We start from the raw sequence: 57671 nt of genomic DNA on the forward strand, positions 1-57671 counted from the left end.
CTGGCCCTAGTACGAGAGGACCGGGTCGGACGGACCTCTAGTGTACCGGTTATCGTGCCAACGGTATTGCCGGGTAGCTATGTCCGGATGAGATAAGCGCTGAAAGCATCTAAGCGCGAAACTCGCCCCAAGATAAGATATCCCCCAGCATAAGCTGGCTAAAGGACCCTCGGAGATGACGAGGTTGATAGGCCGGAGGTGTAAGCACAGCAATGTGTTCAGCCGACCGGTACTAATAGTCCGTGCGGCTTGATCGGACTTTCAGATGTCAGATGGTTCGCTAACCGTCGACCCGAATCAGTTGTTTTGAATCGGGCGTTGCGCCGAAGGTGGCGCGCGCCGGCAGGTACTTTCCGGTGGCTACGGCGGAGGGGAAACACCTCTTCCCATTCCGAACAGAGAAGTTAAGCCCTCCAGCGCCGATGGTACTGCACGGGAGACCGTGTGGGAGAGTAGGTCGCCGCCGGGAGTAAATCGAAGGCCCCTCGGGAAACCGAGGGGCCTTTTCTTTTGTCCGCGCGAGTACCGTGCGGATACATCGAAGTATCGACCCGGGAACCCATTGAAGTGAAGCAGTCGAGCAGCACGATCGGAAACGTCTATCTCGGCTTAGAGACTGCGCCGACCTCGCCCCCCCGGTCTTCATGGAGCTTGGGATGCGGATTCCTCTTGTTAACGGGGGTCAGTAGCGCGGGGGCAGCGGTGCCTGATCTTGTCGGCCGCTTAACAACCCAGCTTGTGGAGCTTTGCGACGCAGCGAAGCCGTTCAGTACCCCTTGCGGCCGAGGAGAGAAATAGAGCGAGATCCGACGCCCCCGTCTCACCAACATTGAGATCCATGAGTAAGTCAGGTGCCCCATCTCGATCTAGATCCCCTGCCCACATGACACTCGGATTTGGGCCACCTGGGTAGCACTCTATCTGCGCGATTTGCTGCGGCGGCTTCCCGGAGCTGCTCTTCATCTTGAGAGAGTAGCGAGTCCAGCCTCGTCCAAATCCCTTGCCCTTGTTGAATGGTCGGCTCGAGGCCTCCAGCCAGATTCGTTCGTCCCCGTAGTTACCAAGGGCTCGCGTCGTTCCTGGGCGCACCACCGTGTAGGCACCAGCGTCAGTGCGCAAGTGTCCCTCCCGCAGGCCTGGAATGCCGCGCACCAGAATCAGGGCTTTCCCTGGGGTATCGATCTCTACCTTGAGTTGCCTCACCGCATTGGTACGACTGGTCAGACCGGGAACTATCTTCGAGTCGACACTAATTCGTCCCACATGGAGAGCGTAATCTGCAGAATCGGAGGCCAGGGCGTACCAGGTTTCCCCCGACTTCGGATCAGCATCTGCCGCGTAGAAGTCTCCTACATTCAGAAGCTGGCCTCTGCGAGAGAGGTCCGGTGCCGCGACGCCTAGCCCGCCACAAAGAATGAACGACGCAAACAGGAGGGCTCGGCAGGTTTCGCGCACAGGTTACTTCTTCCGAAGCTCGAAGCTCAGCGCGCCCGACGGGCAGCGCTTGATCTGCTCGGCGATCGCCTCGGCGGAAGCGCCCTCGACGTTCACCCACGGGCGCTTCTCGACGTCGAATACCGCCCTCAATCCCATCACGCAGACTCCCGAGTGGATACAAATCCTCGGATCGAAGCGGACGATGATCTCGTCGGTCTTGTACTCCTGGATAGGCGTCTTCATTTAAGCAGTCCGAGCTGTTTCATGTAGGTCAAGTTGTCCCAGAACAGGTATTCCTCGTCCATCACACCGTCCTTCCAGTGCCCGACGGTGCACATCGCGATCGTGAATCGCTTGCCGGACGGGGGAAGCGACTTTCCGTTGCCGATCGGCATGGGCTTCGTGAAGGTCCCTTCCATGATGCCGGTCACGCTCGTCCAGTCGCCGGAGCCGAATTTCACCGGATGGACCTGGATCCGGGTGTCGGGCGCGTGGATGAAAATCCCCTTCAGATCCTCGATGTGCGCCTCGAGGCCCTTGGTTTGGCGTCCGTCAGGCCAGTGCACGATGATGTCCTTGGAGTGGCTTTCAGGCAACCGGTCCCATTTCTGGTGCGTAAAGACATCGAAATCCAGCTCGTCGAACGTGGCAAGGTGGGCCTGGACGGCCCGCTCATCGGCTTCGTATTTCGCCAGTTTTGGATCGGCGGTAGGCCCGCACGATGCGGATACGAGGATTGCCGCGAGGGCTAGAGCCGCGGCGAATTGAGCTGCGACGACCCGGAATGACATAGGCGATCTCCTTCGCTGAATCGGCGGCCAAGGGCGTAGGGCATCCGCGCCGCGCCGAAGAACACGCGCCCCGCCCGAGCCAAAGTCTACACCGGACCTTTGCCCACCACCCTCGCGAATACGGCGAGATAGTCTCGTACTTCCCGTGTGTGAAGAAAATTGTCGCGCACGTGGATGCGGCCCTCCGCGCCCAGATCCCGGCGCAATTCCGGGTTGTCGAGCAGGCGCACCGTCTGGAACGCGGTTCCCTCGATGGAACGGACTAGGAGCCCGGTCCGCTCATCGAGCACCTGAAGCGGAATGCCGCCGACGGCGCTCGCCACGACCGCGCGCCGCTTCCAAAGCGCTTCGGAAACGGTCAAGGCGAAGCCCTCGCGCAACGATTTCTGCAGGACCACCGTCGACATCCGCTGGAGCGCATTGATCTCGAGGTCGGATTGTGGCGGCAGCTCCAAGATTTCCACGTCGGGCACACCCTTCGCCTTCTCCCTCACCTCGGCCAGCACCTCCGCGCCCTCGGGGTCGTCGCTGGCGCCGCCGCCGGCGAGCAACAACTTCGCCGGCCTGCGCGCGCGGACCAGACGGAATGCCTCGAGAACGCCGAGCGGATCCTTGATCCGATCGAAACGGGAAATCTGGGTGACCCACGGACCGTGGGGCTCGATCCCAAGGCGAGCGAGATTCGACTCGATCTCTTCCTCCTCCATCTCCCGATTCTTCTCGGCAAACGGGTCGATCGAGGGCGGCACGAGGATCGCGGGAACCCGGAGCGGCGGCACGAACTGGACGTGGGAGAAGATCGCAGCGTCGTACTGCTCCACCATCGGTCGGATGAACTCCCAGTAAGCCTCGTCGCGGCGCGATAAGTCTATGTGGCAGCGCCAGATCCAATTTTGTCCCGAGCGCCGGCAAAGCTCGATCAACGCCGCCGGCTGTGGGTCGTGGATCATGATCAGATCGCCGTCCAGCGCGAGCCGCTTCGCCTCGATTCGGGTGCGCTCGCGGTAGATCTCGCGGTCCTCCTCGGTGAGCGGCACGACGTGCCCATGGAGCGCGTTGTGCATCCGCTTCGTCACCCCGAAGAAGCGCGCGTCGCCCTCCATGACTTCCCAGGTCGTCGGAATGCCCAGCTCGTTCAGGATCACGACGACGCGGTGGAGGATCTCGGCCACGCCGCCACCCGTCTTGGTCGTGTTGACCATGACGATCCGGTGACCCCTCATCTTGCGCGCCAACGCTTGGAGTGCCCGGAGCGTCTCGGGTCCGACGATCCGCTCGTAGCGCTCGAGCCAGCCGGTCCTCGCCGGGGCCGCTCCGGCCGGGGCCAGCGTTTCGGGCGTGGCGGTCACTTTCTCCCTCCGGTATCCGCGCCCTTGAGCTTCTCCGCGAGCCGCGTCATGGTTTCCCGGGCCTCGCGAACCCGTACCTCGTCCGCCGCCTCAATCCGATCGACCAGACGGCGGCCGATCATCGAGCGCCGCCATCTCGTGCCGACGTCGCGATGGAGCCGCGCGATGGGCGGGCTTCCCGCGACCGCCTTCGCGGCGGAGTCGGCGAGCCCTCGGGCGCCGCGCGCCCGAAGCCACGGGATCAGCGCGTACTCGGACCGGCCGAACACCGGTGCCTCCACGAGGTGGAGAAAGACCGCGCCGTCATCCAACCGGGGCCACACCTCCACGACCTGGGTGGGATCGGCGGCCTCGATCCCGAGATCCGCAAGCACGGTCCGGGCCTCGAGGAACTGGAAGGAGGCGCCCTCGGAGGCCGACCGACGGCGGTCGCGCTCCGGGACGCGGTCTAGAACCGCGAGGAGCGCGGCGCGCACCTCTTCGAGCGAACCCGCGGGCAGTGTGCCCGCGAACGCGAGCCGTTCGCTGACCTCCGGAAGCTGGAGCGCGTCGCCGACCCACCGCGCGAAGTCGTTCTCGGGGAGGTCGCGCACGTGGGGAAAGCGCACCGGCATCCGGGTCACGTGGTGGTAGATCGACTCGGGCGCAACGGTCGCGATGCCGGCCTTGAGCGATTCCAGGTCGGAGGCGACGTTGCCCGCCGGCGACTCGAGCGGGGCCGCTGTGAAGAACCGGAAGCTTTCGCTCACGTCCGGTCGGGCGTGCGCCCCTCGTCGGAGGCGCGCAGGTATTCCACGATGAGATCGCGGGCGAGATCGCGGCACCCGAGACCAAAGGCGAGCGCCAGCGCGAGGCCGGCGGCCGCGACGATCGCGATCGCAACCGCGAGGACCAAGTGCGCGGCGAGGCCCAGCTGGTCGAGGGCGATCAAGACCGTGAACGCGACGAGGAGCGCCGCGACGCCCTGGGCGCGGATTCGGCTCGGCCGAACGCCGGACTGGAGGAGAAGCGCGGTCAAGAGGCGGCTCGCCGTGAGGGCGAGCGGAATTCCGAGCAAGAGCACGAGGCCCGAGGTCAGGATGCGCGGCACGACATCCTGAAGCCGGATGACGATCGAGGGCACGAGGTCGAGACCCAGCACACGGAGCGCGACGATCGCCGTGCCGAGGATCGTGAGCCAGAAGACGGAGAATCCCACGAGGCGACTCGGCAGAAGCTCGGGGCGAATTCCCGAGTCGGCGGCCAGGCGTTTGGCCGGTCCGTCGAGGCCCGTCATCGAGAGCAGCGATTGCGCCGCCCGGGAAAGGAGCACGGCCAGGAGCCAGCCCACGAGCGCGATCGCTCCGGCGATCAGGATCAAGGTCAGCGCTCCGGTCACCGCGAACAGCGTCTCCTGAAGCTGCGCGCCGAGATCAGGCGGGATGAACGGCGAAAGGAACGAGCTCCATTCCATCACGGCACCTCCTGGCTACGGGTCCAATCCCGAACGGAGCGAAATGAGCGAACGCAAGAATCTCACAACTTCAGCCGGCCCACGCACGCGATACCGCGCGCGCGTGCGGCCGGGACCAACGCGGACAGCAAAGTCGTTCCCGCGAAGGACAGCGAACGCGGGCTCGTCGGAGTCGGCGTCCCCGAAATAGAGTACGACGTCCGGCGTATACCGCCGCCGCAACATGGCCAGGGCGCGTCCCTTATCGTACCCCCTCGGCACGAACTCGGTCACGCGATGTCCGCGCGCGGGCTCGAAGCCAAGCGGCCGTGCCGCCGTGGCGGCGCGTCGAAGCGCGCGCCGGAGGGCGGGGAACCGGCCGGCCGCCACGCCACGATCGTGGAGGGCGACCGTCATGCTCTTTCGCTCCAAGACGCTCCCCTGGAACGCCTCCGCGACGGGCTCCACGAGCGCCGCGATCCGCCTCGCCCCGCGCCGCAAGCGTTTCCGAATCGAGGCCGCCGGCGCGACCACGCCCTCGAGCCCATAGAGCGCGGCAAATCGGGCGCGCGGCACGGGTACGAGCCGCCCCAGCACGCGCCGGCTCCGCGCGCTGACCACCGCCACCGTGACGCCGCGCATCCGCGCGAGCCGATCCAGCACGCGGAGCGTCGCCGCGGGAACGCGCGCCCGCCCGAGCTTCGCGACGATGGGAGCGATCGTTCCGTCGACGTCGAGCGCGAGGAGCACCCGGGTGCCGCGTCGCCCCAAGATCGACCGGGCCCTCGCGCGGGCCGGAGCCGAGAAGAGCGATCGCGAGCCCTTTGTCACCGCCTTACGGTCGGGCGGCGCGTGCCGGGGAGCAGGTGGAGCCGGCGGACGTCGCGGAGCAGCCTGCGCGCCCAATCATAGATGTTTTGAGACGCCACCACGTCGCGCAGGGTCCGCATCCGCCGCGTGCGCTCCTCCGGCGGCATCGCGAGAGCGCGGTAGAGCGCGATGGCCAGGAGCTCGGTATCGTAGGGGCTCACCTGAATCGCGTGCTCGAGCTCGCGCGAGGCTCCGGTGTACGGACTCAGGATCAGCACGCCGTCCTCGTTCACCTTGGCCGCGACGTATTCCTTGGAGACGAGGTTCATCCCGTCGTGGAGGGACGTGACCGCCATGACGTCGGCGAGGACGTAGTAGGGAATCAGATCCTTGAAATCGAGGTTCTCGGTGATGAGGTGGACGGACCGCCGGTCGCCCGAGCCGAAACGCTGGTTCAAGCGTTCCACCCGCTCCGCCACCGCGCGCCCCACGGCCTGATATTCCGGAAGGTCGACGCGGCTCGGGACCGCGACCAGGACCATCACGACCTTGTCGCGCAGCTCGGGGTGAGCGTCGAGCATCCGCTCGTAGGCATCCAGGCGCTCCGGGATCCCCTTCGTGTAGTCGAGCCGGTCGACCCCGAGAATGACGCGCGCGTTGCCGAGGCCAAGCCGCTCGCGGATGCGACGCACCGCGATCTCGGTCGATGAGGTCGCGGCCGTGAGGGAAATCTCCGCGACATCGGGGCTGATCGGGTAGTCGCGAACGTACGTGCGTTGTCCCGCGCGCCGGACCGCGATCCGCTCGCGGTCGACCAGGGCTTCCAGCTCCTGCGAGACGGTGTCGATGAAGTTCATCCCGTGGAATCGAATGTGAAATCCGAGGAGGTCGCACGCGAGGAGCCCCTCGAGGATCTCGCGCTTCCACGGGAGGATGCGGAAGACCTCCGGGTTGGGCCAGGGAATATGCCAGAACAGCACGGTCGTGAGATCGGGGCGGCGCTCGCGCAGCTCGGAGGCGACGAGCGCCAGGTGATAGTCCTGTAAGAGCACAAGCGCGGGCTCGTCGCCCGCCGCCTCGATGATCGATTCGGCGAACTGGCGATTGACCTCCTGGTAGGCGCGCCACTGCGAGGCGACGAAGATCGGGCGCACGTAGACGACGTGGCAGAGAGGCCAGAGGCACCCGTTCGCGAAGCGATTGAAGCCCTCCGCGCGCTCCTCGTCCTCGATCCAGAGCCGCTGGAGCGTGTACCGCTCCTGGCCCGGCGGCATCTTGACGCGGCCGTGGTCGTCCACCACCTCGCGGTCGGCGTCGCCGGAAGCTTGAGCGACCCAGACGGCGCCGGTCGCCCGCGCCACCGAGTCGAGGGCCGAGGCGAGCCCGCCGGGGCTGCGAAGCGATTCGATCGTTCCGTTGCGGCGGACGTGCTGGTACGGCTCGCTCTTCGAAGCGATGATGATGCGCGTGGCGCCCAGGTACTCGCGGACGCTCCGCCCGAGCTGCTCGGGCGTGGTCTGGCGAGCCAGGTCGCGCCGATGGGTTTCCTTCGCCGCGGCGCGGCCCGCCGCGCGCACCAGCTTTTCGTGAATTCGACCTCGCGGGGCCGGCATGGGGGCAGTGTAACCGATTCGCTAGCGCCGCTGCGGCTCGTCCTGGCTCAGCTGCCTCAGGTTTCGAACGACTCGCCGCATCAGCATCCCCGCCATCGAGAGCGCGGCCGCGCTCCCCAGGACGTCGAAGACCGTGACCCCACGGCCGATCAGGTGGAACGGCAGCGGGCCGACGGTCAAGGCGAGCAGGTTCAGGCCGACCAGGATGATTCGCGCCTCCGTGGGTCCCATCACGCCGTACCCGAATCGGAACTTGCCGAATACGTGCGTCTCGAGGTAGACGTTGATCGAGAGCACGAGGTAAGCGATCACCATGGCGAGGCCGACCGCGAGCAGCATGTAGGGCGAGAACCCGAGGCCGAGCCCGATGACGAGGGTCGAGTAGGCGTCCGTCAAGTGGTCGAGATAGAAGCCGTAGCGGGGACGCTCGATTTTCCGGAAGCGCGCGACGGTGCCGTCGAGGCTGTCGCCGAACCAGTGGACCAAGAGCCCCGCGTTCGCGAGCCAGAGCCAGTGCGGATTTCTGTTCGAGAGGCCGTAACCCGCCGCGATGACGGTCGCGCCGAGGACTCCGAGCGCGGTGAGGTGGTCCGGGAGGACCCAACGCGGGAGGGCGGCCGCGAGTCGCGGCAGCGCCCATCGTTCGAACCGGGTCGTGATGAAGGTGGATTGCCGCTCAGGCTCGGTCACCGAGCCTTAGAGTTACTCCTGCTGTCGCGGGAATTCAAGGGCGGTGCGCCGGCGGGCGGCGGGTTGCCGGATGACGCGCCGGTGGGTACCGGTCCACTGGACGGCGGCCCGATGCGGACCGTCCCGCCGTCGGGCGCGTCCGACACGACCTCAGTCACGGCCTGGATCCGCGCCGGGTCGCCGAGCGCGATCTCGACGAGCGCCGCGTTCACGCGTCCCGCGAGCAAGCTCGCCTGCTCGTACGTCCGTGCGGTCGCCGTGACGCGGACCGGCTGTGTCAGGCGCGATGAGGCGTTGAGCCAGCCGGCGGCCTCGAGGATCACAGGCGGAACGGCTTTCGACGCCCCGTCCGCGCCCAGGCCGAACGAGCGGGCCGATTTCATGGCGGCAAGGACGCTCTGGCCCGAGAAGACGAGGACGGGGCCGTCCGGAGAATCGAGCCGGTAGGCCGACACGCGGAAGCCCTGGCCCACGAAGTTGCGCTTGTTCCCGGCCTTGTCGTAAGCCTCGAAGATGTACGAGTAGGTGAGGCCCGGCGTGACGGGCGTGCCGTCCTGCGACCGACCGTCCCACGCGATCTCCTTGGGCGGATCGCCCTTGCCGTGGAACGTGGTGACGGTTTGACCCTTCGAGTCGGCCACCATGAGCTTCCACCGCTCGACGTCCTTCACGTTGGGCTCGAATCGCGCTATGGGACCCGTGGCGAACTGGCTGAGCCATGGGTGCGCCAGATAGGGCGACGGGATATGTGCCGAGGTTCCGAGAAATCCGGTCATGAGGTCCGGAGGCACCCGGTTCAAGACGTCGCTCGCGGTTCCCGATTCAAGGCCGCCGACCTTCTCGGGATCGAGGTCGAGCGTGAGGGTCGGCCGATCGATCTCGAGGTGCACGCGGTCTTCGCCCTCGACGGTCATCGTCCTGAAGTCGGTCCGCTCCTGGCCGCCTCGAAGCGTCATCCCGCTGTCGGGCGCCGCCTGAGACGAGGGGGCCGGCGCCGCATCCGCCTTCTGCTGCGAGGGTGGCTCGGTCGCCTGCTTCACCGCGGCCGCGGAGACCGGCGGCCGCTCGCCCGCGACGGCGCCCGAAACTCCGAGCAGCGAGACCGCGACCACCGCCGCGAGCCACGGAAGAGCCCGGGCCGCGCGCGCGTCAATGCATGGATGAGAACGCATCGGACTCCTCCTTTAGCCTGCTTCGCGGAGCCGGAAGTGGAACGTGATCGTTCCCCACTGCTCTCCGGTCCGTCCGTCCCTCAAGGGCTCGAATCGCCATCCGCGGAGTGCCACGCGGGCATTCTCGTCGAAGTCTCCGAAGCCGGCGGTCTTCTGGATCATGACGTTCTCTTTCACGCTGCCGTTCGGCCGAACCACGAAGTAGATGGTGACGGAGCCCTCCACCGCTTCGCGCTTCGCCCAATCGGGGTAGACAGGCAGCGAGTGGAAAAGCACGGGCCGGTCCGCGACGGGACCCATCAAGGAGGCGCCCGCGACCGTCCGCTGCGCCGTCGACTCTCCCGCCTTGGCGGGTGCGTCCGCCTCCGACTTGCCGGCCGGGAGCCCGGCGGGCGCGAGCGCGGCCGGCGCGCCGGCGGTGGTACCGCGAGAGAGATCGAGCGCGGTTCCGCCTCCCGCGCCACCTCGTGTCAGGCTGACGGCCGCGGATCCCGTCCCGGGTCCGGCCACGGTCGCCGGGCTCGTCCCGAACAGGGAGGTCGGCGTCGAGGCGGACACGCTTCCGACGGTGCTCGGTCGCGACTGATTCTGGAGCGCCGCGAGGCGTGAGGCCATCCGGTCCATCAAGGTCACGTCGGACTGCGGATCGAGTGAGATGTCCCCGCGATCGGCCACCCGACGGAAGTGGGTGTCCTCGGAACTCTTCGTCGTCATCCCGCGGGTGGTTACCTGCCCCGGCGCTGCCGGAGTCGGCGCGGGCGCCGACGGGGCAGCCGCCTGCAGATCGCCCGGCTCCAAGAGCGTGATCTCGGTGACCAAAGGCAGGTCGGCGACGGCGCTCTTGAGCGTCATGATCCACAGGAGCAAGAGCACGTGGAGCACGAAGCTCGTCGTCATCGTCCACAGCGTCCGGCGGCGGGCCCCGTAGTTGTCGAGTCGAACGGTCGCGACGGTCAAGGTTTCGCCTCCGTTCTCTGGCGGGTCGCGATGGCGAGCCGCGTGGCTCCCGCGGCGCGGGCTACCTCGAGGAGGTGGTGAACGGCCGAGTAGGGCGCGCCTGCGTCCGCCCGCACGACCACGAGGACGCCCTCGTTTCCGCTCTTGGCCAGCCGGGCCTGAAGCGCCGGGCCCAGCTCATCGGCCGAAACGATGTCCTCGTCGATCGCGATCGCGCCGGCCGTCGAGAGCGTGATGCTCACGTTCCGCTCGTCCTCCGCTTCACGACTGCGGGCCTGGGGCAGATCGACCGGGAGATCGGCGACCGAGAGAAGCGGCGCGGTCACCAACAGGATGATGACCAGCACCAGCGCCACGTCGATGATCGGCGTGACGTTGATCTTGGTGATCATCACCTGGTATCCGGGAATTCGGCCTCGTCGCACGTTAACCTCCCACGACCGCGATCTGCGAGGCGCCACAGGCCTTGGCGTCGTCCAGCACGCTCACGAACGACCCGTGGGTCACGCCGTCCGCGCACCGGACCACGACGACCTTCGACGGGCTCGCATCGAGGAGCGGCTTCAAGAGAGCCGCGAGGCTCGAGCGCGGGATCTGGTTCTTGTTCACGAGCACCGTCTCCTGGGAGACGATTGTGATCTCGATCCGCTCCGTGTCCGCGACGATCGCGGCTTTGCGCGCCGCCTGCGCGGCCCGCTGCACCGCGATGCTCGACTGAAACGCGAGCGGCGTCGCCACCATCAGAATCACAACCAGCACCAAAGAGACGTCGATCAGAGGGGTCATGTTCGGCTCGAAGATCCCCTCTTCATGACGGACTCGGGTTCGACGCATGGGAGCCTCCTAGGCGACGCGGACCTTGGTCTGGACGGACTGCCGACGGCCACCGACGTTCATCCGGATCGTCCGGGCGTGGTTCTCCGCCACGGTCAGCATGATCCCCATACGGCGCACGAAGTGGTTGTAGATCATGACGGCAGGCACCGCGACGAGAAGTCCGGCCGCCGTCGTGAAGAGCGCCTCGGCCACGCCCGCCGCGACGACCGAGGGTCCGGCCGAGCCGGTGCGGGCCATGTCATGGAACGCGCGCATGATCCCCCAGACGGTACCGAGAAGACCGAGCAGAGGGGCGGTGTTGCCCATCGTTCCCAGGAAGCCGAGATTGCGCTCCATCTGGAGCCGCTGCTCGCTCAGAGCGATATGCATCCGCTCTTCCGCGGATTCGGGGTTCTCGTCCATGGCCCGGATGACATCGGCGGCGACGGCGCCCACGGGATGGGCCTCCTTCGAGCAGACGCGCGCGGCTTCCTCGTTGTTCCCGGAGCGCAGGGCGACAAGCGCAGAGGCAAGCACACCATCCGGGTTGCCGCGCCGATTCCAGAAATAGATGACCCTCTCGATCGCGAACCCAAGGGTGAGCACGCTGCAGAGCAGAATGATCACCATCACCGGGCTCGTACGCATCGCTCCGATCCAATCGAAGTTCTCGAACATCGTCCTGCTCCTTTCGATCTCAGGCCGTAATACCCGGCCGGTCGGTCGTCTTACCGCTTCTTCACCCCACGCGATTCAAGCTCTGAAGCCCGTCCTTTCGCCGCGGCGGCCAGCTCGTTATCCTTCGAATTCTGCGCGATGTCTCGATACGCATACATCGCCCGCACGTAGTCCTTCTTCGCCTCGTAGATCGCCGCGCAGCGCGCGACCGCGGAGAGCCGGAAGGCGTTCTTAAGATCGGTGGAAGCGGTCGCCCGGTTGTACGCCTTGAGCGCCGCGTCGACGTTCCCCTGCTCCTCCAGGCCGCGCCCCACCCGGTAGTTGAGCTCCAGTTCGAGGGCAGGCGAGGGCCGCGAAGCCAGGGCCTTCTGGAACTCGTCGAGCGCCGTGGCCTGATTGCCGACCGCCTCCTCGAGATCGCCGATCTGATAGGCGATGTCGGCTGCGCGCGCGTCGTTCGGATGCTCCTCCCGATAGCGGAGGAGCGCCGCCTTGGCCTCATCGGTCTGTCCCAGCTGCCGCTGGCAGAGGGCCAGGTTGTACCGAGACGCCGAGCGAACGTCCACGCTCGCGCTCTCGCCAAGGACCTGCGTGAAGGAGACCGCGGCGCGCATGTAGTCCTTGGCCTGGAACTGCTGGAGACCGAGCTGGAACTCCGCCGTCGGGCGAAGCTCGCTGGTCGGGAAGAAGGCCAGGAACTGTTCGTACGCCATCCGCGACTCTTCCAGAGAGCCGGCGTGCGCGTAGGAGTCGGCGAGGAGGTACTGGGCCTGATCCGCCGCCGAGTAGCCGGGGAACTGGCTCACGACGCGTCGGAACCCGTCGGCGGCCGCGGCGTACCGCTTCGCCTGGTAGTCGTTCTTCGCGATCTGGAACAGGGCGTCGCCCGCGAACGATCCGGTCGGATACTGCTCGACCAGCTTCGCCAGCTCCGCGGTCCCCTTCGCGGTCTGGCCCAGGCGGTAGAGCGACAGCTCGGACCCCCGTTGAGCCTCCTTGGCGTATGGCGTGTCGGGGAATCGGGCGATGACCTCGGAGTAGCGCTGGAGCGCGGCCCCGTCATACCCGGCGTTGTACTCGCACTGTCCCATCCGGAGCATCGCGAGCCCCGCCGCGTCGGTCTGGGCGAAGTTCTCGAGCAGCCCGCGGTAGCACCGCTTGGCCTCCTCGTAGCGCTGCGCCTGGAAGTAGAGGTCGCCGGCACGGGCCCACGCGCGCTCGGCGATCGGCGCGCTCGCGCTGTCCTTGACGATCGCTTCCCAGTGGTCGACCGCGTCCCCGGCCCGGTTCAACCGGACGTACGCCAGTCCGGCCTGGTAGTGGGCCAGGAGGCGGCGCGGGTGCGTCGGGAACCGCTTGAGGAAGGCCTCATAGCCCAAGGCGGCCGCCCGGTAGTTCTTCTCGTTGAACCGGTCGTGCGCGATGTCCAGGTAAGCCGCCGAGACGATGTCGGGATTGGCGCTCCCGCCGTAGCGGGCGACGAGGCGCTCCTCGGTCGCGATGGCCAGGCTGTCGCGTCCCTGTCGCGCGTAGGTCCAAGCAAGGAGCTTCGTCGCGTTGGCCCCGATCGGATTGTCCGGGAAGTCATGCGTCAGGCGTTGCAACGTCGCCTGCGACTCGGGGTATCGGGCCTGCGACGCCGAAGCGTCGGCATCGATGAGAAGGGCATAGGCCCGCCACGGCGACCGGCTCGGCGGCATCTTCTCGAGCAGCACGTGGGGAGCGCCCGCGAGCTGCCCGAGATCTCCGGCCCGGTGGTAGGAGTAGAGGAGCAGGCAGAGGGCCGCGTCCACAAGCTCGAGACGCTCGGGCGAGCGGAACATGTCGAGGTTCGGCTTGTCCATTTGCGCCACGTAGCGGTCCAGGACGATCTGGAAGTAGGGAGCCGCGGCGCGAGCCTTCCCCTGCGAGAGGAGACCGACGCCCGCGAGGTAGGCGGCCGCCGGCGCCTCCGGCTCGAGCGGGTAGCCCGACACGACCGCCTGGTAGGTGCCGGTCGCGTCGCCCTTCCGGCCGAGCGCGTCGAGGCAGCGCCCCACGCGGTACTGGGCACTCGCGGCGACGGAGTGCTGGAAGTACTGGCTCAGGACGCGATTCATCTCGACGATCGCCTCGGCGTACTGGCCGCGGCTCAGGAGCACCTCGCCGACGAGGAACTGGGCCCGCGCGGCGACGTCGGTGTCCGGGTACCGCTGCACGATGCCGCGGAGAATCGCGAGCGAGGAGTCGGCGGCGCCCGCCAGGAAGAGGGAGCCGGCGCCGCGGACCTCGGCTTCACCGATGACCCGCGGATCGTGCGCCTTCTTCACGACGCGGGCGAATTCCTCGGAGGCGCTGCGGTAGTCGCGAGCGACGAGGAACGCGTCCGCCTTGGCGAGCATCGCCGGATCGCGGAGGGGAGAGTCGGGGTAGCGCTCCGCGACCTCCTGAAACGACGCGGCCGATTGGAGGACCGACCCCTGGCCCCTATAGCAGAGCCCGCGGAGATAGGTGGCGGCGGGCCCCGGCGTCCGGAGTCCGACAGCGGCGAGCGCTTCGATCGGTTTCCCCTGCGTATAGAGGAGGGTGCCCTTGGCGAGGCCGAAGCGGGAGTCGCGCTCATACCAAGGATTCGTCTGGGTCAATGCGGCCAGCTGTCTGGCCGCGATATCGGTGTCGCCGCGGCGCAGAGCGTTCCACGCCTGGGCCAGGCGCGCCTCGCCTCTCATCGCGCTCTGGGGATGTCGCTTCTCCCACGCGACCCACTCGCCGGCGGCCTCGCGGTCCTGACCCGCTTCCTCCATGGCGCGGATCGAAGCGAACTCAGCGTCGTCCACGAAGGGGCCATTGCCCATCCGGCCCGCGGCGCGGCGGTACTCGTCGGCCGCGCCCCGATAGTCCTTCAGCTCGTAACGGATCTGCGCCGAAAGGGCCGAGGCCGCCGCCTGCTCCTCTTGCGTGAGGTCGCCTCGGAGCACGGAGGCCGCGGTCTGTCCCAACCCCTCGAGGGCCGGGACGCGATCCGCCGCCGAGAGGAGACGGGCGGACTCAAAGGCCAGCCCCGCCTCCTTGAGCTCCGCGGGAGCCCCCTTCTTGTCTGCCTCCACCTTCTGCTTGTCACCCGCGTACGACGGGGGAGGGGCTATCAGCGCCCCGACGAGGAGAGCGGTGGAGAACACCCATGCGCTACGGCAAATTTTGATCATGGCTCCGTCCTTGCCCTGGTTACTCGACCGGGATGACCGGAACTTCGCCCTGCGGGCCACCCGTCGAGATCTGGACTATGCGCGTGCGGCTGTCGATCACGTGCCCTTCCATGTCCTTTACCGTCAGCGTGTAGTGGTACTCACCGTCGGGGAGAGGGAGACCCGTCTCATCCTTCCCGTCCCACAGGAGGTGGGCCGGAGGGGCACCCTTGCCGCCGAACGTGCGGACCGTTTGCGACGACTTGTTCACCAGATTCAGCGTCCAGCTCTCGGTCTCGCCCTTCGTGCGCGCGTTCAGATCGATCTTGGTGACCGCCTTTTCGCCGGTCGGCGAGAAGACGGTGGGCTCGGCCTTCGCGCTCGCGAAGAAGCCGCCGAAGCGATACGTGAGGCCGAGCCGGTGCGTCAGGCCCAGCGGATGATCCATGACGCCGTAGTCGAACTGGTACCTGCCCGCGAATCGATACGAGAGGCCGCCCGCCGGGTCCTGATCGTCCATCCCGATGCGTAGTCCGATCGACGGCTGGACCCAATATTCCGTGCCGGAGCGGAAACGGATGCCAGGGCCCTGCGACTGGTCGACCTCGGCGGTCAGGAGGCCACGGCCGCGAAGCACCTGCGCGGAGAATCCCGCCCGGAATTCGATTGGGTACGTCTCCTTCGAATCGCGCAGGGTGATGTTCGGGCCGCCCAGGTTGAGCACCGAGGCACCCACCTTGATGGCGGGGGTCAGGGAGAAGATTCCACCCAGGTCGAACCCGACACCGGTGCCGGTGAAGTCTTCGACGCTCTGGCGCGCCAACTTAACGTTTGTCCCGATCGCGAGCCGGGTATTCACGCTCTTGGCCATGGAGAAGATGTAGGCCGTCTCGCCTTCTTTGAACGTGCCCAGCGGGTCGTTCAGCTCGTTCGTCTTCTCGAAGCTGCCGGACGTGAGCGAGACGATGGTCAGGCCGAAGCTCGGGAGCTTGTTCCCGGGTACGGCGAAATTGAACGCATTGATCGAGGTGTCCTCGAAGAGGCGCGCCGTCTCGAACCGAAGCTCGTTCGGGACGAGCTGGGCCAGCCCGGCCGGGTTCCACACGACGCCGGAGGCCTCGTCGGCCACCCCCACGAAAGCGCCGCCCAATCCGATCGTGCGCGCCGTCACGTATTGGGAAAGCCAAGAGCCCGGAGCTCCGCCGGTCTCGTTCTCGGCGGCCGCGGGGGCCGCGCCCAAGATCAGCGCCACGAAGGCCGCCATGCAGATTCTCGTCACCCCATCGATGCGAATCATCAGAGTCCCCCTTTAGCGGACGACCGCGACCTTGCGACGGATCACGTGTAACGTCTCACCCTGGCCCTGCGCCTCGATCAACACGACGTAGCCGCCGCTCGCGACCACTTCGCCCCTGCCGTTTCTGCCGTCCCAGCTCCAGTTGTTGAGCCCGGGACTCCCACCCGGCGCGCCGCGATCAAAGACCACGCGGCGCACCAGGGAGCCGCTGTTGGTGTAGACGCGGAGGGTCACGGTCGCGAAGTCGTCGAGCTTGTACGCGACCGTCGTGGCCTCGCTCCCCGCGTGGAATGGATTCGGATAGTTCGTGACGTAGCCGCCGCCCGCCGTGGGATCGACAAACGCGACCTCGAGATCGAGATCCTGGCTCAAGGAGCCGGACGACGCCCGGATGGTGTCTCGTTCCGGATTCCGAGGGCTCAAGAAGTCGGCCCTCGCGTTGCCGCTTGCGTCCGTGGAGTCGTCCCGCGCCGTGAGGGTGCCCGTCCCGGAGAGGAGGCCGAAGGTGACCGGCCGATCAGGCACCCCGTTCTCGAAGGCGTCGACGACGCGAGCCGTCAACGTGGCGTGCTTGTTCCCCCCGACCCAGGCCGGGTTCGAAGTCAGACGGATCGCGCTCGGCGCGCCCGGCGTGATCGTGATGGTGTTGCTCGTCGCCGGCGCGTTTCCCGCGTCGTCATGCGCGATCAAGACGACGGGCTCGGCGAACGAATAGGTCTCGCTCACCGTGCGCTGGCCCTGCAGGAGCTGGAACTGAGTCGTGAGGAGCGTCCCCCGTCCCGGAGCGCTGTTCGACGAGTTCTGAACCTGGATCGTGACGAACGAGTTGATCTCCTGGATCACGCTCCCGGCGTCGTTCGTCACCTTCACGGTCAGTGCGAAGAGATCGCCGGCCCGCGCGGAGGCGGGTGAAACCGAAGCCTCGAGGTGGAATCCGCTCGTGATGGCGCGCACCTGCGTCGTGCTCCCCGTCTTGGACGGGTTCGTGACGTCGGAGACGCTGATTTGCTGGAACCCTCCCGCGGCGAGGCGAATCACCATGTCCGCGCGGCCGTCGACCATCGCCTCGTCCGGCGGCAGCTGGGCGAGCGCGTCGCCGGACGTGACGCGGACGACGTCGGTAATCGGGTTCCCGCTAACACTGGTGACCGGGTTCCACCACTGGTCGGTTGCGAGCACCGTGAGGGTGAAGGCATAGTTGATATTCTGGTCTGTCGCGGTGCCGCCGCGGCCGCTGGCGGTGCCCGGAGCGGGAAACTCGCCCGGCGCCAGAATCAGGACCCGCGCGAATGTGCCGCCGACGACGAGCACCTGACTCGACGTGTTGGCCTGGATCGAGCCGTTGTCGATGTCGCTGGCGGTGATCGTCTGATACCCGCTCTTGTGGAGGCGGGTAGGGATCAAGACCTGCCCGTTTACAAGGGTCGTATCCGTCGGCATCCAGGCGAACGAGTCGGTCGAGGCCAACCCGATCCGATCGTTCACGCCCGGGACCAAGTTCCAGAACTGGTCTACCGCGCGCACCGTCATCGTGAACGGGTTTCCGGCGGACTGGGTGGTCGGCGTTCCGCTCTTGCCCGACGCGGTGCCTCCGAGCGCCGTCTCCCCCGGCAGAATCACCTGTAGCCCATAGAGCGGGCCCGGATTGACGACGAACGTATTGCTCGTTCCCATCTTCGGAGGCGCTGAAAAGTCGAGGCAGGTGAGCGCCACGGAGCCCCCAGCGCCCTTCAGCGTGACCTGGCCGGTCCATGTACCCGCGGAGAACGTGACCAAGGTGGGCGCGATGCTGCCGGTGCCCGTGTTCGCCTGGAGCACCGCGTCGGCCGCATATGTGGGGACGGTGTTCCCGCCCGAGTCGACCGCGCGAATGGTTATCGTGACCGGCACGCCCGCCGTGAGCGGTCCCGTGATCGTATTGAAGGCGAAGCCGTTCGTCCCGGCCGGAATGACCTGGATGCCCGCGCTCGTCGTCGCCGAGATCGAGCCGTTCGTTAGATCGGACGCCGTGAGGGTCTGAGTCCCAACCGTGTTCAGCGTGACCGTGAAGGTGCGGAACCCGTTCGACATCACGCCAGAGCTGGGTGAGACGGTCTCGGCCGGATCCGTGTTCGAGACGACCCTCACGTTGTCACCGCTCGGAAGCGGGTTCCAATAGGCATCCGTGGCATAGACGCTCGCCACGAAGGCTGTCCCAACCGCCTGGGTCGCTGGCGTGCCGGTCACACCGCTCACGCTTCCGGGGAGAGGCGTCTCGCCCGGCACGACGATCTGGACCTTCGAGAACGTTCCCGGGTGCACGATGAACGGATCGCTCGACCCGTTCTTTGCCGGGTTGCTCAGATCGTAGGCGTACTTGTTCACGTTGCCGCGGTTGATACTCGTCTCGTCGGCCCGGTACATCGTGACGTTTCCGTTCCAGACTCCGTTCGTGAGCGTCACGCTCGCGGGGGAGATTCGCCCCTCACCGAAGCTCGTCATCTCCTTAAGGCCCGCCGGTCCCGTGTAGCCGGTGACGACGGCGCCATTGGGATCGCGCGCCGTTAGTGTGGTCGCGTCTGCGACGCCCGCGTATTTGTGCTTTTGGGAAATGCTCTCGAAGGTGAAGCCCGCGAGAACCTGAACCAACATCTGAGCCGACGTGCCGTCCGGAATCGTGTTGTCGGTTTGATCGTGCGCGAGAACGTTGAAGCTGCCGCCCGAGTTCATGGTCACGGTGAACGTCCGCGCCCCGGAGACCAGCTGTGCCGGCGACGGAAGCGTCGCGCTCGCGTCGGAGGACGTGATCTGGATGCTGTTCGAGATGCTGGTGACAAGGGTCCAGGTGTCGTCGCACGCCCGCACGGTGATATCGAACGGGATGCCCGCGACCTGCGCGCGCGGCGTACCCGTCTTGCCGCTCCCGCTTCCGGGCGCGGCGGTCTCGCCCGGCAATAACACCTGGAGCCGGGTGTACGGGCCTGCTAGGGCCGCTCTTGGTTGAGCGATCCCTATAAGGAGCGCGAGCCCGACTGCGAGCCACGCTGCAGGACGAACCTGGCGCACGGCGTCACCTCCACTGCTGTTTTGTTGCGAATGGTGTTTGGATGAAGCTGCAGAGCACGGCCGCCACGACCCCCAACTTGTGACGCATCTTGGGCGGACCCGTGCCCGACACCCGGCGGAAGTGCAGCCAGCGTGCCGCGCCGAGTTGCACTTTGAGGTGCGTGCGGGCCGGTCACGCGAACCCGGTGACGGAACCCAAGTTGGTCCTTTGCGGAATGCGAGAGGCGACGAAAAAAGGCCCAGAGCCCGTTCCAGCCAAATCCGCGCGGTCGGATCGAGCCGTCCGCGGATTGCGATGCGCGGCTCGCGGGGGGGCGCGCAGATGCAGATCGCGACGCGAGAGGTTGAATGAAGCCGCGCCCGTAGGAGATCCACCGATGCTTGTCGGAGAGTTTTGGACGCTCGGGAGCGCCCTGGCTTGGCGCTTCCGGCCGCGATAAACTCCCCCGACCATGCGACCGCCCTACCGACCACAGCGGATTCTCCTCACCGGCGCCGCCGACCCGGTCGGCCGCCTCCTCCTCCCGGCCTTGGCCGGACTGGGAGCGCCGATTCGCGCCCTCGCGCGCCCGGGGGGGCCGCCCCTTCCCGCGTCCCGCATTGCGGAGCTTCGCCTGGGCGACCTCGAGCGGCCCGGGAGCCTTCGCGGGCTCGCGGACGGCTGCGACGTCGTGGTGCACGCGGCCACGCGGCCCGGCTTCACCCGGCTTGGCCGGGCTCGGCAGCGGCGGATCAACGTGGAGGGGACCGAAGCGGTCCTGCGCGAGAGCCAGAGCGCGGAGGCGAAGGTGTTCGTGCTGCTCGGCTATACGGGGACGATCCAGGAGCGGGGAGTTCTCTCGGCGCCGGTCGATGAGGAGACGCCGCCGGAGGGCGAGTACGAGTCCGACTCCGTGAGGATGATCTGCGAGGCGGAGGCGCTGGTCCTGGAAGCGAACCGCGTCGGCTCCCTTCGCACCATGGTCGTGAGCCCCGGAATCCTGGCCGCGCCGGGGGTGCCCACGGCCCTCGGGGGACTGATCGCGACTTTTCTGAGGCGCGAGCTCCCGTTTCGCCTGCTGGACGAGGTCTGGCTCGCGATGAGCGGCGGCGGGGAAATCGGGCGCGGCACGGTCGCGGCGATCGAGCGGGGGCGGGGAGGAAGGCGCTACTTCGCGACCGGGGAGTGCCTTCGCCTGGGGCAGCTCTACGAGCGGATGACGCGGGTGACCGGGATCCCCGCGCCGCGGAGGCGGTTGCCCGATCTTCTGGTCGAGGAGCTCGGGATGCTCACGCCGGTGCTCCCACCACGATCGTTCCTACGTCAGCTCGTCCTTCCGCGCGAGCTCGTGCTCCATCTCCTCAGGCTCGCGCCGCTTGATAACACCCGAACGCGCGCCGAGCTCGGGTTCAGCCCCACGCCGCTGGATGATCTGCTCCTCCGCTTTGCCCGGACCGAGGGGATCTTAGCCGGCGACGTGGCTGGCGCCGCGGGCTGATTTGCCGCGCGACGAGTCGAGGATCTCGCGCACCTTCCGCGCGAGTGCCAGCGCCGTGTAAGGCTTCTCCAGAAATTGGATTCCGGTGCGCTCGGGGCTCTGGGTCAGCACCGGGTCGCGCGTGTATCCCGAGACGAAGAGGATCGGTAGGTCGGGGAACGTCCCCTTCACTCGCTCACCAAGCTCGCGCCCGCCCATTCCCGGCATGACGACATCCGTGACGAGGATCCCAATGCGTGCCGTCTCGCGATCCAGGACGCGCAGCGCCTCGCTCGCGCTCGACACGGCCAGCACGCGATAGCCCAGCTCGGACAAGGACTCGCGGGCCATGAGCAGAAGGGCCGGGTCATCCTCTACCAAGAGGACGGTCTCGGTTCCGCCCGGGAAGTCCGCGACGCGGGGCTCGGGAGCGGCTGCCTGCTCGAGTCCGGCCGCCTGCTCGGGAGCGGCGACCTCGGGGAGCAGGATCTCGAACTCCGTGCCGTGGCCGAGCTCGCTGTCCACCCGCACGCATCCGCCGTGCTGCCGGACGATCCCGTAGACGGTCGCTAAGCCGAGGCCCGTGCCGCGCCCCGGCGCCTTCGTCGTGAAGAACGGCTCGAAGATGTGCTGCATGACCTCCGGCCCGATGCCGCCGCCGGTGTCCCGAACCCGCAGGCGCACGTAGGAGCCCGGATCGATGCCGAAGCTGGACTGGGCCTGGGCCGCGGCCAGCTCCATGCAGTCGGTCTGGATCGAGATCACTCCGCCCTCCGGCATGGCGTCGCGCGCGTTCACCGCCAGGTTCACGATCACCTGCTCGAGCTGGGTCGGATCGATCCTCACCCTTCGAATTGTCTCGGAGAGGTTGAGCTCGAACCGGATCCTCTCGTCGACGAGGCGCCGCACCATCGGCTCCAGATTCCGGATGGCGGCGTTCAGGTCCACGATCCGGGGCTGGGTCGCCGCGCGGCGGCTGAACGCGAGAAGCTGCCGCGTGAGGGATGCGGCGCGCTCGCCGCCCTTGTGAATCTCCTCGACGGCCGGCCGGGACGGGTCATTCTTCGACATTCTGGAGAGAAGGAGGTCGGCGTAGCCGATCACCGCGGTGAGGATGTTGTTGAAGTCGTGCGCGACGCCCCCGGCGAGCTGCCCGACCGCTTCCATCTTCTGCGCGTGGCGGAACTGCTCCTCGAGCGAAATGCGGTCGGTCACGTCGGTCTCGAAGCCGTCAACGTAGACCAGCCCGTCGGACTCGAGACGCGGCGTCAACCGGCTCCGGTGCCAGCGCCAGATCCCCTTCGAGGTCTCGTACCGGATCTCGATCGACGCCGGCTGGAGCTTCCGGAGCTGCTGGAGCGCGGGGAGCGCGATGTTCTTGACGTCGTCGGGGTGAACCCGGCGCATCCAGAAATTCGGATCCTGATCGAGGTCCCGGGCGGGAATTCCGTAGAGCGCCTCCGCGCCGCGCGAGACGTACTCGTAACGGAGGATCCGCCCGTTCGGATCGAGCGAGAACGTGAACAGGGCGGCGTCCAGGTTGCGCGCGATCGTCGCCTCGCGCTCCGTCGCCAAGCGCTGGTCCGCGAGCGCCTGCTCCCGGTCGGTCACGTCGCGGAAGCTCCACACGCGGCCCACGACCTCGCCGTCCAGCTTCTGGGGGAGCGAATAGCGTTCGAAGACCCGACCGTCGCGGAAGCGAAGCGTGTCGAAGCTTTCCGCTTCGGGCGTGGCGTAGAGCTTTCGGACCTTCGAGAGGAACTGCTCGGGCTCATCGAGCTGCGCGAGAACGGACTCGAGCGCCCGCTGGTCATCGCGACTCTGGAGGACCTCGGGGGGGATCCCCCACATCCGGGCGAAGCGCTCGTTGAATCGGACGATCCGTCCCTCACGGTCGACGACCAGGAGCCCGTCCGCGGTCGATTCGAGCGCGGCCTCCAGGAGCGAGAGGGCGTTGTATCGCTCCGTCTCGACCCGGTGGCGCACCGTGATGTCCCGGACGATGCCGAAGCCCTCGACGAAATGTCCGCTCTTGTCGAGGATCGGGTGCGTCGTCACCATCACCCGGACGCCGCCGCCGTCGCGGCGGAGCGCCGTAGCTTCGAATTGAGTGGTCTCGCCCTTGAGCGCCCGCGCGAACGCCGTTCCGGCAACCTCCAGCGACTCGGGCGACGTGAATTCCTGGAAGTGACGCCCGACGATCTCCTCGGGCCGATACCCGAGCATCTCCGCCATCGATGCGCTGACCTCGAGGGTGATGCCCCGTGGATCGACCCGCCAGAGCCCCTCGGGGGAGACGGCGAGAAGCGCGCGGAGGTGGGCCACGACCTCCTCATTGAGGCCCCGGGCGGAGCGCTTCAGGCTCCTGACCCGGCCGAGGAGGAAGACGATCGCGGCGCACGTCACCGCGACGCCGAGAGCCAGGAGTGCCGTGGTCACTTCTTCTCTGCGGGCGCCCCTGGAGCTTGGCCCTCAGGGGGCGGTGGCGACTTTCCCTCGGGCGCCGGCGGTGCCTTGCCTTCGGGAGCGGGAGGCGTCTGGTTTTCGGGAGGCGCCGGCGTCTGGCCCTCCGGCGCCGGCGGCGACTTGGGCTCGAGGCCCGGCGCGGGCTGAGCGGCCGTCGTTCCGCACGCTTCGCGGCGCACCTTTTCCTGATAGAGGACGTTCATGTTCATGACCCGGAACTCGACCCGGCTGTTGATGCGCCGATTCGCGGTCGAGGTGTTCGGCACGAGCGGATCCGTATCGCCGTACCCCGTGATCCAGAAATTCTTCGAGCTCAGCATCGGGAAGGTCTTGAACAGGTACTGGAGCGTGGCGCGCGCCCGCATTTGGGAGAGCGGGATCCGGAATCCGGGCTCGGGCACGTCGTCGACGTGGAGCCCGATCTCGACCTTGATCATGGGCCACTGGGCCAGCACGGTGCCGACCGAGTCGAGCCGCGCGATGGCTTGCGGCTGCAGCACGGCGGAATCCGGCGGGAACTCGAGACCGGTCAGCCGGATCATCCAATCCTCGAGCAGCGCGCGCTCGTACGGAGAATGCAGGATCGGGCATCCGCAGGTGTTCACCGCGGCGCCGGCCGGCGTGTTGGGGCACGTGTCGATGCCGTCGGGGATTCCGTCGCCGTCCGCGTCGAGCGGGCATCCGGCCGCGTCGACGATCGCGCCGGCCGGCGTGTTGGGGCACTTGTCCAGTCCGTCGAACACCTTGTCTCCGTCCGAGTCGACGCCGCAGCCCTTCGCGTCCACGACGACGCCCGTCATCGTGGAATCGCACTGGTCGATGCCGTCGGGCACGCCGTCTTTGTCGGAATCGATCGCGACGCCGGTCTCGTCCACTTTCGCGCCCGGCGGCGTGTTGGGCTCCTTGTCGAGCCCGTCATAGATGCCGTCCTTGTCGGTGTCGAGCGGCGTGCCAGCCGCGTCCACGACCGCGCCGCGCGGGGTGTCGGGGCTCTTGTCGCGCTTGTCGGGCACGCCGTCTCGATCCGTGTCGCGCGCCCGTCCCGCCCAGAATGCGGTGACGCTGCCGGATACGATGAGGTCGTTCACGCGCGTATCGCGGCCCGCGCCGCCCGTCTCCCTAAACGAAATGTCCCGGCCGTCCACGCGGAAGCCCAGGCGCTCGCCAAAGCGGGCCACGACCCCCATGCCTACATGGTACGCCGAGTTGGTCTTTGCCGCCGCGCCCAGATCGAGCTTCGCGGAGCCGAATCCCCCGTAAATGTAGGGAAGGGTCCAGCGATAGCGGTCCGGCGTAAGGATGAGACCCCCTCCGAAGTGCGTGAAGGTGGCATCGCCGACCGCAGTTTCCAGATTGGGTTTGGAGTAGAATCCCACGCCTTCGACCCCAACCCACCGGTTGAGGAAGAACGCGGCTCGGCCGCCGTACCCGAAGTTATCTTTGAGCCCTTGCTCGGCGTCGTAGAAGACGCCGCCGGCTCCCAGGGAGATCCACGCCCGCTCCTCGACGGCGCGTGCTCCTTGGGCGATGGTGGAGAGGGCCAGAATTACGAGGGCGGGCACGCGTAGGGCGCGGGATAGAGGCGAAGCCATTCTGTTCCTCCGGAAACCGACACTACTGGGGAGAGAGTGCGCGAAGTCTGGCGGTTCTTCGCCCCTATGTCAACATTCTGCTATACTTTCAGCCTGTTCCACCCGGGCCCTGGACGGCCGTCCCGGCCCCTCACTTTGGAGAAGACGATGCTGGAAGAACGCCTCGAGCAGGACATGAAGGCTGCCCTCAAGGCGGGGCAGGCCGACCGGCTTTCGACCCTGCGCATGATGCGCAGCCAGATCCTCCTCGAGAAGAAGAAAGACGTCACCCGCCAGACCCTGACGGAGGACGAGGTGGCGGCCATCATCAACGCGTACGCGAAGAAGCTTCGCGAATCGGCCGCCGAATATGAGAAGCTTGGGCGTCCGGTCGAAGCTGGCAAGATCCGCGAAGAGCTGAGCACCGTCGAAGGGTACCTTCCAAAGCGGCTCACCGAAGCCGAGGCGCGAGACCTCGTGAAGCAGGTGCTGACCGAGCTTCAGCTCACATCCATCAAGGAATTCGGACGCGCGATGAAGGAAGTACAGGCTCGAGCCAAGGGAAGGGCGGACGGCAAGCTCCTGAGCGAGATCGTCCGCGCCTCGCTCGACTGACCCACCACCGCACCAACCGAATGGACCTAGTTCGAATGGATCAAAACACTCGATGATGCCCCCCAACCGGCGGCGCGGTAGTCGGCCGAACCAGGGTCGCGGCCCGACGGCTCGGCCGGGACGGCCGCCGCGGCCGGGCCAACCGCCCCGATCGGGGCAGCCTCCGCGGGCGGGGCAGCCGCTGCGACCGGGTCAGCCACTGCGTCCGGGTCAGCCCACGCGACCGGGCTCGAGCCGGCCACGGCGCGATCGCCCGGGAAGCGTCGGTCCTCCTCCGGTCAAGGAGCATCCGCAATACGGCAGGCATATTCCTCCCGAGGAGCTTGAGCTCATGCGGCAGGTGGCGCAGGAGACGGCTCGGGGGCAGCGATCCGTACCGTACGTGCAGCGCCGCACGCTGGGCGGAGGCGGCTCCTCCGGGCCCAGGCCCACGGGGCCGCGCGGGCCAAGATACGCGCAGGGCGCGCCCGCGCCGCGGCCCGGACTGAATTCGGGACCGATGGGCCCGCGTCCGGACCGGCACCGCCAAGATCGGCCGCCGCACGGACGGAAGCCATTCCGGACCGGAGTTCAAAGCGCCGGCGAGGGACCACCTCGTCCGTCGCCGATGCCGGAAGAGCCGGCGCTCGGGCGTATTCGCGCCCTCCTCTCGGGGTATCAGCCGACGGCCGCGATCCTTGCCGCTTACTCGCTCGGGATCTTCACCGAGCTCCACCGCGAGGCCCAGACGCGGGACGATCTGGAGCGCGCGACTGGGATCGACCCGCGCGGGCTGGACGCGCTGCTCGACGCGTTGGTCTCGGTCGGCGTGGTGCATCGCCACGGGCCGACCCTGGTGCTTCCGCGCGACTACGCTCCCTATCTCGTGCCGGGGGCCGACGGCGACGCGACCGGAATGATCGACATGGCCGCGGATCTGAGCGAGGCGTGGACCGATCTCGCCCGAGGGCTGAAGGAGGGGACGCCGCGCTACCGGCTCTCCAGCGACGCGCTCCTGACCGGCAACCCGGAGCGGGTCCGCACCTACATCCGCGCCGTGCACACCTCGAGTCGCGAAGCGGCGCGGCGCCTCGTCGAGCTGGCGCCGCTTCTGCCGGGATCGAGCCTCCTCGACGTCGGCGGCGGCTCCGGAATCTTCGCGGCCGAGTACGCGCGTCGGACCCCCGACCTCAAAGCCTTCGTTTTCGACCTCCCGCCCACGCTGGAGATCGCGCGGAGCATCCTTCGCGCGGAAGGCTTGGAGAACGCGGTCGAATACGCGCCCGGCGACTATCGCCTGGATCCGTTCCCGGGTCCGGTCGACGCGATCCTCATCTCCAACGTTCTCCAGACCGAGAGCGAGGAGAACGCGCTCCTGATTCTGCGCAAGGCGTACGAAGCCCTCCGCCCTGGCGGCACGCTTCTCGTGCACGGCACGATGGCGGAAGGGTCGGGGACGCCGTTCGCTCCTGCCGCGCTCCACTCGCTGCTAATGTACGTCCTCTTCGATAGCGGCCGCTCTTGGAGTCAGGAGAAGGTCTCGGAGTGGATCGCCCAGGAGCGCTTCGGCGTTCGCGCGATCCGGCCCCTCGGCTCGCCGTTCCACACCAAGCTCGTCATCGCCACCCGCCTCGAGTAGCACTCGGCGAGGAGTCGACGCGTCGTGCCGGAGCTTCCGTTCTTGGAGATTTTGGCGGAGAACCTGGCCGCCGCGGTCTCGGGCCGACGGATCGAGGCGATCGAGATCCGCCAGCCCGCGCTCCTTCGCCAAGCGACGCCCTCCGCCGAGAGCTTCCGGGGCGAGTACCTGAGCCACCCATCCCGCGTCGGAAAGTATCTGGTGTTCGAGACCGAGTCGCGGCGGGCCATCGTCATCCACTTGATGCGCCTCGGCAGGCTGAGCGTGGTCGCTCCGGAGGCGGCCGGCTCGCGGGCCTCGCGGCGGGCAATATCGCCGCCCTCGCGGCGCCCGAAATCGGGCGGCGGTGTACCGCGGAACGTATCGGCCCGATTCGCCTTCGACGACGGAAGCGAGCTCCGCTTGATCGAGCATGGGACCGAGAAGCGCGCGCGCCTCTGGCTGGTCGACGACCTTGACGCGGTGGAGGAGCTACGGGGGATCGGGCCCGACCCGATGCGGGGCGGGCTGACGCGCGAGGCGTTCGACGCCGCGGCCCGCGCGACCTCGCGCCAGCTCAAGTCGTTCCTTACAGATCAGAGGGCGATCGCCGGGATCGGGAACGGCCTCGCCGACGAGATTCTCTTCGAGGCGCGGCTCTCGCCTCTCCAGCGGACCGGGAACCTGTCGAACGAGGAGATGAAGGGACTTTACGAAGCGGTGCGCCCGGTCCTGGAGCGCCAAGTCGCGCTCCTGCGAGAGAGCGCGGGAGGGCAGCTCCCTCAGAAGGAGCCGGTCGAGCACTATGTGGTCCACGACCACAAGGGGGAACCCTGTCCCCGATGCGGCACGCCGATCGCCTGGATCTCCTACGCCGAGCGGGACACGTTTTACTGCCCGGGCTGCCAAACGGGGGGAACGGCGCTCAAGGACCGGAGGCTTTCGAAGCTGCTGAAGTGAGGGCGGCACAGTGGGCAGCACGAACAACCCTAACTCCCAGCACGCCAGCGGCTAGCGCCGCGCGACATCCGGATGTTCCGGCAGAGCATCAAGACTTCGTCTGGAACCGCCGATAAGCGGATTGAAGTACAGGTGTCAGCGGGACGATCGCGAAAGGACTTGCGTCGCTTCACGGCCCGTCGCATCGTGAGTATTCGGTGGAGCAACTACGTCCTCTAGGGGTACCTACAGTCATGCACGTCGCGCGAGCACCCGTGTCATGGATTCTGCTCGTCGCGATGCTGGTGTCGCTGCCCGGCATCGCATCGGGTCGGTTTCTTTGCACCCTCGGCATGAAAGAGGCAGGGCCGGCCTGCCCGCTGTGCCAAGGTCGGGCAAGCGCGGACCAGCCTGGCCCCGCGGTTGGGAACAGTTGCTGTAAGTTCGTGACCGGGCAGTCCGTGGCGGACTCCTATCTCCCAATGGCGCAGGTCCAGAAGCCCGACGCGGCGCAGGCGCCGTCGCTGCCGGCGGACGTCGGTCTCGGTTTCTTGGTGGCGCCCGATCGCGACCTGACCGCGCGCGCCAACCAACTAGCGGCCTCTCGAACTCCCTACTCCGGCTACCTCTCCACCTCCCTCCGACTCTAGACGAGAACCTCGGTCCCTCCGCGCTGGAGAAGTGAGCCAGCGTCGGAAGTGACCCGTGTTCGGCCCATGGTCTGGTCCTGACGCCTTCGTGGCTCAGGGGGCCGCTAACCCGTCATTGGGAGGTTTTCGACAGATGTTTCACCACCGCCTTACCAGGAGCCTAACCCGGCTCGTCCGGGGTTCGGTTGTTCTGCTCGGCCTCGCAGCCGCGGCGGACGCACGCGCCGCCGAGATCGCGAGCCAGGATTCGCTTCCTTCGGATTCCACGCTGAGCCTTGCGTGGGTCGAGCGCGTGGCGCTCGAGCGCAATCCATCACTTTCGGCGATGCGCGAGGCCTGGCGGGAGACGCAGGCGCGCGCGGAGCAAGCCGGCGCGCTCGAGGATCCGATGGTCGAGGGCATGCTGGCACCACAAAGCCTCAGCAGTCGCTCCGTCGAACCGGCCTACCGCATCGGGATCACGCAGCAATTGCCAATTTTCGGCCAGCGTGGACTGCGCCGTCGCGCCGCCCGCGCTGAGGGTGAGACTGCGGCATATGACTTCGAGACCGCGCGCCTCGACTTGCTGCGGGAAGTGCGTGAGGCCTACTTCGATTACTACCTCGTGTGCAGAGGCACGGAGATCAACCGCGAGCTGGTCGACCTCATGAGCCAGTCGCGGAGAGTGGCCCTTGCAAAGTACTCGTCGGGCACCGTCGAACAGACCGATCCGCTGCAAGCCGAGCTGGAACTGGCGATGCTACAGCACGACGGCGTCGTGCTCGGGCAACGGCGCCGCGTAATCCTCGCGCGTTTGCGCGCACTGCTCCACCTGCCGCAGAGTGTTGCGTTGCCCGAGCCACCCCGCGACCTGCCGTCGCCTGAGGCGCCTGATACCGGTCGGTGGCTCAGCGCGCTGACGCGGGCGCAGTGGCCCGAGCTAGCTGGCGCGGACGCCAGCGTCAAAGGTCGCCGGGCGAGTCTGAGTCTCGCGCGCCGCGAGCGGCTGCCGGAGTTGGGGCTTGGCTTCGCCTACGATCGGTTCTGGAGCGAATCCCAGCTCCGCGGGAGCCTCAGCTTGTCACTTAACTTGCCGCTCAACTTCGGGCGCCTTGCAGCGCGGGAGCGTGAGGCACAGGCGGCGCTGTCGAAGGCGGAGGCCGAGCGTCTGGCGGTTCGCGATCGGATCGAGCAAAGGATCGAAGAGGCATCCGCCTCTCTGGGGGCGTACCTGCACGATGTCGGCATCATGCGAGACGTCGTGGTCCCGTCGAGCGAGCGCTCACTCAAGGCGATTCGCGCCGCCTACGAAGCGAACCGGAACGGGTTCCTCACTTTACTGAACGCGTCACGCGATTTGGCGAGGGCGAAGCTCGAGCTCTACGAGGCGCAGGTCATGGCGCATGAGGCAGAGGCCGATCTGCAGCGCGCGCTCGCGGTCGACGCGACCTCGCCAGTCCAGGAGGATCGCCGATGACCATCCGAGCGCGCAGGAAGTCGGCCGCGATCCTCGTGCCCGCTCTGGTTGCCACTGGAGCGCTGGCGCTCCTCGCATCCTGTCAGAACGGGGGCGGCGGAGCCGCTGGCGCGGGGAAAATGCCGATGCAGACGGTCGGCGGGTACCAGATCGGAGTCGCAAACGAGCCCGATCCGCCGCACGCCGGGGACAACGTCCTGAAGATCGCTGTTCGTGATGCCTCCGATAAGCAAGCGCGGGGTGCAATGGTGGATGTCATGGTCAGCATGGCGGCGATGGGCGCTATGCCGCGCATGGAGAGTCGCGGCAAAGTCAAAGAGGTGAAGCCGGGCGTCTACCATGCGGAATACGGCCTGGCGATGAATGGCGAGTGGGACGTGAATGTTCGCGTGAAGCCGAGGGATGGCACCATCGTCGAGGCGGAGTACCGTCTCAGTACCACGACTGGGCTCTCGTTCGTCAGCGGCACGCCTGCCCCCGTGATGCCGGGAACGACTGCGGGCGGGTCATCGAAGGGGCACGCCGTTCCCGGAGAGGGAACGGGGCGGGCCGCAGGCGCAATCACCATCGACGCCGCCCGCCGCCAGGAGATTGGGATTCGCACCGCGGCGGTTCAGGTCAGGGATCTCTCGGCCACCGTGCGCGCGGTTGGACGAGTCGCGTACGACGAATCGCGGCAGGCCGAGGTGGCGCTTAAGTTTTCCGGATGGGTGCGGGATCTGCTCGTGGACTTCACGGGTCGACCGGTACGCGCCGGCGACGTGCTCTTCACCGCCTACAGTCCGGAGCTGTGGTCGGCACAGCAGGAATACATCGAGGCTCTGCGGGCGGCAGGTGACTCGAGCATGGCGACCCAAGGTCAGTCCGAGAGCGACATGGAGTCGGCCGCTCGTCGGCGTCTCCAGCTTTGGGACGTCACGCCCACGGTAATCCAGCAGATCGCGCGCGAGGGCAAGCCGCGCGAGGCGATCCCGATCGTCGCTCCCGTGAGCGGAGTCGTTACCGAGAAGAGTGTCGTCCGCGGCAGTTCCTTCACGGCAGGGCAAGTCCTCTACAAGATCGCGTCGCTTGATCCGGCGTGGGTGATCGCCAGCGTTTATCAGGTCGATTTGCCGCTCTTGCGGGTTGGGATGCCGGTGAGCCTGGCGAACCCATACCTCGACGAACGCTCACGTCATGGCCGCATTTCTTTCATCTATCCGTCGCTGCAGCCGGACACTCGCACGGGCCAAGTGCGCATCGAGGTCCCGAACCCCCGAGGGGACCTCAAGCCGGGGATGTTCGTGAACGTCGAGTTCCAGGTCACGCTCGGCAAGCGGCTGGCCGTGCCGGAGAGCGCGGTACTCCCGACCGGCGAGCGTCGTTTGGTCTTCGTCGACGTCGGCGCCGGTCGCCTGGCCCCCCGCGACGTCCAGCTCGGTGCCCGGGCCGGGGACTACTTCGAGGTGATCTCAGGCCTCAAGCCGGGTGAGATCGTCGTGACCTCGGGAAACTTCCTCGTCGCGTCCGAAAGTAAGCTCAAGTCGGCCGCGCAGAAATGGTAGGCGCATCATGATCGAACGCGTGATTGGCTGGTGCGCCAAGAATCGGATCCTGACCCTGACCGGGGTCCTGATCGCGGCAGGCTTCGGCATCTATGCCGCCCTGCACACGTCGCTCGACGCTATCCCCGACCTGTCTGACACACAGGTCATCATTTCAACCGAGTGGGCGGGGCGGAGTCCGGACCTGGTCGAGGATCAGATCACTTATCCGATCGTCACAGCGCTGCGCGCCGCACCCGGCGTGCACTACGTGCGCGGGTTGTCGATGCTGGGGGATTCATTCGTCTACGTCGTGTTTAAGGACGGCGTCGATCTTTACTGGGCGAGGAGCCGGGTGCTCGAGTACCTCGCCTCGATCCGCGGGAAACTCCCCGAGGGCGTCAACCCGACGCTCGGCCCCGACGCCACCGCGGTGGGCTGGGTGTTCGAATATGCGCTGGTGGATACGACCGGCCGGCACGATCTCTCCCAGCTCAGGTCCTTCCAGGATTGGACCCTACGCTACTGGCTGCAGGGGGTCGATGGCGTGGCCGAGGTAGCCGCGGTCGGAGGGTTTGTCCGCCAGTACCAGGTCGATCTCGATCCCGACCGTTTGCTCGCGTACAGCGTTCCGATAGGAGCCGTCGCGCAAGCGATCCGCCGCTCGAACAACGAGGTGGGCGGCGGCGTGATCGAGGTCGCCGAGCACGAACACGCCGTGCGAGGGCGCGGGTACATCCACAGCATCGCGGATCTCGAGGGCATCGCGGTCAAGGTGAGTGCGGACGGCACGCCCGTCACGCTCCGCGATCTCGGACAGGTCCACCTCGGCCCCGAGCAGCGCCGTGGCCTGGCGGAGCTCAACGGTCAGGGCGAGGTCGTGGGCGGAATCGTGATCATGCGGCAGCGACAAAACGCGCTGGACGTAATCGAGGGAGTCAAGCGTCGGCTACGCGAGGTCCAGTCTTCGCTGCCACCGGGCGTGCGGGTCGTGGTGACCTACGACCGCTCGGAGCTGATCCACCGTGCCGTCGCCACCCTCTGGCACGAGCTGCTCCAGGAAATGCTGATCGTCAGTGCGATCATCATCTTCTTCCTATTCCACTTCCGCAGCGCGCTGATCCCGATTCTCACCCTCCCGATCGCGGTCGTGCTGGCCTTCATCCCGATGGCCCGAATGGGGCTCACCGCCAACATCATGTCACTCGGGGGCATCGCGGTGGCGATCGGGGCGATGGTCGACGCCTCGATCATCATGGTCGAGAACGTCCACAAGAAGCTCGAGGCGTGGGAGGCCGGCGGGAGGCAAGGCGCGCGCGATCAAGCGATCGTCCACGCCTTGAAGGAAGTCGGCCGGCCCATCTTTTTCGCGCTCTTGGTCATCACCGTCTCATTCCTGCCGATCTTCACGCTCGAGGCCACGGAAGGTCGCCTCTTCAAGCCGCTGGCCTTCACCAAGACCTTCTCGATGGCGTTCGCGGCGCTCCTCGCGGTGACGCTCACGCCCGCGCTGGCGGCGTGGTTCGTTCGCGGCCGCATTCGCGCGGAGAACAAGCATCCGGTGTCTCACCTGCTGGTCCGGTCGTACGCACCCGTCGTGCGCTTCGCGGTTCGGCGTCGTCGCTGGGTGGTCTTTGGCGCGGCGCTGGTGCTCCTCTCGACCATCCCCGTGTTCCTGCGCTTGGGCAGCGAGTTCATGCCACCCTTGAACGAGGGTACGTTGCTCTACATGCCAACAGCACCCCCGGGGATGTCCGACACGGAAGCAGGCTCGGTACTCCAGCAGATGGACCGTCGTCTCCGTAACGTCCCTGAGGTCGAGACCGTCTTCGGCAAGATCGGCCGGGCCAAGACCGCGACCGATCCGGCGCCGCTCTCGATGGTGGAAACGGTCGTGTCGCTCAAGCCTGAGAGCCAGTGGCGCAAGGGCATGACGTGGGAGCGACTCATCGCCGACATGGATCGACGCATGCACTTCCCGGGCATGCCCAACATCTGGTGGATGCCGATCCAGACGCGCAACGAGATGCTCGCCACCGGTGTACGGAGCGCCGTCGGGGTCAAGGTCTTTGGCCCCAGCCTCGCCGGGATCGAGAGCGTAGCGGTGGCGGTCGAAAACGCCGTCCAGGGCGTCCGCGGCACGCGGAGTGCATTCGCGGAGCGCGTCACCGGCGGCTATTTCCTCGATTTCGACGTCCGCCGGGATGAGATTGCGCGCTACGGACTCACCGTCGGAGACGTCCAGGACGTCATCGAATCTGCCATCGGCGGGATGGCAGTGACGCAGACGGTCGAAGGGCGGGAGCGTTACACGGTCACCGTACGCTATGCCCGGGAGCTGCGCGACAACGCCGACGCCCTCAAGCGAGTGCTCGTCCCGACGCCGTCAGGTGCTCAAATACCGCTCGCCGAACTGGCGGACATCCACTTCAGCACCGGCGCGCCCATGATCCAGGACGAGGATGGGCAACTTGTGGCCTTGGTGTCCGTGGATGTCGCCGATCGGCCCCTAGCCGACTTCGTCCACGATGCTCAGCGAACCGTCGTGGAGCGCGTGAAACTCCCACCAGGCTACCGGCTCGACTGGACGGGGCAGTTCAAGTACTACGAGCGCGCCCGGGCTCGGCTCTCCCTGGTCGTCCCGGTCACGCTGCTGCTCGTCTTTGTATTGCTCTACTTCAACCTGCGCTCGGTGCCCGAAACCGCGATCGTGATGCTGGCGGTGCCGTTCTCCCTGATCGGGGCGGTGTGGCTGGTGTGGCTGCTGCACTACAACCTGAGCGTCGCGGTCTGGGTCGGAATGATTGCGCTCGCCGGCCTCGACGCGGAGACCGGCACGGTGATGCTCCTTTATCTCAACCTCGCGCACGAGGAGCACCGGAAGCGAGGGGCGCTCAAGGATCGCAACGACTTGACCCAGGCCATCGTGGAGGGCGCGGCTCACCGTATCCGCCCCAAGATGATGACGGTGTGCGCGATCCTGTTCGGCCTCTTGCCCATCATGTGGGGCCACGGGAGCGGCGCCGACGTCATGAAGCGTATCGCCGCACCGATGGTGGGCGGCGTCGTCACCTCGTTCGTGCTCGAGCTGCTCGTCTACCCCGCGATCTTCGCGTGGTGGAGAGGACGCAAACTGCCGGAACCGCCAGCGACGATTGGCGTCGCGGCAGGCATTCAACCCTGAACCTGGGAGGCTCCCATGAGGCTCGTCCTGATTCTTCTCGCACTCTTCGCTCTAGCCGTTACGGCGGGCTGCAATCAGGAACAGAAGTCCCCCGCCGGGCAGCAAGTGGTCCAACTCGCGGTGACCGACCGTGGATTCGAACCGCCCCGGGTGGAAGTGCCTCGCGGGCAGGCGCTCACTTTGGTCATCACGCGGAAGACCGACCAGACCTGCTCTCGATCCCGGCGCTCCACGAGCGTCGCCCGCTCCCGCTCAATCAGGCGGTGCGCATCGACGTCCCCAAGGGCGTGGCGGACACGCTGAACTACATTTGCGGGATGGATATGCTCGGGGGAACGATCGTGGCCAAGTAAGGCGACCAATAGTCCGGCCGGAGCCGGGGTGGGCCGCTTAGCGCGTGATCGCGATCCTCTTGATGACGGTCCCTGTCCGCCCGACGTACCGAAGGAAGTAGATCCCCGACGGAACATCGTGGCCGTGCGAGTCGGTTCCGTTCCATTCGCCCTTGTATGGACCCGCGACCTCGGGGCACGCCCCGCCCGCGACGCACGTGAGCACCCGGACCAGGCGGCCTTGAATGTCGTGGATGGTGAGGGGCGCCCAGTCGGGGGCCTCGATCTGCGTCGTGCCGCGAATCGGGTTCGGGTAGACGCGAACGACGGGATGAGCCGGCGGCAGCGTGGCCACGCCGGTCACGGCCGAAGAGACGAACACGGATGTGCCCGCATTGTTGGTGAACGTATCGGGGCTCGCTGCCGTACCCTCCTTCTGCGCGAAGCGGAGCTGCGAGTTCTCGGACAGCGGGCAGGTCGGAAGTCCCGGCGAGTCGACCCTACGGATGAGGATCGTCGCCCCGGCCACGGGCAGGTACGGCGCCCTGGTCGCGCCCGGCGTGATCGTCTTGGCTACGTCCCCGTAGGGGACGGTGTTCACCCTGCAGGCCGGCTTCTCGTACGAGACCTGGCCCGTCTTCGGGAATATTCCAGGGGAGATCGTCAGGTCGGCCGTGATTCCGAAGGCCGTCTGAAACGCGGCGGTCGCGCAGAGGATCCGGACGCCGGCCGCGCCGTTCGGAACGTCCGCGGCGAACGTGCCCAGGTTGGCCGTCGCGGTGCTGTCCGCGTTGACCACGACGATCGACGCCCCGTTCACGAGATTCTCTCCCGCGCCGAGCGTCTTGATCTCCACGGCCTGGATCGTCGCATCCCCGTTATAGCCCGCCATGATCTTGGTGATCTCGGCGATGTGGAAGGTCTGGGGAGCTTCCGTGTCGCCGTGGGCGGCTCGCGAGGTGAGCGCGACGAGCGCGACAATTAGCGTGAGCGCGAGGGTCAAGAGGACGATCAGCCTGAAAGCAGGTGTTACTTGAAGTCGATTCATGGAGGTACCTCCTGCTGCGCGGCGGTCCGGACGGCGCCGAACCGCGTCAGGGCGGAATTGTAACTCCGGACGGAGCGGGAGGGAAGGTCAACCCGGAGCAGGGGCGCCGGCCCGTGCCCCCGCGGCCGCTACAGCGCCTTGACCGTCTGCGCGAGCTTGGCGATCGAATCCTTCGCATCGCCGAAGAGCATCATCGTCTTGGGATCGTAGAAGAGCTCGTTGTCGATTCCCGCGAATCCCGGCTTCATGCTCCGCTTCAAGACAAGGATGTGCTTCGACTTGTCGGCGTCCAGGATCGGCATCCCGTAGATCGGGCTCTGCGAATCGTGCCGGGCGGCGGGGTTGACCACGTCGTTCGCTCCGACGACCAACGCCACGTCCGCGCTCTCGAACTCGGGATTCACGGCATCCAGGTCCTTGAGCTCCTCGTAGGGGACGTTCGCCTCCGCGAGGAGCACGTTCATGTGCCCCGGCATGCGCCCCGCGACCGGATGGATGGCGTATACCACCTCCACGCCCCGCGCCTTCAATAGATCCGCGACCTCCCGCAAGGCATGCTGCGCCTGCGCCACCGCCAACCCGTAGCCGGGGATGATGATCACCTTGCGCGCGTAGGCGAGGATCGTGGCGGCGTCCTCCACCGATACGTCGCGGACGGGCTTCCCGGCCACGGCGGCCGCGCCGCCGCCGGCGCGGCTCGTGGTCGCGCTGGGCGCGGCGCCGAATGCGCCAAAGAGGACATTCGTGATCGGGCGGTTCATCGCCTTGCACATGAGGACCGTTAGGAGCGTCCCCGAGGCTCCGACCAGGGTCCCGCTGATGATCAGCACTACATTGTGGAGCGCGAATCCGGTCGCCGCGGTCGCGAGCCCGGTGAAGGAGTTGAGGAGCGAGATCACGACCGGCATGTCGCCGCCCCCGATCGGAATCACAGCCAGGACGCCCAGGAGCAGCGATCCCGCCAGGAACGCGATGAACGCGTGGCTTCCGCCCGACCCGTTCAGGACCATCCATGCCAAGACGAGAATCGCCGCGGCGAGCAGGCCGTTCACGACCTGCTGGAGCGGATAGGTGACCGCCTTCTCGGGAAGGAGGCCCTGGAGTTTGCCGAACGCGACGATGCTTCCCGAGAAGGAGATCGCGCCGATGAGCGCCCCGAGCAGGATGCTGATCCCGCTGTCGAGCGGGAGAGCGCCGGCCTGGATGAGGTGCCGGTACTCGAGCGAGGAGACGAGCGCCGCCGCGCCGCCGCCCGATCCGTTGAAGAGTGCCACCATCTGCGGCATCGCGGTCATTGTCACGGTCCGTGCCGCGACCGCGCCGATCGCGGATCCCACAACGATTCCGGCCACGATCCAGGTGTACGAAAGGATCTGGCGGTCGAGCAGGGTCGCGACGATGGCGAGCAGCATGCCGATCGCCGCGAGCCGGTTCCCGGACCGCGCGGTTCGGGGGGAGCTGAGCCCCTTGATGCCCAAGATGAAGAGGACGGAGGAAACGAGGTAGGCGAAGTGGATGCCGGCCCCGAGCGATGTCGAGTGGATCACGGCTCGTTCGGCCCCGATTTCTTCCGGAACATCTGGAGCATGCGGTCCGTCACCATGAACCCGCCCACCACGTTCACCGCCCCGAGAACCACGGCGCAGAATCCGACGACGCGCGCGAGCGTGGTGTCGGCGCCTCCGAGGACGAGCATCGCGCCCACCAGCACGATCCCGTGGATGGCATTTGTCCCCGACATCAGCGGCGTGTGGAGGATCACCGGGACCTTCGAGATGATCTCGTAGCCCACGAAGATCGCGAGCACGAAGATCGTGAGGTCGTTCAAGGAGTGTTCGATCACGTCGCGCTCCTGGCGCTGCCGGCCGCGCCGGACGCCGCCCCGGCGGCTCCGGCCGCCCCGGCGGGCTGCTCGATCCGCTCCCGGGTCGGAGCGTGGACGATCTTCCCGTCGTGCGTGACGCAGGTATCGCGGACGATGTCGTCGTTCATGTCCAGCGCGAGCTTCCCGTCCTTCAACATCAGGAGGAAGAAGCTCACGATGTTGCGCGAGTACATCTGGCTCGCGTGGATCGGGATCGTCCCCGCAAGGCGGATCGGGCCCAAGATCGTGACGTCGTGGCGCACGACTTCCGTTCCCGGCTCCGTGAGCTCGCAGTTCCCGCCCATGTCGGCGGCGAGGTCGACGATCACGGAGCCCGGCTTCATCTTCGCGACCGCGCTCGCCGGGATCAGCTTCGGCGCCGGGAGCCCCGGGACGCGCGCGGTCGTGATCACCACGTCGGATATTGGGATTCGCGCGAGAAGGAGCTCCTGCGCGCGGGCCCGCGCCTCCGCGGAAAGCTCCTTCGCGTAGCCCGATCGGTCCTGGGCCTCCTCCGCCGAGAGCTTCGGGCCGACGAACGTCGCGCCGAGGCTCTCGACCTCCTCCTTCACCGCGGGGCGGATGTCGTAGCCGTCGACCACCGCCCCCAGCCGCCGCGCCGTCGCGATCGCCTGGAGCCCCGCCACCCCCGCGCCTATGACCAAGACCCGGGCCGGAGCCATCGTCCCCGCGGCCGTGACGAGCATCGGAAAGAACCGCGGAGCCGCCGAAGCCGCGAGGAGGACCGCCTTGTAGCCCGCCGCCGTCGCCATCGAGGAGAGCGCGTCCATCCGCTGTGCGCGCGTCGTGCGCGGGATCAGGTCCATGCTGAAGCTGGACACCCGCCGCGTCGCGAGCGTGCGAACCACGTCGAGGTTGCTGAGCGGCCGGAGCATGCAGACGAGAACGGTGCCTTCGCGAAGGAGATCGGCCTCGTGGCGGCCGAGCGAAGGATGCGGAAGGGGAGGCTGAATCTTTAGAATCGCGTCCGCATCGGACCAGAGGAGGGCGGGATCGGAGACGACGGTCGCGCCGGCGTCCGCGTAGGCTTTATCGGCGTGAAAGGCGCCCATGCCGGCGCCGGCCTCGACGAGAATTTCGGCGCCCGCGGTCTTGAGCTGGCGGATTCCATCGGGGATGACAGCGACGCGGCGCTCGCCAGCGCCCGATTCCCGAGGCACCCCGATCTTCATTGCGCTACCATCCCGCATTCGAACGCATGGAACGCGTGACTCTAACAGAAAGGAGCCGCTTGTGAAATCGATCACACGCACCCGAGGTCGCGCCACGGCACGCACGAAGTCCCGCGGCAAGACCGGAGCCCGCCGGCGCTCGCGGCCCAAGCTTCGCCGCGAATTCGCCGACTACATTCGGAAGATCGACACCTATCGGGGAGGTCGTCCCGCGATGCCGCTCCTTCGCACCGGGCCGGGCAAGATCGCGCGGGCCGTCCAGGGCCTCACCCCCAGCCAGGTCCGCCGCCGCCCGGCGCGCGGGAAGTGGAGCATCTCCGAGATCGTGGGCCACCTGCTCGACACGGAGATCGTCTACGGCTTCCGGTGCCGGATGGCGCTCTCGGAGTCAGGGCGGCCGGTCCAGGCGTACAACCAGACGGTTTGGACGGAAACCCTCCGCCACCGCCGGCGGAGCGTGCCGCGAACCGTCGCGCAGATCCAGCTGCTACGGAAGATCAACCTCGAGCTGGTCGGCTCCGTGCCGCGGCGGACGTGGAAGCGCTACGGGGAGCATCCGGAGCGGGGACGGGAAACCGTGCGCAGGACCCTGGAGCTGGTCGCGGGGCACGATCTGAATCACCTGGACCAGATCCAAGCGATCAAGAAGAAGTTCGGCTGGTAGCGGGAAGTCGCTCGCGGTGAAGCCGAGTCAGCTTCGACGCGCCGTTCGTGCGGGCCTTGTGTGGCCTGTTAATCGCTGAATGCATGCGACGCACCGCGCAAGACTGTCGGCAGACCGCATGGCGATTGCCGGGCGCCACTGTGACCTTCGGCCAGTCACAAATTCGATTAGCATGGACGTGTAGGATGCGCCGACGGCGCGCCCGCTCCGAGCACTGGGCACCATCCCCATGCGGATCACGTCGCTCCGAGAATGCCTGGCTAGGTCTACCATCGCAATCTTTGCATTGGCAATGGATTCGGGATTACGCGGGACCCTAGACAGGGGGACCGAGAGAAATGTTGAGATTCGATCTCGGTCAGCAAATAGCCAAGCCTCTATCTCTCGGACGGCGATGCGGAAGCACAACCGAGCGGGCTCCTCAGGTAGGACGGACTGTTTCAGCTCCGAGGCGCACAGGAAATCCTGGTCCAAGTCAATCAGGACAACCCAGGGGGCATATCTCGCTGCCCGAACATATCCAGGCAGCCTTTGAAGGAGATGATCCTTCCCGTGTCCTCCGTATATCTGACTCGCCACACCTCCAGCGAACGCAACCACTCGCCTGAGTATCGCCTCATCCAGTAAACCTTCCACTGCACCAGATATGGTCACTCGTTGAAGCTGGGCCACTAGCTAGTCGCCAAAAATACCGAGCTGTTCTGCTCTTGCGGGTCGCGTCCATGGCAGCACAGCTTCTGCAATGCTCAACCCACCCTTCAAGAGTTCTCGAATTTCCTTCAACTTCTCCGCTTGACGAATGCTAGTGCCCTCGTTGCCCGGGATCAGCAACAGGACTTCATCAAGTCCTATCCCCGTGTCCTGGAGTAAGTCCGTAGAGTGCGTGCTAACGAAGACTTGCCTGCTTGAGCGGCGCTGAATGCGAGCCAAAAGCTGCGGCACAAACCTCACGACGTCGGGGTGTAGGGACATTTCGGGCTCCTCCAGCAATAGTGGCCCGGAGCCGTCAAGTGTCGCCCACAGTAGTCCCAAGAGGCGCAAGGTTCCGTCCGAAAACTGGTCCTCAGATTGCCAAGCTCCCTGTGGCCGCCAGTGGACGTACCTACCTTGGAGATGGGGAGTCCCGCGAGAGTCTCTTGAGAGCTTAAGCTCTCGAAGCTGTGGTACAGCAAGTCGAAGTGCATCTTGAATCTTTCGAAGCCGTGCTGCTCGGACACCTGCAGGCGTTCGAGCAATTTGCTCGAGGAAGTCACCGCCATACGGATCATCCTGTCTTCCGACTGAGCGGTCCGGATCCCGGACAAGCTGAGGGACGATGTGCAGGTAGCGAACAGTTCGGAGGTAATCCACAATTGGCCGGAATTTGCGGTTGACGTTGACTTGCTCCAGAAACGTTTGAGTGAGTCGCTCCGGGTCCTTCTCATCTGCGATATTCGGTCTTGTGAGCACCGGGATACCGTCTCTGGTTACTTTTTCAACCATGACGATTGCTCTTTGGCGGTTGTCCTGGGTGAAATGGACCTCATAGGTCCACCTCGGGTCGACGCCATTGTCTTCACCCATTTCGGCTTTGATCGCCACATTCGGAAATCGACGCGCGGCCAGACAGCGGAGTTTTGAGATGCCTCCCCGCCGGCGCACTGCCTCCTGGAAGCCACCTCCAACAGCAACGATGTCGTGCAGAAATCTAAAAACATCCAGAAGATTTGACTTCCCAGAGGCATTCGGGCCGACCACGAATACCCTCTGCGTTAGCGCGACCTCTGCCTTCGCGAAGTTACGCCAATTTTCAAGATGGAGATTAGTAAACCGCATCCACGCTCCTGGAGAAGATCTTAGGGTGAGAATTGGATCCTTATCTTGTGATCTGCGCTCCGCGGGCCGCGTCGAGGAACGCGCCCATCAAGCGGCGGGTCGACGGCGCGTCGGGCATCCGCTCGGGGTGCCACTGAATGCCGACGTAGAACGGGTGGTCGGTCCGCTCGATCGCCTCGATCACCCCGTCGGGGCTTCGCGCTGCCACCCGGAACCCTGGCGCGACGCGATCGACCGATTGATGATGGAACGAATTGACGACCCCGGGCCCCTCGCCGAGGATCCGCGCGAGGAGCGTTCCGGGCTCGAGCGCGACGGCGTGCTCGGGCGCGCCGGCTTTCTCGTCACCCTCCTCCTCGTGACCGAGCGCTCCGGGCAGGTCCTCCGGAATGTGCTGGAGCAGCGTTCCCCCGAACTCCACGTTCATCACCTGAACACCCAGGCAGATCCCGAGCGTCGGCGTCCCGCGCTCTTGGGCGGCGCGCGCGAGATAGAGATCGGACGCGTTTCGGGCCGGGGAGCCGAGCGAGTCGGGGTGACGGGTCGACTGGCCGTACCGCGTCGCCTCGAGGTCCTTGCCGCCGGTTAAGAGGAGCCCGTCGACGCGGCCCACCATCTCGCGCGCCTCTTCGAGCGTGGAGACAAGCGGCAGGATCGTCGGCATCGCGCCGCTCCGAGAGACCAGATCGACGTAGCTCGCCAGCAGGAAGTAGGCGTCGCCGCGGTTTTTGGTCGGCCGGATGTTGGGGCCGACGCCGATCAGTGGTTTCGCCATCGCCCCGGGCCCTTCTAGTAGCCCCGCTCGGGATCGACGCGGTTCAAGAGGGGTATCCCTTTCGCGTCCCGGACGAGGTTCGCGCGGAAGAGCGCCATCGCGCGCGGCCAGAAACCGCGCGAAAGGCCGGAGACGTGAGGAGTCAGGATCACGTTCCCGAGCGTATAGAGGGGGCTCTCGGGCGGCAAGGGCTCGGTTTCGAAGACGTCGAGCGCCGCGCCGCCCAGCCGCCCAGCCCTGAGCGCGGCGATCAGATCCTCCTCGCGGACGATCTTCCCGCGGGCGATGTTCACGAACCACGATCCCGGCCTCATTCGCGCGAAGGCTTTGGCGTTGAAGATCTCCTTGGTCTCGGCCGTCAAGGGCGCGCTGACGACGATCGCGTCGGACTCCTCGAGGAGCCGGTCAAAGTCGCCCGGCCCCAGCACCGTCTCGACCTTGGGCTCCGCGCGCGGCAGCCCGAGCACGTCCAGAAGCTCCGGGTCCCACTCCGGTGCCCGGTCCGGATGGCGCCGGAGGGCCAGGACCCGCATCCCGAGGGCGCCCGCCCGGCGGGCCACCTCACGGCCGATCGCGCCGTATCCGAAGAGGCCGATGGTCTTCCCGTTCAGCTCGTCGGGAATCTCGGAGCCCACCCACCAGTTCTCGCGCCGCATTCCCGTGGTCGTCTGCTCCACGATGGCCGCGCGAAAGCGTCTGGCCATGGCGGCCAGCATGCCGATGACGTGCTCCGCGATCGGGATCGCGTGCGCGCCGCGGGAGTTGGTGATGACGGCGCGCCGCTTGAGGAAGCTCGGCCTTAGATAGGCGCCGATCCCGGCGGCCGGGGCGTGGAGCCAGCGAAGACGCTCGGCCTTCTCCATCGCCTCTTCTCCCGGCTCCCAGGAGAAGAGGATCTCCGCCGCCCCGATCGCGGCCCGAAGCTCCTCGTCCGAGGTCGCGCGCGTGACCGCGACATCGGGAAAATCGCGGCGAAGCGCCTCCACGTCGGGGTCCGGGATCGCCCACGCCGGCGCCGTGCTGTACAAGCCCAGCAGGAGATGGCGCGTGCGCCCAGGACTCAGAGGATCGAGCCCTCCGACCGGAGGAGCATGCGGCGGAGCAGCGCGACCGGGAGTGCTCCCTGCGAGAGGATCGTCGCGTGAAACTGCGCGAGATCGAACTTCTTTCCCTGCTCGCGAGCCACGTCGTCGCGAAGCTTCCGGATTTCGAGCGCGCCCAGCGTATAGATGCTGTAGGTCGGATCGAACGCGGCGCGGCCGGCCTCGCGCTCGGCGTTGACGCGCTCGAGCCCCGCGTGATCCATGAAGTACCGAACGCCCTCCTCCATCGTCATCCCACGCGTGTGGAGGCGGATGCCGACCTGAAGGCGGCATGCCCGGATGAGCGCCCACCGCATGACGCCGAACTCGATCTTTGGATCGCCGTTTCCATAGCCGTGGTTGAGCACCGCCTCCTCGGTGTAGAGCCCCCAACCCTCCGCGAAGGAACCCGCGCCAAACGCCTTTCGCACGAAGGTCGGAGAGTTCTTGGCGTAGAGGAAGTGCGTGTAGTGCCCGGGATAGACCTCGTGAATGGAGGTCGATGGGAGCGTCCAGCGGTTATAGCCCTGGAGGAATTGCTCCACCCGGTCCTTGGGCCACGTCTTCCCGGGCAGCGTGATGTTGTAGAAGGCCTCGGTGGCCTTGGTTTCGAGCGGACCCGGCCCGTCGAAGCTCGCGAACGAGCGGCTCGCCGCGTATTCCGGCGTGGGGCGCACCTGGCACCGCACTTCGGAAGGGATCGCGATGAACTTCGATTCGATGCAGAACGAGCGTATCCCCTCCAGGAGGCCCCGCGCGTAGTCGAGGAGGCTGTCCGCCGGGGGATGATCCTGGCGCATCATCGCGACGATCTCCGCGACCGGCTTCGAGGGATCGATTCGCTTGGCGGCAGCCTGGTAGCGCGCGTCGAGCCGGGCCATCTCCCGCTCTCCCACGGCGAGAAGCGTGTCGAGCGGCACGTCGATCATCTCTTCGTAGCTGAGTTTTTTCCGGTATCTATCCTCGCCGAGGAGGTAGCTCCCGTTGCTCGCGGGAAGGAGCGTGTCGTGCATCCACTTCATGTGACTGCGGGTTTCGGCGATCGCCTCGGTCTTCGCCTTCTCGAAATCGCTCCGGAGCGCGGGGTCCTTCACCGAGGAGAACGCGCGCGTCACATCGTTCTGGAGATACGAGATTGTTCCCTCGAAATCTCCGATCGCGAACTCGGTGAACATCCGCGGCGGATTCTTGAGGTTCACGCGCGCGTTCGCGAGCTGCCGGCCGACCTGCCTGAGCCGGGACGTGAGCGATCGGAGGCGCGATTCGGTCGGCGCGAAGCTCCGCGCGATCATCGGCTCGAGCATGAAGCCGTAGTTGTACTGGCCCGGATCGATCTCCCACGGGCGCATCTCGACCAAGCTGAAGAGGTTTCCCTCGACCCCGCGGTGGAACAGCTCGAAGTCGATGCGGGTCGCCGGGTCCAGCTTCTTGGGATCGACGGTCTCGAGATCCTTCAGCGCGCCCCGGATCCGCGCTTCCTCCGAGCGGATCGCCTCGGGCGACCAGTTCTCGAGGGAGTCGTCAAACTGGTGAAAGCCCCACGAGGTCGCGAAGGAGGGGTTATAGGCGTAGAACCCCTCGATGTACGTGCGGGAGAGATCTTCGAAGTGGGACATCTGCTTCGGGTCCGGCCCGGCCGCGCAGCCGAGCGCGAAGGCGAGACCAACGGCAAGCGATCGGTACATCCACGTCATGAAATGCCTCCTGAGGGTTCGGCGGATCGGGGAACGTTACCACGCTGGCGCCCGAAAATCATTTGCGCGGCCGTGGCGAGCAAGAGGATGCCGAAGAGGCGCGTGAGCGTCGGCGCCTTCGTGTGGTGGGCGAGAAGCGCGCCCGCGAGCGCGCCGATTGCGCCCCCTGCAAGGAGCATGGGAAGGCCCTGATGGCCGATCCGCCCTCGGCGCGCGTAGCTCGCGACCCCGACGATCCCGACGGGGACGATCATCAGAAGCGAGACGCCCTGAGCCGTGTGCTGGTCGACGTTCTGTCCCAGGACGAGGATCGGAACGAGGACGGTCCCGCCGCCTATCCCGACGTATCCCGCCAGCGTCCCGGCAAGGAACCCGGCCAGCACGTTGAGCAGGGCGGGCCAGAGCGCGGCCCCGCTCCCGGCCTGGGGCGGAGCGGCGAGCAGACGAATCGCGGTCACGAGGATCACCGCCCCGAACGCGATCCGGAGCCGGGCGGCGGAGGTGCGGTCGGCCAGGCGCGATCCCAGGAGCACGCCGGGGAGCGCCCCCAGGGTGAGCCAGAGCGCGAGGGCGAGATCGAGCTTCTCGTGCCCGTAGTAGGGGACCACGGCCACCAGCGCCGTGACGATGACGAAGGCGAGCGAGGTACCCTGGGCCTCGTGCTGCGCCATGTGGAGCGCGTGCACGAGGAGTGGAACCAGGACGATGCCGCCCCCGACGCCCATCAGACCTCCCAAGGCGCCGGAGACGGCCCCGAGTAGGAACGGAAGGGCGTGCCGCCTCATGGCTTGGAGGCGGAACCTACCACAGCCCGGCAAAGCCTGGTATCCTTACGCGTCACGGCACTTCCGCCGCCACCATGTTCCCCCGCCGACAGAACATCCGACCCAGGATCCTTGGGACCCTCGTCTTTCTCGGGGCGCTTCTGCTCCTCGTGAACGGCACGATCATTTATTCCATCCGCACCTCGCAGAGGCTCCTGGACCAGGAGCTGGGGAAGCGGCTCCAGGGGACCGCCCATATCGCGGCGCTCCTCGTCCAACCGGCGCAATTCGAGATGCTCGCGCTCGCGGTCGCCGACACGGCGGCGGCGGCCGACACCGCGCTCACCGATTTTTCGATGGCGATGGACGCCCAGGAGGCGGCCGACGCGGTCAAGACGGAGTGGAAGCGGCTGGCTGCGAGCGCCGGGCTCTCCAACGTGATCCTGGTCGACCCCTCGCGTCACGTCCTCCTTCGCCTCCGGGACCCGTTCGCGTTCGAGCCGGACGTGGTGGTGCTGGACCGCGTCCCGCTGACCCGCGCCCTCATCGGCGCGACGTCCCATTCGTCGCTCTACTACAAGGACGGCCAGTACCTTCGCTCGGGCTACGCGCCGGTCACCGGGCCGGACGGGGCGGTGCTCGGCGCGGTCGCCGTGGAGGGGGGATCGGAGGCATTCCAGCCTTTGCAAGTGATCCGAACCTCCCTCTACGGCGCGGCCATCGTCGCTTCGCTCCTGGTCATCGTGATCGGGATCGGGTACGGGCGGACGGTGGGGCACCTGCTTCGGATCGAGGAGAACATGCGGCACACGGATCTGCTCGCCTCGATCGGCCAGGTCTCGGCGGGCGTGGCGCACGAGATCCGGAACCCGCTGGCCGTGCTCCGGGGAGCCTCCTCGAGACTCCAGAAATACGATCAGCTCGCCTCGACGGAGCGGGTGCAGCTCCTCAGCATGATCGACGAGGAAGTGGGCCGGATGAGCGCCTTCGTCCAGAATTTCCTCCACCTCTCGCGGCGGCCGAACCTCGAGCCCCAGGAGTTCGAGCTGCGCCAGGTCCTCGAGCGCTCCCTCGGGATCCTTCGCGTGGAGATGGATCGATCGGGGGTCGTCATGTCCGTGGAGTGGAAGGCGCCGGACGGGGTTTCACTCGTAGGCGATCCTCTCGCCATGCACCACGTCTTTTTGAACCTGGCCCTGAACGCGCGGGACGTGATGCCGAACGGCGGGAAGTTGGCCATCCGCGTCTTCGAGCGGCGGGGCGAGGTGCGCATCCAGTTCGAGGACACCGGCCCGGGCGTCCCGCGCGACATCCGGAAGCAAGTTTTCGACGCCTTCTTCACCACGCGGGCAAAGGGGACGGGCCTGGGCCTCGCGTTCGTCGATCGGATCGTATCCGAGCACGGCGGATCGGTTACAGTTGGGGACGCGCCGACCGGCGGCGCGTTGTTCGAGATCCGCATCCCACTCGAGGGTGCCTGACCATGGCCGATCGCATCCTGGTCGCGGAAGACAAGGAGAACCTCTGCCGCCTCATCGAGACGACCCTCTCGGAGGCCGGGTACGAGGTCTCGATCGCCCTGGGCGGTGACGCGGCGATTCACGAGATTCGGTCGCGGCCGTTCGACGTGATCGTCTCCGACATGAGGATGCCGGGTGCGAACGGAATCCAGGTGTTCCGGGAGGCCAGGGCTCAGGGCTATCAACCCGAGGTCATCCTGATGACCGCGTTCGCGGATACGCGCGAGGCGGTCCAGATGATGAAGGAGGGGGCGGCCGACTACATCGTCAAGGACAACATCCTGGAAGAGCTTCCGCTTCGGGTCCGCCAGGTGCTGGAGAACCGGAAGCTGCGTCAGGAATCCAGCGTCCTGAAGGGGCGGATCGAGACCCTGAGGGAGCAGATTCATCTCCACCACTTCGACTCGATCATCGGAACGAGCTCCCCGATGAAGGACGCGCGTGGCCTCGCGGAGCGGGTCGCCCCTACGGACGCGAACGTGCTCCTGCTGGGAGAGAGCGGAACGGGCAAGGAGATCTTCGCCCAGGCGATTCACGCGGCAAGCCTCCGCGCTGACGCGCCCTTTGTTCCCGTGAACTGCGGCGCGCTCCCGGAAACGCTTCTCGAGTCCGAGCTCTTCGGCCATGAGAAAGGCGCTTTCACCGGCGCGATCCGCACCAAGCCCGGCCGCTTCGAGATCGCCGAAGGGGGAACGGTTTTCCTCGACGAGATCGGAGAGCTGCCGCAGAGCATCCAGGTGAAGCTCCTGCGCGTGCTCCAAGACCGGACGTACGTCCGGGTGGGCGGCGAGGATATGCGGCGGGCCGACGTGCGAATCCTGGCGGCGACGAACCGCAACCTCGAGGAGATGATCCAGCAGGGAAAGTTCCGCGAGGATCTCTACTACCGCCTCAACGTGTTTCCGATCCGGCTCGTGGCGCTGCGCGAGCGGCGGGAGGACGTTCCGCCCCTCGTGGAGCACTTCCTGCTGCTTCAAGAGCGCGCGCTCGCGCACCTGACCCCCGACGCGCTCGAATATCTGAGGGGATACGATTTCCCGGGAAATATCCGCGAGCTCCAGAATTTGATCGAGCGCGCCTGCATTCTCGCGGGACGGGAAGGGAAGATCGAGCGCCAGCACTTCCCGCTCGAGCGGCCCCGCGCGGCGGGAGACCCGAGCGATCTGCTTTCGCTCGGGATGAGCCTCGAGCAGGTCGAAAACCGCATGATCCGCGAGGCTCTCGAGCGCGCTCAGGGAAACAAGACGAAGGCCGCCTCACTCCTCGGAATATCGCGGCGCGCCCTCTACTCGCGAATGGAGAGCCACGGCATCCCGATCGGTGGCCCGGAGACCGACGGGAGCGATGCGCCCGGCCAGTCCTGATACCGGCCCGATCGGTACAAGCCGGGTACTGGCGGGTCCAGAATCCCTCGCGGGAACCCGGCCCTCCTAGAGAGAGCAGTTTCAGTTCTACCCCGCTAACCCCGCCACCGCGAACGGAATCGAGTACGGCGGCCCCCCGGCATTTTCTAACTGTAATCATGGCACGACGGTTGCCTTCTTCTGGTGCCATGCACTTCCTGGCCGGAAACAGATTTACGGACCTTGAGACCTAGCCGCCGCCGGAATCGGCAGCCAAATGCGCGCTCGAATCGGCACCGCACTGGGCTTTTCGTTGTTGCTCGGGCTATTCGCGCCGCGCGCTGTCGATCGTCCGTTCGCGGCAAATTCTAGCGGGGGCCGAGCGGCCTCACCGGGAGCCGGTAGCAGCACCTCGCCGGCCGCCGCCCCCGCTTCATTCATCCCAGCCGTCGCGCTCGGACCTCCCGCCCCACCGACCGTCGCCTGGCCCAGCGGGATCGTCGGGACCACGGTCTCCGAAAGCGACTCGGTCGCCGAATCCGACCGCATCGCGCGCGAGCTCCTCCACACCGACCGCCTCATCTCCGTTCTTCGCCCCAAGGTGTTCCGCTCCGGCAACTCGACCGCGAGGGAGCACTTCGGGGACGCGATCAAGCGCGAGCAGGAAGCGCGGGATGCGTATGACCTCCGCCTCTACGCGCGCTCCGCGCGATTGACCCGCGAGGCGAGGTCGCTCGCGAGGGAAGCGGCCGTCATGGTCGGACCGCCCGAGGAAGATCCTGTCTACGTTTCCCGCGCCATCGAGCACGCCGGGGACGCGCTGGGGCTCGCCGGCGATCTTCTTCGCAGCGCGGCGCGGCCGAGCTTCACGAAGCGGTACGCGGGATTGGAGCAGGACCTGGCGGGCGCGCGGGAGCTATACAAAGCGGGGGAGATCAAGCGTGCCCACGCGAAGGCGATCGGGGTCCGCGACGGAGTGCTGGAGCTTCTCCGGGACTTCGACGATCTGCCCGTCTCATTGGACACGGCGTCGAAGGCGCTCCAGGGTGCGGAGAAGGCGTTGGAGCGGGCGTCGAAGGAGCTGGGCAAGAGTCCGAACGCGTCGGCGCTCCGCCTCCAGCGCGAGGCGCTCGATCAGCTCACGAAGGCCCGTTCCGCGTTCGCCCGGAAGGAGTACCGGGACGCGGTGATCCATTCCAGGCTGGTCGAGCGGAATCTGGAGAACGCGGTGGCCGCCCAGCGCAGCGAGACGAAGCAGGCCGTCAAGAACGAAGCATGACCACGACGGTCACGTCATCGGTGGGTTTGCCGGGGCCGCTGAACTCCCGCACGCGCTGAATCAGGGCGTCGACCATCTCCTCGGGCCTCATCGACCGGGCCTGCCGCAGAAACTCCATCAGCCGCTGATCTCCGAACTCCTCGTTATCCCTGTTCCGCGCCTCGGTGACGCCGTCGCTGTAGAGCATGAGGATGTCCCCCGGGCGTAGCTGGACCGTGCCGGAGCAGTACTCCGCCTCCGGCATGATTCCAAGAAGCAGCCCTCCCTCCGTCAGCGTCTCGAAGTCGCCGGTGGCCGCGCGCAACAGATAGGGAGGATTGTGGCCGCCGTTCACGTACAGCACGGCCCCGGTCCGGGTGTCGACCTCCGCGAGAACCAATGTGATGAAGCGCTCGCCGCGTACGTTCTGGTAGATGGAACGGTTGAGCCGCCGCACGACCTCGAGGAGCGGGCGCTCGGTCTCGACCTGCGCGCGCACGCTCGCCGCGAGGTGGGTCATGAGGAGCGCGGCCGGCATCCCCTTTCCCGCGACGTCGCCCAGGCCCACCACGAGCTTTCCATCGGTGGAGTCGACGAAGTCGAAGTAATCTCCGCCGACGTCGAGGGAGGGGACGTTCCGCCCGGCGATCTCGATCACGCCGACGGTCCGCGGCTCCGTGGGCAGGAGCGCCTGCTGGAGCGTGGCGGCGCGCTTGAGCTCCTCCTCCTGCTGCTGGCGCGCCTCGTAATTCTCCGTCTCGCGGATCTTGACCGCCGCCAGGTGCGCGATGAACGTCAGGAGGCGGAGGTCGCCCTCCTCGAACGGCACCGGGGCCGAGAGGTTGTCGACGTAGATCAGCCCGAGCACATCGCCGTCGTGCCATAGGGGCGCGCACATCGCCGAGTGGATCCGCTGGCGGATGACGCTGTCCTGCTCGCGGAAGCGCGTGTCGCTCTGCGCGTCGCTCGTGAGGATCGCCTGCCGCTGCCCGATCGCCATCCGCGCGATGGTGCGGCTGACCACGATCTCCTCGCCCGCGCCGCGTCCGGTCTGGGAGACGGCCTTGGCGACCAGGTTGTCCGCGCTCCCCTCGCGAAGGAGAATCGCGGTGCGGTCCGCCTTCAGGACCTCGGAGGCGAGACCCACGATGAACTGGAAGAGGTCCTCGAGCGGTCGATAGGCGAGAAGGGCCTGGCCGACGCGGTCCATCGCGTGCAGGAAATTCCCGACCCGCTCGGGCGACATCGACGTGGCGAAGGAGCGCGTGTCGATCGCGCCGCTGCTCGAGATCTCATCGAGCGGCACGGCACGGACGTTGATCGGCGCATCCACGTCGGCGACCCGGGCCGATCCGCTTCCGATCCCCTCTCCCTTTCCCGAGAAGACGACGTGGATGTTCCCCAGCTGGAGGTGGTCGCCGGGATTGAGCCGGGTCGGCGTCTCGATCCGCTTCGTGCCGAGCTTCGTGCCGTTCTTGCTGCCCAGGTCCTCGATCCAGAACGCGCCGTCGCGGAATGAGATCTGCGCGTGCTGGCGGGAGATCGACGCGTCGCTCAGCACGATGCTGTTCGCTTGCGATCGGCCGAACGTGGCGGTCGCGTCTTTCCGGATCGCGATCTTCTCCGGCTCGGCGCCGGGGCGCCGGACCAGGACGTAGTGATCCTCGGAGGCCATCGCGTGAGTCTCGGTCCTACCGCCGTAGGATTCAACCGATACGAAACGCCCGAAGACCCACTCCTTGACGCTTGCTTCCACGCTGTGCTACCATAAATTCGAGAGTGTATCGCCATGACACGACTTAAGTTACCTCCCGCCACCCGGAGGCGTCGTTGAAGGAATTCCAGCCCGGCCAAATCCGCAACGTCGCCCTCGCCTCGCACCACGGCACAGGAAAGACATCTCTCGCCGAGTCGCTTCTCTTCCGCACGAAAGCGATCGCGCGCCATGGAAAGATCGAAGAGGGGACGACCGCCCTCGATTTCAGCCCCGAGGAGATCCACCGAAAGATCACGATCAGCCTCAGCGTGGCGCCGGTCGAGTGGCGCGGGAACAAGATCAACGTGATCGACACGCCCGGCTACGCGGATTTCGCCGGCGATTGCGTCGCCGGCCTCCGCGCCGCGGACGCGGCGGTCTTCTGCCTCAAGGCGGCGGCGGGCGTGGAGGCGGGGACCGAGATGATCTGGGAGCGCGTCCACGAGCGCGCGTGCCCGGTCCTTTGCGCGGTCACCCAGATGGAGAAAGAGCACGCCAACTTCGCGAAGACGATCCAGGGAGCGACGGATCGCCTCGGCATGCGGTTCGTCGCGATCGCTTGGCCCTTCGGCGGCGCCGAGAAGTTCAAGGGCCTGGTGGACCTCGCTTCGATGAAGGCGTACCACTTCGATAAGGACGGCGGCGCGAAGGAAGGCCCGATCCCGCCGGAGCTCGACGCGGAGGTCAAGACGGCCCGCGCCGCCCTGGTGGACGCGGCGGCCGAAGCGGACGACGCGCTCCTCGAGAAATTCCTCGGCGGCGAGGAGCTCAACGTGGATGAGATCCACAAGGGGCTCCGCGAGGGCGTCATCCATCGCTCGTTCGTGCCCGCGCTCCCCGTTGCCGCGGTCCCGATGCTGGGCATCGACTTCTTCCTCGACGCGATCGTCGACGTGATGCCGTCCCCTGCCGACCTGGGCACGGTCAAGGGAACGAAGCCCGGATCCCAGGATGTGGTGGAGCTGAAGCCCGAGGCCGGCGCCCCGCTCTCGGCCCTCGTCTTCAAGACCAGCAGCGAGTCGCACGCCGGAGACCTTTCGATCATCCGCGTTTACTCGGGCACGCTCTCGCCGGGCAAGGAAGTGTGGAACTCCACCGCGCAGCGGGCCGAGAAGACCGGGCAGCTCTTCACCGTGCGCGGCAAGGAGCGGGCCGACGCCGGGCACATTCCCGCGGGGGACATCGGCGCCGCGGTGAAGCTCCGCGAGACGCACACCGGTCAGACGCTCTGCGACAAGCACCACCAGATCGTCCTCCCGCCGATTCCGTTCCCGGGCGTCGCGCACGAGATCGCCATCGCGCCCAAGTCCAAGGGCGAGGAAGAGAAGATGGGATCGGGCCTCCACAAGCTCCGCGAGGAGGATCCGACACTGCACGTGCGCGTGGAGGGAGATCTTCACCAGACGATCCTCTCGTGCATGGGCGACCTCCAGGTCGAGGTGGCGCTGGAGAAGCTCAATCGCCGGTTCGGCGTGCACGTCGGGACGGCCAAGCCGCGAATTCCATACCGGGAGACGATCCGTCGCTCGGTCAGCAAGCAGGGGAGGCACAAGAAGCAGACCGGCGGGCGCGGCCAGTTCGGCGACGTCCACGTGCGCCTCGAGCCTTTGAAGCACGGCGCCGGGTTCGAGTTCGTGGACGAGGTCGTCGGCGGCTCGGTGCCGCGGAACTTCATCCCGGCGGTGGAGAAGGGGATCATCGAGGCGATGCACGAGGGCGTGCTCGCGGGGTACCCGGTCGTCGACGTGCGCGCCGCGCTCTACGACGGCTCTTATCACTCGGTCGATTCCTCGGAGATGGCTTTCAAGATCGCGGGCTCGATCGCGTTCAAAGAAGGCGCCAGGGAGGCGGGCCCGGTGCTTCTCGAGCCGATCGTCGAGATCGAGGTCCGCGTTCCGAAGGACTTCGTCGGCGCGGTCACCGGCGATCTGTCGTCGAAGCGGGGCAAGATCCTGGGCATGGACGCCGAGACGCGCTACGACGTGATTCGGGCCCAGGTGCCCCAGGCCGAGCTCTACAAGTACTCGACGCACCTCCGCTCGCTCACGCAGGGGCGCGCCTCCCATCGCACCAAGTTCTCCCACTACGAAGAGATCCCCCGCGAGCTAGCCGAGAAGATCATCGCCCAGGCAAAGGCCGATCGTGAGGCGATGGCTTCAGCGTAAGAAGGCAGAGGGGTCCACACCATGCGAAGACTGGCAGCTTGCTTCGGCCTCGGACTGATCGTGGTGGGCGTCGCCTTGCCGCGTCCCGGTCACGCCGCCTCCGCTCCCCGGGTGGAGCGCCACGCCCAGTACGCGCCGCCCGCTTCCCGGGCACCCCAGGTCCTCACCGAGAGCTCCTTGACCCGCCTCCGCGCGGAGGGCCGCTCGGTGCTCTGGGTCTTCTTCACCGACAAGCGCGAGGGCGACGCCGCGTCGTTCGCGCGATCGCTCCAGGGCGTCGGCGCCCGAATGACGGAGCACGCCAAGGCCCGCCGCGCGCGGGAGACCGGCGGAGCGTTCGTCCCCGACTACTACGACCTCCCGGTCCCCGGCGACTACGTCGATGCCGTGGCGCGGAGCGGGGCCGCCGTGCGCCACGTCTCGAAGTGGCTCAACGCGATGACGGTCGAGGCGGATGAAGGCGAGGCAAGGCTCATCGCGGCGCTCCCGTTCGTGCGGGTCGTGATCCCCGCGCGCCGCTCCCGCCGCGTCGCGCCGGTCCCGGATGGGACGGCGCCGCCCGCTCCAGAAGGGCTCGAGGTTCCGCCGATCCGGACCGAGATCCAGGGCTCGGCGCCCTCGCTTCCCAAGCCGACCAACTACGGGGCCTCGGTGACGCCCCTGACCGGCATCAACGCGATCGCCGCGCACGATTCGGGGTGGAGCGCCGCCACGGTCATCGTGGGGATGTTCGACTCCGGCTTCGACAAGAGCCACAACGCGACGTCGCCGCTCCTCCGCATCGCGGAATACGACTTCGTCTTCCATGACGGCGAGACGGCGAACCAGGCCGGGGATGCCGCCGCGGCGTGGGACCACGGAACCGGGACCTGGTCGGTCCTGGGCGGCTACTACCCCGTGAACATGATCGGGCCCGCCTTCAACGCCCGCTTCCTGCTCGCGAAGACCGAGGACATTCGCTCCGAGACGCCGGTCGAGGAGGACAACTGGGTCGCCGCGGCCGAATGGGCCGACTCGATCGGGGTCGACGTGATCTCATCCTCCCTCGCCTACTTCGACTTCGACGGGACGGCGAACGACTACACCTATGCCAACCTGGACGGCCACACGACGGTGGTTACGCTCGGCGCACTGATGGCGGCGCGGCGCGGGATCGTGGTGGCGAACGCGATGGGGAACACGGGAGGCGCGCCGGGCTCGCTCTGGGCGCCGGCGGACGCCGACAGCATCCTTTCCTGCGGCGCGGTCGACTCGAACAACATCATCGCGAGCTTCTCCTCGCGAGGGCCCACGTTCGACGGGCGCACCAAGCCCGAGGTCGTGGCTCAGGGGGTGTCGACGCCCTGGGCGGTGGCCGGCATGCCCTCGGTCGTGGGGTCGGCGAGCGGGACCTCCCTCTCGACCCCCCTCGTCGGCGGGGCCGCCGCGCTCGTGCGCGAAGCCCATCCCGAGTGGACGGCAGCGCAGGTGCGCCAGGCGCTGATGACCACCGCCGACAAGGCCGCGACGCCGGACAACAACTACGGCTGGGGCCGCGTCAACGTCGTGAAGGCGATCTACGGCTCGACCCTGGGCGGCATCGTGGCGCCCAAGCCGTTCAATCTGCTCGTCCCCATCAACAACGGGACCGTGAGCAAGCCTCCAAACGTCACGTTCCTGTGGCGAAAGGCCTTCGACCCGCAGGGAAGCGCGCTGACCTACAAGCTCCAGCTCCGCGGCACCGCTCCGGACTCCTCCATCTTCGAGGCCACGACGACCGACACGACGGTCGTCTACACGGGCTACCTCGGACCGAGCAAGGTCTACGAGTGGACGGTCACCGCGATCGATCCGGAATTGAACGAGCGGGTGAGCAAGGACCGTTTCCGGTTCACGACCACCTCGACGACGGACGTCGACATTCCGCCCCCGGCCCCGCCGCGGGTGACCCTCTTCCAGAATCGCCCCAACCCGCTCCGGTCGTCGACGCAGATCGACTTCACGATGGTGGGGCCGTCGGGGTCCGTCCCGGTCACGCTCCGGATCTTCGACCTGTCCGGCCGGCTGATCCGAACGCTCGTCAACTCGTACAGCGCGGTGCCGAACGGCTGGTCCGTCCCATGGGACGGGCTCGACGGAAATGGTCGCCGCTCCGCCTCCGGCATCTACTACTATCAGCTTACGGTGGGGCGGAATACGTACTCCAGAAGTCTTGTCCTGCTGCGCTGACCTGTTTCGCGGCGCCGCCCAGAGGGCGGCCCGAAGGGAGTTTCGATGTCCGGTCATTCCAAATGGGCGACCATCAAGCGGAAGAAGGGCGCCCTCGACGCCAAGCGCGGCAAGGTATTCACCAAGTGGATCAAGGAAATCACGGTCGCCGCGCGGAACGGCGGCGGGGACCCTGCCGGGAACCCACGGCTCCGCACGGCGATCCTCGGCGCCAAGGGCGTCAACATGCCCGCAGACAACATCGAGAGGGCGATCAAGAAGGGGACCGGGGAGCTCGAGGGGGTCAATTATGAAGAGGTGGCCTACGAGGGCTACGGTCCCGGCGGGATCGCGATCCTGATCGAGTCCTTGACCGACAACCGCAACCGGACGACCGGCGAGATCCGGCACATCCTGACCAAGAGCGGCGGCCGGATGGCGGATGCGGGCGCGGTGCACTGGATGTTTCATGCCAAAGGTGTACTCTCGGTGCCGCGCGGGGTCGTGGACGAGGAGACGCTCCTCGGGATCGTGCTCGATGCGGGAGCCGAGGACGTGGACACCGACGATCCAGAGTCCTATGAGATCACGACTCCACCCCAGCAGCTCGAGGCTGTGAAGGCCGCGCTCGCCGCGAAGGGCATTACCCCCCTCACGGCGGAGCTCGCGAAGGTGCCCCAGAGCTTCATCTCGCTCAGCGATAAGGATGCCGAACAGGCCTTGAAGCTCATGGAGGTGCTCGAGGATCATGACGACGTCCAACGGGTTTCGTCGAATCTCGACATCACTGCCGAGATCCTCGCCAAGATCCAGCAGTAGCGCGGCGTCGGTGCCCGCGCCCGCCGCCACGCGGGGCGCCCCCGGCACCTTGATCCTCGGCATCGATCCCGGCAGCCGCGTGACGGGCTACGGGTTCCTCCGCATGGATGGGAGCCGCGTTCTCTACGAGCGCTCGGGCGTGATCGCTCCGCGCGCGACACTTCCCTTCTCCGATCGGCTCATCGCGGTCTACGACGGTCTCGCCGCCCTCCTCGAGGAGGCTCGTCCGGACGAGGTCGCGGTCGAGAGCGCCTTCGTGCGGAAGAGCCCCCAGGCCGCGCTTCAGATCGGGCATGTGCGGGGCGTCATCCTCCTCGTCGCCAGGCAAAGCGGCGCCACAATCCACGAATACACGGCGACCGAGGTCAAGATGGCGGTCGTGCGCCAAGGCGCCGCCGCCAAGCAGCAGGTGGGGTTCATGGTGCGCCGGCTGTTAGCCGGGGTCGGCGCGATCCGCGAAGACGAAGCGGACGCGCTTGCGGTGGCGCTCTGCCACGCCAACCGCGGACCGTCTCGCCAGCACGGGATGGTGGCGGGCTCGTCGAGTCGGCGGCGGGTGGCCGCCGTCTGGAAAGGAATCCTCGCGCGATGATCGACTCGATTACCGGAGCGCTTGCCGCCAAGAACCCGACCTCGACGGTCGTTCGGGTCGGCGGGTTCAACATGCGGATCCTGATCTCGGT

Annotated in this window: 46 protein-coding genes and 2 rRNA genes (1 of these 48 running past the window's edge); 20 read left to right on the top strand and 28 right to left on the bottom strand. The window is 67.0% G+C overall.

Going from position 1 to position 57671, the window contains the following annotated elements; genetic code table 11:
* Both E6K79_10265 and rrf read left to right on the top strand, forming a co-directional pair.
* Window positions 1–256: ribosomal RNA gene (locus tag E6K79_10265) — 23S ribosomal RNA — on the top strand; the annotation flags it as partial.
* A 96-nt stretch (window positions 257–352) separates the two neighbouring features.
* A 5S ribosomal RNA gene (gene rrf / locus E6K79_10270) occupies window positions 353–469 on the top strand.
* Between the two features lie 989 nt (window positions 470–1458).
* Here the strand turns inward: rrf and E6K79_10275 are convergent.
* The 16 genes from E6K79_10275 to E6K79_10350 all read right to left on the bottom strand — a co-directional run bounded on the left by E6K79_10275 (window position 1459) and on the right by E6K79_10350 (window position 19251).
* Window positions 1459–1680, bottom strand: a complete 222-nt coding sequence (locus E6K79_10275) for a (4Fe-4S)-binding protein (GenBank protein TMQ63280.1) — start codon at window positions 1678–1680, stop codon at window positions 1459–1461.
* Window positions 1677–2228, bottom strand: coding sequence for an ester cyclase (locus E6K79_10280; protein TMQ63281.1), 552 nt, complete (start codon window positions 2226–2228; stop codon window positions 1677–1679). The genes E6K79_10275 and E6K79_10280 overlap by 4 nt, the downstream gene beginning before the upstream one ends.
* Before the next feature lie 86 nt (window positions 2229–2314).
* Window positions 2315–3451, bottom strand: coding sequence for a glycosyltransferase (locus E6K79_10285; protein ID TMQ63326.1), 1137 nt, complete (start codon window positions 3449–3451; stop codon window positions 2315–2317).
* Between the two features lie 122 nt (window positions 3452–3573).
* Window positions 3574–4326 carry a hypothetical protein gene (locus E6K79_10290; GenBank protein TMQ63282.1) on the bottom strand — a complete coding sequence of 251 codons (753 nt, stop codon included), beginning with the start codon at window positions 4324–4326 and terminating at the stop codon, window positions 3574–3576.
* Window positions 4323–5030 (bottom strand): hypothetical protein, encoded by a 708-nt coding sequence (locus E6K79_10295; protein ID TMQ63283.1) that lies wholly within the window; start codon window positions 5028–5030, stop codon window positions 4323–4325. The genes E6K79_10290 and E6K79_10295 overlap by 4 nt, the downstream gene beginning before the upstream one ends.
* Window positions 5031–5045: 15 nt before the next feature.
* The gene (gene otsB, locus E6K79_10300; protein TMQ63284.1) at window positions 5046–5915 is read right to left on the bottom strand and encodes a trehalose-phosphatase; all 870 of its coding nucleotides are present in this window, start codon (window positions 5913–5915) and stop codon (window positions 5046–5048) included.
* The gene (locus E6K79_10305) at window positions 5837–7432 is read right to left on the bottom strand and encodes a trehalose-6-phosphate synthase (GenBank protein TMQ63285.1); all 1596 of its coding nucleotides are present in this window, start codon (window positions 7430–7432) and stop codon (window positions 5837–5839) included. The genes otsB and E6K79_10305 overlap by 79 nt, the downstream gene beginning before the upstream one ends.
* 21 nt (window positions 7433–7453) lie before the next feature.
* The gene (locus E6K79_10310; GenBank protein ID TMQ63286.1) at window positions 7454–8122 is read right to left on the bottom strand and encodes a CDP-alcohol phosphatidyltransferase family protein; all 669 of its coding nucleotides are present in this window, start codon (window positions 8120–8122) and stop codon (window positions 7454–7456) included.
* Entirely contained in the window at window positions 8119–9294 is a 1176-nt protein-coding gene (locus E6K79_10315) for a hypothetical protein (GenBank protein TMQ63287.1), read from the bottom strand. Before E6K79_10315 ends, E6K79_10310 begins: the two co-directional genes overlap by 4 nt.
* A 12-nt stretch (window positions 9295–9306) precedes the next feature.
* Window positions 9307–10251 carry an energy transducer TonB gene (locus tag E6K79_10320; protein ID TMQ63288.1) on the bottom strand — a complete coding sequence of 315 codons (945 nt, stop codon included), beginning with the start codon at window positions 10249–10251 and terminating at the stop codon, window positions 9307–9309.
* Window positions 10248–10676: a biopolymer transporter ExbD gene (locus E6K79_10325; GenBank protein TMQ63289.1), complete on the bottom strand. Its 429-nt coding sequence runs from the start codon at window positions 10674–10676 to the stop codon at window positions 10248–10250. Before E6K79_10325 ends, E6K79_10320 begins: the two co-directional genes overlap by 4 nt.
* 1 nt (window position 10677) lies before the next feature.
* The gene (locus E6K79_10330; protein ID TMQ63290.1) at window positions 10678–11085 is read right to left on the bottom strand and encodes a biopolymer transporter ExbD; all 408 of its coding nucleotides are present in this window, start codon (window positions 11083–11085) and stop codon (window positions 10678–10680) included.
* A gap of 9 nt (window positions 11086–11094) precedes the next feature.
* Window positions 11095–11745: a MotA/TolQ/ExbB proton channel family protein gene (locus E6K79_10335; GenBank protein ID TMQ63291.1), complete on the bottom strand. Its 651-nt coding sequence runs from the start codon at window positions 11743–11745 to the stop codon at window positions 11095–11097.
* 50 nt (window positions 11746–11795) lie between these two features.
* The gene (locus E6K79_10340; protein ID TMQ63292.1) at window positions 11796–14903 is read right to left on the bottom strand and encodes a tetratricopeptide repeat protein; all 3108 of its coding nucleotides are present in this window, start codon (window positions 14901–14903) and stop codon (window positions 11796–11798) included.
* Between the two features lie 46 nt (window positions 14904–14949).
* Window positions 14950–16206 carry a hypothetical protein gene (locus tag E6K79_10345; protein TMQ63293.1) on the bottom strand — a complete coding sequence of 419 codons (1257 nt, stop codon included), beginning with the start codon at window positions 16204–16206 and terminating at the stop codon, window positions 14950–14952.
* A gap of 12 nt (window positions 16207–16218) precedes the next feature.
* Window positions 16219–19251, bottom strand: coding sequence for a hypothetical protein (locus E6K79_10350; protein TMQ63294.1), 3033 nt, complete (start codon window positions 19249–19251; stop codon window positions 16219–16221).
* Window positions 19252–19703: 452 nt separating this feature from the next.
* On the opposite strand from E6K79_10350, the gene E6K79_10355 reads away from it, so the two are divergent.
* The gene (locus E6K79_10355) at window positions 19704–20729 is read left to right on the top strand and encodes an NAD-dependent epimerase/dehydratase family protein (GenBank protein ID TMQ63295.1); all 1026 of its coding nucleotides are present in this window, start codon (window positions 19704–19706) and stop codon (window positions 20727–20729) included.
* Here E6K79_10355 and E6K79_10360 read toward each other — a convergent pair.
* Window positions 20697–23147 (bottom strand): PAS domain S-box protein, encoded by a 2451-nt coding sequence (locus E6K79_10360; protein ID TMQ63296.1) that lies wholly within the window; start codon window positions 23145–23147, stop codon window positions 20697–20699. The two genes, E6K79_10355 and E6K79_10360, sit on opposite strands and share 33 nt — an antisense overlap.
* Entirely contained in the window at window positions 23144–24766 is a 1623-nt protein-coding gene (locus tag E6K79_10365; GenBank protein TMQ63297.1) for a hypothetical protein, read from the bottom strand. The genes E6K79_10360 and E6K79_10365 overlap by 4 nt, the downstream gene beginning before the upstream one ends.
* Window positions 24767–24832: 66 nt before the next feature.
* Here E6K79_10365 and E6K79_10370 point away from each other — a divergent pair, with 66 nt between their 5' ends.
* The 8 genes from E6K79_10370 to E6K79_10405 all read left to right on the top strand — a co-directional run bounded on the left by E6K79_10370 (window position 24833) and on the right by E6K79_10405 (window position 35012).
* On the top strand, window positions 24833–25360 hold the full coding sequence (locus E6K79_10370) for a GatB/YqeY domain-containing protein (GenBank protein ID TMQ63298.1): 528 nt from the start codon (window positions 24833–24835) through the stop codon (window positions 25358–25360).
* Between the two features lie 331 nt (window positions 25361–25691).
* Window positions 25692–26978, top strand: a complete 1287-nt coding sequence (locus E6K79_10375; protein ID TMQ63299.1) for a methyltransferase domain-containing protein — start codon at window positions 25692–25694, stop codon at window positions 26976–26978.
* Between the two features lie 24 nt (window positions 26979–27002).
* Window positions 27003–27917, top strand: coding sequence for an Fpg/Nei family DNA glycosylase (locus E6K79_10380; protein ID TMQ63300.1), 915 nt, complete (start codon window positions 27003–27005; stop codon window positions 27915–27917).
* 425 nt (window positions 27918–28342) lie between these two features.
* Window positions 28343–28546 carry a hypothetical protein gene (locus E6K79_10385; GenBank protein TMQ63301.1) on the top strand — a complete coding sequence of 68 codons (204 nt, stop codon included), beginning with the start codon at window positions 28343–28345 and terminating at the stop codon, window positions 28544–28546.
* 133 nt (window positions 28547–28679) lie between these two features.
* Window positions 28680–30002: a TolC family protein gene (locus E6K79_10390; protein TMQ63302.1), complete on the top strand. Its 1323-nt coding sequence runs from the start codon at window positions 28680–28682 to the stop codon at window positions 30000–30002.
* A complete protein-coding gene (locus tag E6K79_10395; protein ID TMQ63303.1) occupies window positions 29999–31546 on the top strand; it encodes an efflux RND transporter periplasmic adaptor subunit in 1548 nt (515 codons plus the stop codon). Before E6K79_10390 ends, E6K79_10395 begins: the two co-directional genes overlap by 4 nt.
* 7 nt (window positions 31547–31553) lie before the next feature.
* Window positions 31554–34709 (top strand): efflux RND transporter permease subunit, encoded by a 3156-nt coding sequence (locus E6K79_10400; GenBank protein TMQ63304.1) that lies wholly within the window; start codon window positions 31554–31556, stop codon window positions 34707–34709.
* A gap of 15 nt (window positions 34710–34724) precedes the next feature.
* Window positions 34725–35012 (top strand): hypothetical protein, encoded by a 288-nt coding sequence (locus tag E6K79_10405; GenBank protein TMQ63305.1) that lies wholly within the window; start codon window positions 34725–34727, stop codon window positions 35010–35012.
* An 87-nt stretch (window positions 35013–35099) separates the two neighbouring features.
* On the opposite strand, the gene E6K79_10410 is transcribed toward E6K79_10405, so the two are convergent.
* From E6K79_10410 to E6K79_10425, 4 genes are all read right to left on the bottom strand, one after another.
* Complete coding sequence (locus tag E6K79_10410) at window positions 35100–36089, bottom strand: hypothetical protein (protein TMQ63306.1); 990 nt, start codon at window positions 36087–36089, stop codon at window positions 35100–35102.
* A gap of 128 nt (window positions 36090–36217) precedes the next feature.
* On the bottom strand, window positions 36218–37633 hold the full coding sequence (locus E6K79_10415) for an NAD(P)(+) transhydrogenase (Re/Si-specific) subunit beta (protein TMQ63327.1): 1416 nt from the start codon (window positions 37631–37633) through the stop codon (window positions 36218–36220).
* The gene (locus E6K79_10420; GenBank protein ID TMQ63328.1) at window positions 37633–37929 is read right to left on the bottom strand and encodes an NAD(P) transhydrogenase subunit alpha; all 297 of its coding nucleotides are present in this window, start codon (window positions 37927–37929) and stop codon (window positions 37633–37635) included. Before E6K79_10420 ends, E6K79_10415 begins: the two co-directional genes overlap by 1 nt.
* Window positions 37929–39146, bottom strand: coding sequence for a Re/Si-specific NAD(P)(+) transhydrogenase subunit alpha (locus E6K79_10425; GenBank protein ID TMQ63307.1), 1218 nt, complete (start codon window positions 39144–39146; stop codon window positions 37929–37931). Before E6K79_10425 ends, E6K79_10420 begins: the two co-directional genes overlap by 1 nt.
* On the opposite strand from E6K79_10425, the gene E6K79_10430 reads away from it, so the two are divergent.
* A complete protein-coding gene (locus E6K79_10430) occupies window positions 39091–39810 on the top strand; it encodes a DinB family protein (GenBank protein TMQ63308.1) in 720 nt (239 codons plus the stop codon). The two genes, E6K79_10425 and E6K79_10430, sit on opposite strands and share 56 nt — an antisense overlap.
* A gap of 675 nt (window positions 39811–40485) precedes the next feature.
* Here the strand turns inward: E6K79_10430 and E6K79_10435 are convergent.
* Genes E6K79_10435 through E6K79_10455 form a run of 5 tightly spaced genes read right to left on the bottom strand, consistent with a single transcriptional unit; the run spans window position 40486 to window position 45961 of the window.
* Complete coding sequence (locus E6K79_10435; GenBank protein ID TMQ63309.1) at window positions 40486–41625, bottom strand: chromosome segregation protein SMC; 1140 nt, start codon at window positions 41623–41625, stop codon at window positions 40486–40488.
* 40 nt (window positions 41626–41665) lie between these two features.
* Window positions 41666–42400: a gamma-glutamyl-gamma-aminobutyrate hydrolase family protein gene (locus tag E6K79_10440; protein TMQ63310.1), complete on the bottom strand. Its 735-nt coding sequence runs from the start codon at window positions 42398–42400 to the stop codon at window positions 41666–41668.
* 14 nt (window positions 42401–42414) lie between these two features.
* Complete coding sequence (locus tag E6K79_10445) at window positions 42415–43428, bottom strand: D-2-hydroxyacid dehydrogenase (GenBank protein ID TMQ63311.1); 1014 nt, start codon at window positions 43426–43428, stop codon at window positions 42415–42417.
* A 32-nt stretch (window positions 43429–43460) separates the two neighbouring features.
* Window positions 43461–45176, bottom strand: a complete 1716-nt coding sequence (locus E6K79_10450) for a DUF885 domain-containing protein (protein TMQ63312.1) — start codon at window positions 45174–45176, stop codon at window positions 43461–43463.
* Complete coding sequence (locus E6K79_10455; GenBank protein TMQ63313.1) at window positions 45173–45961, bottom strand: sulfite exporter TauE/SafE family protein; 789 nt, start codon at window positions 45959–45961, stop codon at window positions 45173–45175. The genes E6K79_10450 and E6K79_10455 overlap by 4 nt, the downstream gene beginning before the upstream one ends.
* Before the next feature lie 74 nt (window positions 45962–46035).
* Between E6K79_10455 and E6K79_10460 the strand changes: the two genes are divergently transcribed.
* The 3 genes from E6K79_10460 to E6K79_10470 all read left to right on the top strand — a co-directional run bounded on the left by E6K79_10460 (window position 46036) and on the right by E6K79_10470 (window position 50082).
* On the top strand, window positions 46036–47421 hold the full coding sequence (locus E6K79_10460; protein TMQ63314.1) for a hypothetical protein: 1386 nt from the start codon (window positions 46036–46038) through the stop codon (window positions 47419–47421).
* A 2-nt stretch (window positions 47422–47423) separates the two neighbouring features.
* On the top strand, window positions 47424–48824 hold the full coding sequence (locus E6K79_10465) for a sigma-54-dependent Fis family transcriptional regulator (protein TMQ63315.1): 1401 nt from the start codon (window positions 47424–47426) through the stop codon (window positions 48822–48824).
* 256 nt (window positions 48825–49080) lie between these two features.
* Entirely contained in the window at window positions 49081–50082 is a 1002-nt protein-coding gene (locus E6K79_10470; GenBank protein ID TMQ63316.1) for a hypothetical protein, read from the top strand.
* Here E6K79_10470 and E6K79_10475 read toward each other — a convergent pair.
* Window positions 50066–51736, bottom strand: a complete 1671-nt coding sequence (locus E6K79_10475; GenBank protein TMQ63317.1) for an FHA domain-containing protein — start codon at window positions 51734–51736, stop codon at window positions 50066–50068. The two genes, E6K79_10470 and E6K79_10475, sit on opposite strands and share 17 nt — an antisense overlap.
* A 155-nt stretch (window positions 51737–51891) precedes the next feature.
* On the opposite strand from E6K79_10475, the gene fusA reads away from it, so the two are divergent.
* The 5 genes in view from fusA to ruvA are tightly spaced (at most 45 nt apart) and all read left to right on the top strand, a layout consistent with a single transcriptional unit that may run on beyond the window.
* Window positions 51892–53982 carry an elongation factor G gene (gene fusA, locus E6K79_10480; protein TMQ63318.1) on the top strand — a complete coding sequence of 697 codons (2091 nt, stop codon included), beginning with the start codon at window positions 51892–51894 and terminating at the stop codon, window positions 53980–53982.
* A 21-nt stretch (window positions 53983–54003) separates the two neighbouring features.
* A complete protein-coding gene (locus E6K79_10485; protein TMQ63319.1) occupies window positions 54004–56190 on the top strand; it encodes a T9SS type A sorting domain-containing protein in 2187 nt (728 codons plus the stop codon).
* Window positions 56191–56235: 45 nt separating this feature from the next.
* Window positions 56236–56988: a YebC/PmpR family DNA-binding transcriptional regulator gene (locus E6K79_10490; GenBank protein ID TMQ63320.1), complete on the top strand. Its 753-nt coding sequence runs from the start codon at window positions 56236–56238 to the stop codon at window positions 56986–56988.
* The gene (gene ruvC, locus E6K79_10495; GenBank protein TMQ63321.1) at window positions 56918–57580 is read left to right on the top strand and encodes a crossover junction endodeoxyribonuclease RuvC; all 663 of its coding nucleotides are present in this window, start codon (window positions 56918–56920) and stop codon (window positions 57578–57580) included. Before E6K79_10490 ends, ruvC begins: the two co-directional genes overlap by 71 nt.
* Window positions 57577–57671 carry the 5' portion of a Holliday junction branch migration protein RuvA gene (gene ruvA, locus E6K79_10500; GenBank protein ID TMQ63322.1) on the top strand. 514 nt of this gene lie beyond the right edge of the window, so the window shows 95 of its 609 coding nt (coding positions 1–95); its start codon is at window positions 57577–57579; its stop codon lies off the right edge, out of view. Before ruvC ends, ruvA begins: the two co-directional genes overlap by 4 nt.

The organism is Candidatus Eisenbacteria bacterium (assembly GCA_005893305.1).
Lineage (GTDB): Bacteria > Eisenbacteria > RBG-16-71-46 > SZUA-252 > SZUA-252 > WS-9.

Bases quoted from the DNA above. Each gene is read 5' to 3' on its own strand.
- E6K79_10275 (TMQ63280.1), bottom strand. From the start codon at position 1,680: ATGAAGACGCCTATCCAGGAGTACAAGACCGACGAGATCATCGTCCGC.
- E6K79_10280 (TMQ63281.1), bottom strand. From the start codon at position 2,228: ATGTCATTCCGGGTCGTCGCAGCTCAATTCGCCGCGGCTCTAGCCCTC.
- E6K79_10285 (TMQ63326.1), bottom strand. From the start codon at position 3,451: ATGAGGGGTCACCGGATCGTCATGGTCAACACGACCAAGACGGGTGGC.
- E6K79_10295 (TMQ63283.1), bottom strand. From the start codon at position 5,030: ATGGAATGGAGCTCGTTCCTTTCGCCGTTCATCCCGCCTGATCTCGGC.
- E6K79_10305 (TMQ63285.1), bottom strand. From the start codon at position 7,432: ATGCCGGCCCCGCGAGGTCGAATTCACGAAAAGCTGGTGCGCGCGGCG.
- E6K79_10315 (TMQ63287.1), bottom strand. From the start codon at position 9,294: ATGCGTTCTCATCCATGCATTGACGCGCGCGCGGCCCGGGCTCTTCCG.
- E6K79_10330 (TMQ63290.1), bottom strand. From the start codon at position 11,085: ATGCGTCGAACCCGAGTCCGTCATGAAGAGGGGATCTTCGAGCCGAAC.
- E6K79_10335 (TMQ63291.1), bottom strand. From the start codon at position 11,745: ATGTTCGAGAACTTCGATTGGATCGGAGCGATGCGTACGAGCCCGGTG.
- E6K79_10345 (TMQ63293.1), bottom strand. From the start codon at position 16,206: ATGATTCGCATCGATGGGGTGACGAGAATCTGCATGGCGGCCTTCGTG.
- E6K79_10355 (TMQ63295.1), top strand. From the start codon at position 19,704: ATGCGACCGCCCTACCGACCACAGCGGATTCTCCTCACCGGCGCCGCC.
- E6K79_10365 (TMQ63297.1), bottom strand. From the start codon at position 24,766: ATGGCTTCGCCTCTATCCCGCGCCCTACGCGTGCCCGCCCTCGTAATT.
- E6K79_10370 (TMQ63298.1), top strand. From the start codon at position 24,833: ATGTCAACATTCTGCTATACTTTCAGCCTGTTCCACCCGGGCCCTGGA.
- E6K79_10375 (TMQ63299.1), top strand. From the start codon at position 25,692: ATGCGGCAGGTGGCGCAGGAGACGGCTCGGGGGCAGCGATCCGTACCG.
- E6K79_10390 (TMQ63302.1), top strand. From the start codon at position 28,680: ATGTTTCACCACCGCCTTACCAGGAGCCTAACCCGGCTCGTCCGGGGT.
- E6K79_10395 (TMQ63303.1), top strand. From the start codon at position 29,999: ATGACCATCCGAGCGCGCAGGAAGTCGGCCGCGATCCTCGTGCCCGCT.
- E6K79_10400 (TMQ63304.1), top strand. From the start codon at position 31,554: ATGATCGAACGCGTGATTGGCTGGTGCGCCAAGAATCGGATCCTGACC.
- E6K79_10405 (TMQ63305.1), top strand. From the start codon at position 34,725: ATGAGGCTCGTCCTGATTCTTCTCGCACTCTTCGCTCTAGCCGTTACG.
- E6K79_10410 (TMQ63306.1), bottom strand. From the start codon at position 36,089: ATGAATCGACTTCAAGTAACACCTGCTTTCAGGCTGATCGTCCTCTTG.
- E6K79_10430 (TMQ63308.1), top strand. From the start codon at position 39,091: ATGACAGCGACGCGGCGCTCGCCAGCGCCCGATTCCCGAGGCACCCCG.
- E6K79_10425 (TMQ63307.1), bottom strand. From the start codon at position 39,146: ATGAAGATCGGGGTGCCTCGGGAATCGGGCGCTGGCGAGCGCCGCGTC.
- E6K79_10435 (TMQ63309.1), bottom strand. From the start codon at position 41,625: ATGCGGTTTACTAATCTCCATCTTGAAAATTGGCGTAACTTCGCGAAG.
- E6K79_10440 (TMQ63310.1), bottom strand. From the start codon at position 42,400: ATGGCGAAACCACTGATCGGCGTCGGCCCCAACATCCGGCCGACCAAA.
- E6K79_10450 (TMQ63312.1), bottom strand. From the start codon at position 45,176: ATGACGTGGATGTACCGATCGCTTGCCGTTGGTCTCGCCTTCGCGCTC.
- E6K79_10455 (TMQ63313.1), bottom strand. From the start codon at position 45,961: ATGAGGCGGCACGCCCTTCCGTTCCTACTCGGGGCCGTCTCCGGCGCC.
- E6K79_10460 (TMQ63314.1), top strand. From the start codon at position 46,036: ATGTTCCCCCGCCGACAGAACATCCGACCCAGGATCCTTGGGACCCTC.
- E6K79_10465 (TMQ63315.1), top strand. From the start codon at position 47,424: ATGGCCGATCGCATCCTGGTCGCGGAAGACAAGGAGAACCTCTGCCGC.
- E6K79_10470 (TMQ63316.1), top strand. From the start codon at position 49,081: ATGCGCGCTCGAATCGGCACCGCACTGGGCTTTTCGTTGTTGCTCGGG.
- E6K79_10475 (TMQ63317.1), bottom strand. From the start codon at position 51,736: ATGGCCTCCGAGGATCACTACGTCCTGGTCCGGCGCCCCGGCGCCGAG.
- E6K79_10485 (TMQ63319.1), top strand. From the start codon at position 54,004: ATGCGAAGACTGGCAGCTTGCTTCGGCCTCGGACTGATCGTGGTGGGC.
- E6K79_10490 (TMQ63320.1), top strand. From the start codon at position 56,236: ATGTCCGGTCATTCCAAATGGGCGACCATCAAGCGGAAGAAGGGCGCC.
- ruvC (TMQ63321.1), top strand. From the start codon at position 56,918: ATGACGACGTCCAACGGGTTTCGTCGAATCTCGACATCACTGCCGAGA.